This is a genomic window from Pukyongiella litopenaei (assembly GCF_003008555.2).
GTDB classification, from domain to species: domain Bacteria; phylum Pseudomonadota; class Alphaproteobacteria; order Rhodobacterales; family Rhodobacteraceae; genus Pukyongiella; species Pukyongiella litopenaei.
The window spans coordinates 54,866-112,536 of record NZ_CP043619.1 but is presented as its reverse complement, the minus strand read 5'-3'; the positions used below and the strand labels follow the sequence as shown (position 1 = coordinate 112,536).

46 protein-coding genes and 5 pseudogenes (2 of these 51 running past the window's edge) are annotated in these 57,671 nt (G+C 62.8%); 20 read left to right on the top strand and 31 right to left on the bottom strand.

Features of this window, described 5'->3' with window-relative positions; genetic code table 11:
- The 6 genes in view from C6Y53_RS21120 to C6Y53_RS19490 are tightly spaced (at most 31 nt apart) and all read left to right on the top strand, a layout consistent with a single transcriptional unit that may run on beyond the window.
- On the top strand, positions 1–676 hold the 3' portion of the coding sequence (locus C6Y53_RS21120) for a hypothetical protein (protein WP_211299552.1). The gene continues 665 nt to the left of window position 1, outside the view; only the last 676 of its 1,341 coding nucleotides appear in the window; its start codon lies off the left edge, out of view; the stop codon is at positions 674–676.
- Positions 673–1,995, top strand: coding sequence for a conjugal transfer protein TraN (gene traN, locus C6Y53_RS19510; protein ID WP_211299551.1), 1,323 nt, complete (start codon positions 673–675; stop codon positions 1,993–1,995). Before C6Y53_RS21120 ends, traN begins: the two co-directional genes overlap by 4 nt.
- On the top strand, positions 1,992–2,390 hold the full coding sequence (traF, locus tag C6Y53_RS19505; protein WP_149615639.1) for a conjugal transfer protein TraF: 399 nt from the start codon (positions 1,992–1,994) through the stop codon (positions 2,388–2,390). Before traN ends, traF begins: the two co-directional genes overlap by 4 nt.
- Positions 2,391–2,421: 31 nt before the next feature.
- On the top strand, positions 2,422–3,219 hold the full coding sequence (locus C6Y53_RS19500) for a conjugal transfer protein TraF (RefSeq protein ID WP_211299550.1): 798 nt from the start codon (positions 2,422–2,424) through the stop codon (positions 3,217–3,219).
- 16 nt (positions 3,220–3,235) lie between these two features.
- The gene (locus C6Y53_RS19495; RefSeq protein WP_149615637.1) at positions 3,236–4,621 is read left to right on the top strand and encodes a conjugal transfer protein TraH; all 1,386 of its coding nucleotides are present in this window, start codon (positions 3,236–3,238) and stop codon (positions 4,619–4,621) included.
- Positions 4,621–7,773 carry a conjugal transfer protein TraG N-terminal domain-containing protein gene (locus tag C6Y53_RS19490; RefSeq protein WP_149615636.1) on the top strand — a complete coding sequence of 1,051 codons (3,153 nt, stop codon included), beginning with the start codon at positions 4,621–4,623 and terminating at the stop codon, positions 7,771–7,773. The genes C6Y53_RS19495 and C6Y53_RS19490 overlap by 1 nt, the downstream gene beginning before the upstream one ends.
- Before the next feature lie 5 nt (positions 7,774–7,778).
- Here C6Y53_RS19490 and C6Y53_RS21115 read toward each other — a convergent pair whose 3' ends face one another.
- Positions 7,779–8,213 (bottom strand): hypothetical protein, encoded by a 435-nt coding sequence (locus tag C6Y53_RS21115; RefSeq protein WP_211299549.1) that lies wholly within the window; start codon positions 8,211–8,213, stop codon positions 7,779–7,781.
- A 117-nt stretch (positions 8,214–8,330) separates the two neighbouring features.
- Here C6Y53_RS21115 and C6Y53_RS21110 point away from each other — a divergent pair, with 117 nt between their 5' ends.
- The 7 genes from C6Y53_RS21110 to C6Y53_RS19455 all read left to right on the top strand — a co-directional run bounded on the left by C6Y53_RS21110 (position 8,331) and on the right by C6Y53_RS19455 (position 18,942).
- Complete coding sequence (locus tag C6Y53_RS21110; RefSeq protein ID WP_211299548.1) at positions 8,331–9,029, top strand: DsbA family protein; 699 nt, start codon at positions 8,331–8,333, stop codon at positions 9,027–9,029.
- 85 nt (positions 9,030–9,114) lie between these two features.
- The gene (locus C6Y53_RS19480) at positions 9,115–9,603 is read left to right on the top strand and encodes a hypothetical protein (protein ID WP_149615634.1); all 489 of its coding nucleotides are present in this window, start codon (positions 9,115–9,117) and stop codon (positions 9,601–9,603) included.
- Positions 9,604–9,862: 259 nt separating this feature from the next.
- The gene (locus tag C6Y53_RS19475; protein ID WP_149615633.1) at positions 9,863–12,136 is read left to right on the top strand and encodes a type IV secretion system DNA-binding domain-containing protein; all 2,274 of its coding nucleotides are present in this window, start codon (positions 9,863–9,865) and stop codon (positions 12,134–12,136) included.
- Positions 12,133–16,947, top strand: a complete 4,815-nt coding sequence (gene mobF / locus C6Y53_RS19470) for a MobF family relaxase (RefSeq protein ID WP_149615632.1) — start codon at positions 12,133–12,135, stop codon at positions 16,945–16,947. The genes C6Y53_RS19475 and mobF overlap by 4 nt, the downstream gene beginning before the upstream one ends.
- Positions 16,944–17,438 carry a hypothetical protein gene (locus C6Y53_RS19465; protein ID WP_149615631.1) on the top strand — a complete coding sequence of 165 codons (495 nt, stop codon included), beginning with the start codon at positions 16,944–16,946 and terminating at the stop codon, positions 17,436–17,438. The genes mobF and C6Y53_RS19465 overlap by 4 nt, the downstream gene beginning before the upstream one ends.
- Positions 17,435–18,508: a lysozyme family protein gene (locus C6Y53_RS19460; protein ID WP_149615630.1), complete on the top strand. Its 1,074-nt coding sequence runs from the start codon at positions 17,435–17,437 to the stop codon at positions 18,506–18,508. Before C6Y53_RS19465 ends, C6Y53_RS19460 begins: the two co-directional genes overlap by 4 nt.
- 152 nt (positions 18,509–18,660) lie before the next feature.
- Positions 18,661–18,942, top strand: a complete 282-nt coding sequence (locus C6Y53_RS19455) for a hypothetical protein (RefSeq protein ID WP_149615629.1) — start codon at positions 18,661–18,663, stop codon at positions 18,940–18,942.
- Positions 18,943–19,200: 258 nt separating this feature from the next.
- Here the strand turns inward: C6Y53_RS19455 and C6Y53_RS19450 are convergent, their stop codons facing one another.
- The 7 genes and pseudogenes from C6Y53_RS19450 to C6Y53_RS19420 all read right to left on the bottom strand — a co-directional run.
- Entirely contained in the window at positions 19,201–19,518 is a 318-nt protein-coding gene (locus C6Y53_RS19450) for a type II toxin-antitoxin system RelE/ParE family toxin (protein ID WP_149615628.1), read from the bottom strand.
- A gap of 4 nt (positions 19,519–19,522) precedes the next feature.
- Complete coding sequence (locus C6Y53_RS19445; protein ID WP_149615627.1) at positions 19,523–19,777, bottom strand: ribbon-helix-helix domain-containing protein; 255 nt, start codon at positions 19,775–19,777, stop codon at positions 19,523–19,525.
- 389 nt (positions 19,778–20,166) lie between these two features.
- The gene (locus C6Y53_RS19440; RefSeq protein ID WP_149615626.1) at positions 20,167–20,835 is read right to left on the bottom strand and encodes a helix-turn-helix transcriptional regulator; all 669 of its coding nucleotides are present in this window, start codon (positions 20,833–20,835) and stop codon (positions 20,167–20,169) included.
- A gap of 505 nt (positions 20,836–21,340) precedes the next feature.
- Complete coding sequence (locus C6Y53_RS19435) at positions 21,341–21,613, bottom strand: WGR domain-containing protein (RefSeq protein WP_149615625.1); 273 nt, start codon at positions 21,611–21,613, stop codon at positions 21,341–21,343.
- 84 nt (positions 21,614–21,697) lie between these two features.
- Positions 21,698–22,630, bottom strand: coding sequence for a DUF2493 domain-containing protein (locus C6Y53_RS19430; RefSeq protein ID WP_149615624.1), 933 nt, complete (start codon positions 22,628–22,630; stop codon positions 21,698–21,700).
- A gap of 367 nt (positions 22,631–22,997) precedes the next feature.
- Complete coding sequence (locus tag C6Y53_RS19425; protein WP_149615623.1) at positions 22,998–24,026, bottom strand: DUF7146 domain-containing protein; 1,029 nt, start codon at positions 24,024–24,026, stop codon at positions 22,998–23,000.
- A 3-nt stretch (positions 24,027–24,029) separates the two neighbouring features.
- Positions 24,030–25,820 (bottom strand): annotated as a pseudogene (locus tag C6Y53_RS19420) (strawberry notch C-terminal domain-containing protein); the annotation flags it as partial.
- Positions 25,821–25,942: 122 nt separating this feature from the next.
- Between C6Y53_RS19420 and C6Y53_RS19415 the strand changes: the two are divergent.
- The 3 genes from C6Y53_RS19415 to C6Y53_RS19405 are packed head-to-tail and all read left to right on the top strand — an operon-like array spanning position 25,943 to position 29,378.
- The gene (locus C6Y53_RS19415) at positions 25,943–27,469 is read left to right on the top strand and encodes a tyrosine-type recombinase/integrase (protein ID WP_149615622.1); all 1,527 of its coding nucleotides are present in this window, start codon (positions 25,943–25,945) and stop codon (positions 27,467–27,469) included.
- The gene (locus C6Y53_RS19410) at positions 27,466–28,377 is read left to right on the top strand and encodes a tyrosine-type recombinase/integrase (RefSeq protein ID WP_149615692.1); all 912 of its coding nucleotides are present in this window, start codon (positions 27,466–27,468) and stop codon (positions 28,375–28,377) included. The genes C6Y53_RS19415 and C6Y53_RS19410 overlap by 4 nt, the downstream gene beginning before the upstream one ends.
- On the top strand, positions 28,374–29,378 hold the full coding sequence (locus tag C6Y53_RS19405; protein WP_149615621.1) for a tyrosine-type recombinase/integrase: 1,005 nt from the start codon (positions 28,374–28,376) through the stop codon (positions 29,376–29,378). The genes C6Y53_RS19410 and C6Y53_RS19405 overlap by 4 nt, the downstream gene beginning before the upstream one ends.
- A gap of 39 nt (positions 29,379–29,417) precedes the next feature.
- Here the strand turns inward: C6Y53_RS19405 and C6Y53_RS19400 are convergent, their stop codons facing one another.
- Positions 29,418–31,859, bottom strand: coding sequence for a TOTE conflict system archaeo-eukaryotic primase domain-containing protein (locus tag C6Y53_RS19400; RefSeq protein WP_149615620.1), 2,442 nt, complete (start codon positions 31,857–31,859; stop codon positions 29,418–29,420).
- Between the two features lie 263 nt (positions 31,860–32,122).
- Positions 32,123–34,720: pseudogene (locus C6Y53_RS19395) on the bottom strand (strawberry notch-like NTP hydrolase domain-containing protein); the annotation flags it as partial.
- Positions 34,721–34,897: 177 nt separating this feature from the next.
- On the opposite strand from C6Y53_RS19395, the gene C6Y53_RS19390 reads away from it, so the two are divergent.
- The 4 genes from C6Y53_RS19390 to C6Y53_RS19375 all read left to right on the top strand — a co-directional run bounded on the left by C6Y53_RS19390 (position 34,898) and on the right by C6Y53_RS19375 (position 36,682).
- Positions 34,898–35,194 carry a hypothetical protein gene (locus C6Y53_RS19390; RefSeq protein ID WP_149615619.1) on the top strand — a complete coding sequence of 99 codons (297 nt, stop codon included), beginning with the start codon at positions 34,898–34,900 and terminating at the stop codon, positions 35,192–35,194.
- A 202-nt stretch (positions 35,195–35,396) separates the two neighbouring features.
- Entirely contained in the window at positions 35,397–35,858 is a 462-nt protein-coding gene (locus tag C6Y53_RS19385; RefSeq protein ID WP_149615618.1) for a helix-turn-helix domain-containing protein, read from the top strand.
- On the top strand, positions 35,855–36,460 hold the full coding sequence (locus C6Y53_RS19380) for a mobile mystery protein B (RefSeq protein WP_211299566.1): 606 nt from the start codon (positions 35,855–35,857) through the stop codon (positions 36,458–36,460). The genes C6Y53_RS19385 and C6Y53_RS19380 overlap by 4 nt, the downstream gene beginning before the upstream one ends.
- 18 nt (positions 36,461–36,478) lie before the next feature.
- On the top strand, positions 36,479–36,682 hold the full coding sequence (locus C6Y53_RS19375) for a hypothetical protein (protein ID WP_149615617.1): 204 nt from the start codon (positions 36,479–36,481) through the stop codon (positions 36,680–36,682).
- 28 nt (positions 36,683–36,710) lie between these two features.
- On the opposite strand, the gene C6Y53_RS19370 is transcribed toward C6Y53_RS19375, so the two are convergent.
- The 21 genes and pseudogenes from C6Y53_RS19370 to C6Y53_RS19275 form a co-directional block, all read right to left on the bottom strand.
- A complete protein-coding gene (locus tag C6Y53_RS19370; protein ID WP_149615616.1) occupies positions 36,711–37,355 on the bottom strand; it encodes an antitoxin of toxin-antitoxin stability system in 645 nt (214 codons plus the stop codon).
- Positions 37,348–37,767 carry a hypothetical protein gene (locus C6Y53_RS19365; protein ID WP_149615615.1) on the bottom strand — a complete coding sequence of 140 codons (420 nt, stop codon included), beginning with the start codon at positions 37,765–37,767 and terminating at the stop codon, positions 37,348–37,350. Before C6Y53_RS19365 ends, C6Y53_RS19370 begins: the two co-directional genes overlap by 8 nt.
- A 273-nt stretch (positions 37,768–38,040) precedes the next feature.
- A pseudogene (locus C6Y53_RS19355) lies at positions 38,041–38,280 on the bottom strand (DUF6915 family protein); the annotation flags it as partial.
- Between the two features lie 170 nt (positions 38,281–38,450).
- Complete coding sequence (locus tag C6Y53_RS19350; RefSeq protein WP_149615612.1) at positions 38,451–38,876, bottom strand: hypothetical protein; 426 nt, start codon at positions 38,874–38,876, stop codon at positions 38,451–38,453.
- A complete protein-coding gene (locus tag C6Y53_RS19345; RefSeq protein ID WP_244615039.1) occupies positions 38,873–41,020 on the bottom strand; it encodes a hypothetical protein in 2,148 nt (715 codons plus the stop codon). Before C6Y53_RS19345 ends, C6Y53_RS19350 begins: the two co-directional genes overlap by 4 nt.
- Positions 41,017–42,843 (bottom strand): hypothetical protein, encoded by a 1,827-nt coding sequence (locus C6Y53_RS19340; protein WP_149615611.1) that lies wholly within the window; start codon positions 42,841–42,843, stop codon positions 41,017–41,019. Before C6Y53_RS19340 ends, C6Y53_RS19345 begins: the two co-directional genes overlap by 4 nt.
- Positions 42,840–44,261 (bottom strand): tyrosine-type recombinase/integrase, encoded by a 1,422-nt coding sequence (locus C6Y53_RS19335; RefSeq protein ID WP_149615610.1) that lies wholly within the window; start codon positions 44,259–44,261, stop codon positions 42,840–42,842. Before C6Y53_RS19335 ends, C6Y53_RS19340 begins: the two co-directional genes overlap by 4 nt.
- 195 nt (positions 44,262–44,456) lie before the next feature.
- Positions 44,457–44,600 (bottom strand): annotated as a pseudogene (locus C6Y53_RS21105) (DUF6915 family protein); the annotation flags it as partial.
- A 10-nt stretch (positions 44,601–44,610) separates the two neighbouring features.
- A complete protein-coding gene (locus C6Y53_RS19330) occupies positions 44,611–45,102 on the bottom strand; it encodes a DUF6878 family protein (RefSeq protein ID WP_149615609.1) in 492 nt (163 codons plus the stop codon).
- Positions 45,103–45,199: 97 nt separating this feature from the next.
- Positions 45,200–45,718: a DNA repair protein RadC gene (locus C6Y53_RS19325; protein ID WP_149615608.1), complete on the bottom strand. Its 519-nt coding sequence runs from the start codon at positions 45,716–45,718 to the stop codon at positions 45,200–45,202.
- Between the two features lie 110 nt (positions 45,719–45,828).
- Positions 45,829–46,269 (bottom strand): JAB domain-containing protein, encoded by a 441-nt coding sequence (locus C6Y53_RS19320; protein ID WP_149615607.1) that lies wholly within the window; start codon positions 46,267–46,269, stop codon positions 45,829–45,831.
- A 126-nt stretch (positions 46,270–46,395) separates the two neighbouring features.
- A complete protein-coding gene (locus C6Y53_RS19315; RefSeq protein WP_149615606.1) occupies positions 46,396–47,595 on the bottom strand; it encodes a DUF932 domain-containing protein in 1,200 nt (399 codons plus the stop codon).
- A 75-nt stretch (positions 47,596–47,670) separates the two neighbouring features.
- Positions 47,671–48,783: a Hint domain-containing protein gene (locus C6Y53_RS19310; RefSeq protein ID WP_244615038.1), complete on the bottom strand. Its 1,113-nt coding sequence runs from the start codon at positions 48,781–48,783 to the stop codon at positions 47,671–47,673.
- A gap of 61 nt (positions 48,784–48,844) precedes the next feature.
- Positions 48,845–49,633, bottom strand: coding sequence for a transporter family protein (locus C6Y53_RS19305; RefSeq protein WP_211299565.1), 789 nt, complete (start codon positions 49,631–49,633; stop codon positions 48,845–48,847).
- Positions 49,634–49,704: 71 nt separating this feature from the next.
- Complete coding sequence (locus C6Y53_RS19300) at positions 49,705–51,228, bottom strand: DUF1254 domain-containing protein (RefSeq protein ID WP_149615605.1); 1,524 nt, start codon at positions 51,226–51,228, stop codon at positions 49,705–49,707.
- 61 nt (positions 51,229–51,289) lie between these two features.
- Positions 51,290–52,789 carry a DUF1254 domain-containing protein gene (locus tag C6Y53_RS19295; protein WP_149615604.1) on the bottom strand — a complete coding sequence of 500 codons (1,500 nt, stop codon included), beginning with the start codon at positions 52,787–52,789 and terminating at the stop codon, positions 51,290–51,292.
- Between the two features lie 205 nt (positions 52,790–52,994).
- Positions 52,995–53,957: a helix-turn-helix transcriptional regulator gene (locus C6Y53_RS19290; protein WP_149615603.1), complete on the bottom strand. Its 963-nt coding sequence runs from the start codon at positions 53,955–53,957 to the stop codon at positions 52,995–52,997.
- Between the two features lie 260 nt (positions 53,958–54,217).
- Positions 54,218–54,622 (bottom strand): single-stranded DNA-binding protein, encoded by a 405-nt coding sequence (locus tag C6Y53_RS19285; protein ID WP_149615602.1) that lies wholly within the window; start codon positions 54,620–54,622, stop codon positions 54,218–54,220.
- A gap of 754 nt (positions 54,623–55,376) precedes the next feature.
- On the bottom strand, positions 55,377–56,429 hold the full coding sequence (locus tag C6Y53_RS19280; protein ID WP_149615601.1) for a hypothetical protein: 1,053 nt from the start codon (positions 56,427–56,429) through the stop codon (positions 55,377–55,379).
- 252 nt (positions 56,430–56,681) lie between these two features.
- Positions 56,682–56,846 (bottom strand): hypothetical protein, encoded by a 165-nt coding sequence (locus C6Y53_RS21100; protein ID WP_211299564.1) that lies wholly within the window; start codon positions 56,844–56,846, stop codon positions 56,682–56,684.
- A 402-nt stretch (positions 56,847–57,248) separates the two neighbouring features.
- A pseudogene (locus C6Y53_RS19275) lies at positions 57,249–57,671 on the bottom strand (hypothetical protein); it runs 78 nt beyond the window's last position.

Sequence of the window (57,671 nt, the reverse complement as noted above, 5' to 3'; positions counted from 1 at the left end):
GGTTGCGGACCGGTTCCTGCCATCGAGCGTGATCCTCAGGCGGGGCAAGGCCAGGGGCGTGTTGCAGGTCACGAGCGAAAACGATGTGCTCGCCACATTCGCAAACACGCAGGCAAGCGGGTTCGGGGCCGGCGGTCCCGGTTGCCCGGCAACACCGACGGCCGGCTGGCTGGTGCCGGTCACCAAGGCGGACGGGTGCTGGGTGGCGGGTGCGAACCCGGAAGCCTGGGCGGCGGTCACGGCCCGGCCCCTGACGGCATCGAGCAACAATCTCGAAAGCGCGCTGACCGGCCCGGACTACCGGAGCGGCTGGGATGTTCCGCAGGGACTGGCCGGCACGATCGTTCACCGCACGAAAACCTACCGTGTCTGCGAGGATCCGGGCTGCGGCATCTCGCGCGAGGAATGCGGCCCGGCCGGGCATACCGGATGCCATATGTATGCCGCTCTCGACGCAAACGCGTACGTCAATCGCAGTTCGATCCGCCAGATGAACATCGCATCATACCTCAGGGCCGATCCCGAAAGCGGCAAGAGGTGGAAAAGCTCGACCTTCTTTGCGCGGGTGGTTTACCGGACCGGTCAGAGCGGTGGCGGATGGGCACAGCTGGCCATCGAGTTCGACGGTGCCTGCTGCAACAGGTTCAACGACATCGGGCGGGAGCTGTGCCAATGAACCGCTTGGCCGCCATCCAGTACGTGGTTCTGACCACGGTGCTGGCGGTCGGGGTGGGGGGGCCGGCCCGCGCCGAGGTCGTCTGCGAGACACCGGATTATTCCTGTACCGGGGAGGGGGCCAGCACAACGGGCGGACTTACGCTCCTGCGGCACTGCCGGAAGAAGATCGGTCGCCAGACCTGCACCGACGACGCGCCGCTCGATCAATGTGCGCGGACCCGTGCCAGCGTGAGATGCGCCCAGATCAGCCAGACCTGCGTGGATTACCGCAACGGCGAATGCCGCCAGACGCGGTTCACATATGAATGTCTGAATGAGGACGCCGACATGGCGCCGGCGATCCTCACGAAGACAGAGTTCGGTCCCGTCCAGGAAGAGCTGGTGAACACCTGTACGGCGCATGAAAGCGATCCGGAATGTTCGCTGGCCAGAACGGACGATATCGAGGGCGCGGAAACCCGCGACATAAACCGAAAGGATTTTGCCCGGAGCTGGTGGCGCAAGCGCCGGACCTATGAGTGCATCATGCCGGGGGAGGGCGACAATGACTGCGCGCCCCTCGCCTCCGATCCGAGCTGTCGGCTCATCGGGGACAGCTGCATGGTCCGCGATGCGTCCGGTATCTGCTCGAACCGGGAGTTTCACTATCGCTGCGGCACCGGCACGGGCGATCTTCAAACCAGTTGCGAGCCGATCAACGTCTGTGTCGGAGACACCTGCATCGGCGCCCAGCAGGAAAATTCCGACGGTTTCGGGGAGGCTGCGGCCTGGCTGAACATTCTCGCACAGATGCAGCGCGAGTTTCGTGAGGCCGGGGCACAGGATGCCAATGACGTTCAGTTCTTCAAGGGCGCGGTCAGGACATGCAGCAAGACGCCGGGGCGGGATTGTTGCGACGGCAGCGGGATTTTCGCGCAATGTTCGGAGGACAACGAACTGCTCTGGGACATTCGCAAGGCCGGCGCCACCCACTATGCCGGCAGCACATGCCAGGAGAAGATTCTCGGTGTTTGTATCAAGCGCCGCCATTACTATTGCACCTATAACAGCAAGCTCGCACGGGTTTTTGTCGAGGAACTGAAGCGCCTGAAACACGAGGATTGGGGGCCGGACCCCGCGTCTGCCGATTGCGGTTACGTGACGGTCGACGATCTCGCGAACATCGACACGAAGGACATGGATCTCTCCGAAGTGTTCGGGGACATGCTGAACGCGGCCGATGTGCCGCTGCAGGGCGAGCTGTCGGATTTCTACAAGCAGCGGTTTCCGGGCGCGGCGACGGACGCGCAAAACGTCTATGGCGGGGGAAACCCATGAAACGCAGGGCCTTCATCGCGGCGGCGGCGGCGATGGCCGGCACTGGTCAGGCCGTTGCCGCGCCCGCCGGCTCTGAGCCCGGTGTCGGGGTCATATTCGTAGGCGCCTCCTGGTGCGCGTTCTGCAAATCGGCGGCCCCGGTACTGGCCGCGGTGACGCAGCCCGCCGGGATCGCGGTGCTGGTGGCCTCGAAGGATGGCCGCCCGATCCCGCCCTTTGCGGATGTGGTCGATGCGGGCAGCCATCCGCTGGCGCAGCAGATCACCGAGCTTCCCACGACGCTGATCTATTCGCAGGCGCGGGGCGGTGTGACCGGAACCATCAGGGGATACAGGAACGCGCGCCACTACGCGCAACTGGTCGCCGCCGGTCTGCGCGGCGCGGGGGCCGGCTGACATGAGGGCAATTCTGACAGGAACATTGCTGGTGACAGCGCTGGCGGTAGCGGGCGAAGCCGAGGGCCGGCTGTTCTGCAATGGCGAGGAAATCGCAGGCTGGCACTTCTATTGCGATCCCGAACCGGAGGCGGAACCCGAGCCCGCCCCGGCACCGCTGCCCGAGCCGCAAGAGCCGGTGGCGGAGGACGCACCCGAGCTGCCCGAAGAGCCGAGCGCGACGGAACGGATCGAAGCCTTTCGCAAACGGGCCGACGAACTGAAGAACCGGGCGATCCTCGATCCCACCCCGGAAAACCTGCAGGCCTATATGCAGGTGAACGCGGAAATGGCGGCGATGGCGGGCAGGTTCGCCGCCGTGTGGCAGCGCGTGTTGTTCCGGTCGCCCGATCTGGATGCGAATGTGAAACGGCCGCTCACCCAGATGGGCACGACGATCTACCAGGATCAACGCAACACGGCGGAGAAGGCGGCATTGCGCCGGGCCGCCAGCGAAGCAGGCTTCCTTTTCGTCTATGACGATCCGGTGACTTGCCGCCTGTGCCTCGCGCAAGCGGAAATCCTGACCGTCATGCAGCGGGAATACGGCATCGAGGTGCTGGCGGTGTCAACCGATGGCAGCGCGATCGACGGGTTTCCCGGCGCGGTCGCGAATGACGGGCAGCTCGAACGCCTCGGTATCGCCGACATGCCACGCCCGCTCATCGCGATCGTGGAGACCGGCACCGGAGAGGTGCACCTGATCGGGGGCGGGCTTCTGACAGAAGACCAGATCCTCAACCGCGTTTACGTCGTGCGCGAAGTGCCGTTGGGCGCGCGGTTCGAGTGACAGGGAAGGAACGACCATGAGGAATGGTATGGCGGTGCTGGTGTTGGCAACGGGTTTCGGGATTCCGGCCGCGGCCGATGTGGGAAGCGATCTCAGGGCGTTCTGGGAACGGTCGGGCGGCGGTGTGAACGTCACCAAGCCCACCGCATACCAGGGCCAGCAGGCGGGTTACGCCACGATGGGATCGCTTTATCTGCGCACGCGGCCGCGCAACAGCCAGCTTGCGGCGATCCAGCTCCCCTCGGTCCGTGCCGGTTGCGGCGGTATCGACATTTTCGGCGGAGCGTTTTCCTTCATCAGCGAGGAGGAGCTGATCGCGCTGATGGAAGCGATCATGCAGAATGCGGCGGGTTTTGCCTTCGAACTGGCGCTGGAGAGCCTGTCGCCATCGGTGCAGGAAATCGTCGCCAAGCTGCGCGACCTGATCCAGCAGGTCAATTCCAGCAATATCAACAGCTGCGAAGCAGGCCAGCTTCTTACCGCGTCGCTCTGGCCGAAAATGGACGGAGCATCGCAGCATATCTGCCAGACCATCGGCGGGTTCTCGGGGCGCTTTGCCGACCGCGTGGCTTCGCGCCACGGCTGCGGCACCGGCGGCCAGCATGTCTCGACGCTGGGTCGCGCCTCGGGTGCGCTGGCCGAGCAGGTGCCGGTCAATGTCAATTATGCCTGGAAGGCGATCAAGAAGAACAACTTCCTGACCTCGAACGTGAAGATCGCCGAGTTCTTCATGACGCTGACCGGCACCATCATCACGGTGGGCGGGGAGGATGACGACGAGGGCATGTCGCACCGGACGATCCCGCCGCGCGCGCTCTCCGCCGATGCCGCACGGGCGCTGGTCGAAGGCGGCAGCTACAAGAGCCTGCGTTGCAACGAGGCCAATGACTGCCTGCAGCCGGTTCTGCGGGACCGGACGATTTCAGTTGATGATGCGCTCTTCGCGATCACGGCCGGCGCGATCGGGGATCTGTCTGACGCGATCGCCAGCGACACCTCGCCGCCGGCGGCCGCGGTGGCGCTGATCAACCTGACCTCGATTCCGATCTATGAGCACCTGGTTACGGCCCGGAGTTATAAGTACAAATTCGTTCAGGACGATATCAACTCGATGGCCGAGCTGGTCGCGGTCGATCTGGCGATGGCCTATATCGACGAAGCGGTACAGGAACTTCTGAACTCGGCGGCGAATGTCGATATCGCCGGCGACATCAACCGGGAGTTTCAGGCGGCGGTGCGGCAGACCCGCGAGACACTGCAGGCCTTCCGCGCCTCGGCACAGCGCAAATATGCCGAAGCGATCCGCAATCTCGAACGGCTGGCGCTGGCGAAAACCGAACTGGCAGCCTCGACCAACACGGTGTTCGCGAACGTCCTGAACAATTCCGGAGGGCAGCGGTAATGCCCACGCTCGAAGTCTACACGGTCGGCGGCGGCTATTTTCTCTACGATATATTCAACTACCTCGCCGCCTTTACCGGATCGGGCAATTTCAAGGCGCTGCTCTCGGCCGCGATCACAGCCGGGGTGCTGGTGGCGGCCTTCCAGATGGCCGTGTTCGGCTCCGCGCGGCAGGTGCTGACCTATTTCATCGGCGTCATGATTGTTTCGGCGATCTGTGTCGGGCCGAAAGCCCGCGTCGTGATCCACGATTCGACCGTGCCGCTCGGCATCTATGGCATGGTGGACAACGTGCCCTGGTCGGTGGCCTTCGTCGGCTCGCAGACCTCGAAGGCCGGGCACCTGATCACGAAAAAGATGGAAACACTGCTCGCCGCGCCCGACGACCTCGCCTACCAGTCCTCGGGAATGATGTTCGGCGCAACCATACTGAGCCAGGCATCGCGCTGGCGGGCGGTCTCGCCGGTCATCCAGGAAACCCTCGTCAACTTCATGGAAAACTGCTTCGTGGACGGCTCGAATATCGGGATCGTCAATACCGGCGAGCTGGCCCAGGCGGGCAACCTGTCAAGCTATATCGGCGCCAATCTTCCGCAGGCGCTGGCCTTTTACGATCCGGTTCTCGACCAGGTGCGGACCTGCGGATCGGGCTGGCCGCAGGTCCGTCAGCGCCTGAATGCCGAAGTACAGAATATCCTCTACCAGAAGGCGGCAGCCAACTCGGTGGGCACTCCGGCCACCAACCTGCCGGCGGCCGTCGCAAAGATGACCAACACCCTGTCGGACTTCCAGACCTTCGTCGGCATGACCTCTTCCAGCGCCGCGAATACCATTCGCCAGGCGATGCTGGTGCTGTCGATGGACGATGCGGTGCAGCACCTCATCGCCGGATCGGGCAACAACGCGGCAATGACAGCCTACCAGGCCGCGCGCACGGAAGCCCAGACCTCGGCCAGCTACAGCGCGGTTGGGATCTCCGCGCTCAAATGGGTTCCGCTGCTGAAGATCGTGTTCGAATCCATCTACTACGCGGCCTTTCCGCTGGCACTGCTGATGATGATGACGCCGCTGGTCTGGACGGTGATGAAAGGGTATTTCGGCGGCTTCGTCTGGCTGGCCGCCTGGGATCCGCTTTCGGCTATCCTGCATTCGATCGTCCTGAAGGCAGCGAGCGGCTACTACCGCGAGGCGATGGGGTCCTATAACGGCGCATCGATCGACTATGCGCTTACCTTCGCCAACCATCTGTCCGTGCGGGCGGTGGAACAGGATGTGGGCACCGTCGCGGGCTACCTGATGATGTCGGTGCCGTTCCTGGCCACCGGCATCATGTTCGGGGCCGGCCGGGTGGCCGGGCTCGCGACGTCGATGCTCAACGTCTCGCAAGGCGCGGCGATTGAATCGGGCCGCGAAGCGGCAACGGGCAATATCCAGCTGGCCAATGCCTCGATGAGCAACTTCGCGGCGAACAAGTGGAATACATCGGGCCTGTACGACGCGGGGCTTCATACGCACCGGATGCCGGGCGGCGCGATGGCGCATCGGAACCCGGACGGATCGCGCACGATCTCGACCGGTACCGGCCAATCGTCGGGCGGCATGTCGGCACGTATCGGGCAGACCATCCGCGAAGAGGTTTCCGACCGCAAGGAAAGCGCGATCCGGACCGCGAACGCGGCGCGCGAAGAAATGACCTCCGGGCTGAACGAGCTGTCCGCAAGCTACGCGGATTTCGGCCGGCAGCTCAGCACGGGCAGCACTGCCGCCAGTGACGTGGCGACAACGCGCGGGATGCGCAATGCCGAGGAAGCCCGGAATACCCATCAGGCGGTTGAGGATTTCGCGAAAAGCAACGGCATCTCGGTCAACTCGGCCTACAGGATCGCCCTCGCCGGAAAGCCCGAGCTGTTTGGCATCGGGGCGGGGCTGACGGCGGAAATGGCCGGTCACGATCAAGACAGTTTTACCCAGCTTACGAAAGCGGCGCGCGAAAGCGGGTTGAGCGACAGCGTAGCGAAATACGCAGATACGGTGGACTCCTGGCGGACCAGCGAGCAAAGCAGCCAGAGCAGCAGCGAAAGCGGCGGCAACCGCTGGAGCCTCGAGGACCTACAGCGCTCGGCGGAAGCCTGGTCACAGGCCCGCGAAGAGGCCGACACGCTGGCCTCGGCGGAATCGAAGCTCTACGCGCAGGGCATCAGTTATGACGGGCAGCTCACCGACGCGATCTCGAACGAATGGCGCGAGGCGGGGCTGAGCGAGGAGCAGATCGAAGGGCTGATCAGTCCGAAGTCCATCGCCGGTGTGAAACGGCAGGAACAGGCGGTGGAGCAGGTCCTGCCGCAGCTCCTGCAGGAGCTGGGGCTTACGACGCCGGAGGGGGACACCTCCGCCGCCTATACGATCACCAGGCCGGAGCAGGACATATCGACACAACCGCTGCCCTCGGCGGGACCCGAACACCGGGCGCGCATGGGGCGGCACAAACAGGTCCACGAGAATGTCTCCGCCATACAGCAGGGCGCCTTCGATGCCGGCAAGGAACAGGCGATAAACGCCGCATCTTCGACAGAAAACACCGTTCGGGAAAACCGCGACGGCGGCGTTGTGCCGATGATGGCCGGAAAGGTCGGAGACACGAAGGCTGCCATAGGCGACGGGCTGTCCAATTTTTGGAACGGGTCGGCCAACGGGCTCTCGAATTACGACCGCGATGTGATGATCCGGACGATTTACGGGGAGGCCGCCAACCAGGGCGAGCTGGGGCAGGCTGCGGTCGCCCACACGATCATGAACCGGGTTGCGGACCCGCGCTGGGGCGACAATCCGGCGGAAGTCAGCCTGCAGCTCAAGCAGTTCTCGGCGTGGAACAGCGGCACCGGCGGCAACGCCATGCCGATGACCCTCGATGAGAGCGATCCGGCCTATGAGCGGATCGGTGCGATCGTGGACGGCGTTGCCGCAGGCCGGATCGCCGATCCGACCGACGGCGCCACGCATTACTATTCACCGCAGGGCATGGCCGCCCATATAGCGGCGGGCGAACAGGACAACCCCGTTCCCACATGGCTCGCGCAGCAGAGCCGGGAACGCGACAGTGAAAATATCCGGATCGGCGGTCATGTCTTCACCGGCCGCAAGAGGGACGGCTGATGCAGTCAGTACCGTTCGTCATGAGGAGCATTCATCCGACGGATATGCTGCAACGAACTGGCATGAGGATTGCCGATGCCATAGACTCCGCCATCATCCTCGGCGTCTGGATCGTGGTTGCGGATACACCAGACCGCGAACCACAGCAGGCCGACCGCAAAATAGGCAATGGTGAGCCGGTTGGCGGAATAGTCCGGAATGGCAATGAAGCCCGCCAGGTAGAGCGCCACATACCAGCGGCGGCGCAGCCAGCGACCTGGCGCGCCGGGAAACCGCAGCGCGCAGAACCAGGCGATCGGCCAGGAAACACCTGCCCCAAGCAGCAGGTTGCGGACCACCGGGTCGGCTGGCTCACCAAACGCGCGAAGCACCAGCAGGAAGCCCGCATAGCCCAGGAGGCTTGCGGCCATCGCGATCCAGTAGCGTTTCGTCCGTTCCATCGACGCTCTCCTGCAAGAGGTCCGAATTTAGCCCGGGTCGGCGCACAAACCCAGAACAAACAACCACGAGGCAGAAAAAGGAAACACATGCGGCATTCAGGAAACAGGATGTGGTTGATGGCCGGGGCACTGGCCCTGCCGGGTATGGGCGCTGGCGCGGCCGAACCGGACAGGGCCTTCCGGGACATGGTCAGGCAGACGCTTGTCGAGCAGCCGGAAATCATTCTGGAAGTGTTCGAAAAGCTGGAAGCCCAGCAGGCGGCGGCCAGGACCGCGACCGACAGGGAACTGGTCGGGGATCTGGCGCCGCAGCTCTTCGAGGGGCTGGATCCCGGCAAGCCGATCCTTGTCGGATTCCAGGATTACAATTGCGGCTACTGCCGGCATGCCCATGCGGCGGTGCGGGAGGTGAAATCCCGACTGCCGGACTTGCAGATGGTGATCCTCGAAACCCCGGTCCTGGGCGAGGCCTCGAAATTCGCGGCAAAGGCGGCGCTGGCGGTGAGGCATCTGGAAGGGCAGGCGGCCTATGCCGCCGTGTCGGACGCGCTGATGAGCCTCGATGAGCCCGCCAACCCGGACAACGTCCGCCGGGTGATCCTCCGTCTCGGTTTCGATGCGCAAAAGATCGCGGGCGCGGTCGAAAACGGGGTGGCGGACCGGGATCTGCAACGGGCGGCACGGCTCGCCCGCGCCATCGGCGCCACCGGCACGCCGGTCTTTGCCGGGCCCGGCGGCATCGTCCGGGGCGCGGGGAGCGCCACCGCGCTCGAAGCCATCACGGAAGCCAAGGGAGAGGGCAGCCAGCAGCAATAGCCAGGACACCATGCGCAACGCCAGTCCGCCATCGCCCATCGCGAAACGGCCGGAAGCCCGAATTTCAAGGACCGAAGAAAACCCGATGAACTCCATCAAAACCACGGCGGCGGCCCTGGGGGCCTGCCTGATACTGTCCGCCTGTTTCGGCGGCGGCAGCCAGACGACTACGAATGTGACGGCCATGAACGGCCTGTCGAGCGTGGCGAGCGCATCCGCCCGGCAGCCCACCAAGGCCGATCTGGGCCAGAGCTGCGCCGCGCTCGATGCGGAACTGACCACACTTTACGCCCAGGCGGGCGAGATCGACCGGGCCGAACGCGCACGCAGCCGCAGGGCCGGCCTGACGCTGGGGCTGCTGGATGCGGGCCTGAGCGTTGCCGGCGCCGGTGCACTCACCAAAGCCGGATCGGTGCAGGCGATCCGCAATGTCGGCACGGCCACGGCGCTGGCCGGCTCGGCCACCGCCGCGACGGGCGGCGCGTCGGTCGATCCGCAGGCCTATAACCGGATGCTGGCGATCTCGGAACGGGCGGCGGTTCTGGAGCGCGCGAAGGTGGCCAAGGGCTGCTGAACCGGGTCAGTAATTCTGACTTATTTACCATAACATCGCTTATCAGTACGGCAGCATCCGACGGAGAAGTTGGCGCACCAAAGGCCACGGCGACCCTGCCTGGAGATTGGGATTCCCACAAAGGTCGCCGTGGTGTCTTCGCTGGACGTCAGCATTTCCTGCGCCTGCTGCGACCGGAACGAGGGATTCCCACATAATGCGCAACAGAAGACCCACACAGATTGTCAGAGGCGGGCAGACAACTCAACACTGGACGCGCATGGCGACCCAGGTCGTCAAATACTCCCTGTCCGTCGCCGCGGCCGTGTTCACCGCCGTCTATGTCTGGCTGGTCTGGCAGAATTACGAGATCGACAAGGTAAGGCTGACCGCGACCTGGTGGATCGCGGATTTCAACGTCGAGCGACGCGGCACGGAAGACCGGGAACTGACCTATATCGACCTGGACGGCCGGCGCGTGACCCGCAGCGCGGGCGAAATCTACGCCGATCCGGTACTGCGAGGAATTTACGAGGTCTATGAGGCCAACGCGCGGCGCTTTGTCTGGCTCGCCCTGCTCCCGACGGCGGTCGCGTTCGCGCTGGTCTTCGCGGTGTTCATTGTCGTGGGCCGGTCGCTGAAGGAGGAAGAGCATGTCCGCGGCGCCCGGCTGGTGTCGGCACGGCATCTGAAGTCCTGGTCGTACCGGAAATGGCGGGCCTATGAGAAGAAGTTCGGCCAGGGCGTGAAGCAGGGACCGCGCTACACGCTGGCGGGCATCGAGTTTCCACCGAACGCGGTGGAAGCGCAGATCGGCATCACCGGCACCGTCGGCACCGGCAAGACCAACGCCATGCACGAACTTCTGAACACGATCCGCGCCGCCGGCGGGCGCGCCATTGTCTACGACCGCATGGGGGGCCTGCTGCGTGACCATTACGATGCGGCCACCGACATCATCGTCAACCCGTTCGACGAGCGCTCCGTGGGCTGGTCGCCCTTCAACGAGGTCAGCACCAACGAGGGCTTCGCGCAGATCGCCGAGGTGATGATCCCGGATCATCCCGGTGCCCTCGAGACGTTCTGGACACAATCGGCGCGACTGGTGTTCCAGTATGCGGCGCGCGAGCTGGCCAAGGCCGGCAAGGGCAGTAACGCGGAATTGCGCCACGCGATCATGACCATGCCGGCGGATGATCTGGCGCGGATCGTCCAGTCCACGCCGGGCGCGCATTTCTTCGGAGACCACGTCGCCCGCACATCGGCCTCGATCCGCGCCAACATGATCACCGAGCTGCGGTTCCTGGAATATCTGCGCGACGATGGCGAGCCGTTCTCGATCCGCGACTGGGTCGTAAACGAACGCCCCGGTTTCGTCTTCCTGACCGGCAATGCCGAGCTTTCGGCCGCGACCCGCAACATCGTCTCGACGCTCTTCGAGGTCGCGGCCAATGCGCTGATGACCACGCCGGAAAGCCGCGACCCCAAGGTCTGGTTCTTTCTCGACGAGGTTCCCACGCTCAACAGGTTGCCGTTCCTGCCCCGTTCGCTCGCCGAAATCCGGCAGTTCGGCGGCGCCTTCGTCGTCGGCTACCAGGTGTTCTCGCAGCTTGAGGATCTTTACGGCGAGAAGGCGGCCGAGACGATCTCAGGCGTTCTCAACAATCGCGTGGTGTTCAACACGCCGGATTTCGCCACCGCGCAACGGTCGTCCCGCTCGCTTGGCGAAGAAGACGTTGTGGAAATGACCGAGAACCTGACGCTGGGCGCCCATGACACGCGCGACGGCGTGGGCATTGTCGGGCGCCGGACCCAACGCCCGATCGTCACCCCGGCGGAAATCCAGTCGCTGCCGCAATTCGTGGCCTATTTCCGGCCCGCCTATGACGCACCCACCGCGATGGTCCGTTTCGATCCGGTCAGAACCACGGCCCGGGCGCCGAAGTTGATCCCCTATCGCGGCCCCGGTTTCGACCGGGGCGGCATGGACGTTCAGGCGATCAACGCGGATCTGAGCGAGGGCACCCGGCCCACCAGGGGATTTGCCGGCCTGCCCGCGCAGGAGCAGAAGGCGGAGTTCTACCGCTGGCTCGACCGGGTACGCCCCGACGGGGCAAAGGGGATCGGGGACGCGTCGGCGCGCTCCGACCGGGACTGGTACTGGGAGCATTTTTCCAGTGGCCGTGCGCGCGGGCTGGAAATCGTGGAGATCGCCCCGCCCGATCCGCTCGACGCCTTCGCCCGCAATGACGGCCAGACCGGCCGGCGCGCACGGGACAAGCTCCGCCTGCCCTGGCCCGAGGAAGCACTGTCGGGTGAGACGGGGCCGGATAAGACGGGGCCGGTTGCAGCGCCCCCGGATGTGCCCGAGCCCGCGATGGCGGAATGCGGCCCCGACGCGGTGCCGGAGGGCGCGGTGCCCTCCCCTGCCCCGCCGGCAATCCCGGTTCAGCCACGGCTCCCGTTACCCGAACCGGACCCGGTGCCGCCCGCCAGTGCCGCATCGAGAGCCTTGTACATTGAAGTGCTGCTGAAAGGAGCAGACCGCTCATGATGTCGATCTCCACCGTCTCGACCGGTGCCGCCGCCAGCGGGTATTACCAGCAGGAAGGCTACTACAAGGAAGGCTCGGACGAGGGAAAGAATGCAACCGCCTGGTTCGGCAAGGCTGCCGAAGCGATCGGCCTGACCGGGCCCGTGGACGATGCCCGCTTCGCGGAACTGCTGGACGGCCAGACCCCCGACGGGCGGCTCATGGGCCGCTATGTCGAGGGCGAACGCCTGCATCGTCCCGGCATCGACCTGACTTTCTCTGCCTCGAAATCGGCCTCCATCGCGGCTCTGGTCATTGGCGATCAACGCATCGTCGAGGCCCATGACGCGGCGGTGCGCAAGGCGATGGAGGTGGTGGAAGGACGGTTCGTCAGGACGCGCTATCAGGAGGAGGGTGAGATCGTCACGACCAGCGGCGAGGGGATCATTGCCGGGATCTATCGCCATGACACGTCGCGCGCGCTCGATCCGAACCTGCACAGCCATGCAGTGATCGCGAACATGGTTCTCAACGAAAAGGGCGAATACACCGCGCTGCGCAACGAAGAACTGTTCAACAACCGCAAACTCATCACCGAGATTTACCGCTCCGGGTTCGAGGCCCGGATGACGGAGCTTGGGATCGCGACCGAACGCGGCAAATACGGTGAGGTCAATATCAGCGGTATCCCTAAAGAGGTGGCCGAGCAATTCTCGACGCGGCGCAGGGAGATCATCGCGGCTCTCGACAGCAAGGGCGTCGAGTATTCCGCCGCCACAGCCCAAAAGGCTACCCTTGCAACCCGCGCCGCCAAACATCGGGATCTGGACCGGGAGAGCCTACGCGCAGATTGGCGCAAGGAAGCGATAGGGTTTGGTCTGTCAAAGGATTTGATCGAGCGGGGTCGGCTCGAGAACCAGGCCCCCGTCCCGATGCAGAGAGAGGCACGCTATGACCGGGCTGAAGAGCATGGCGTGATCGGGGAGCAGTCACGCCTTGCCGAAATCGTCGCCTGGATGAAGAACCTCATCACCTCGCCGCAGAAAGACGAAGTGAAAGAGGCCGAAACTGACGTCGCAAGAGCTGTCAGCAGGGCGATTGATCATGTGAGTGAACGCCAGTCTGTATATGAGCGGAATGTGCTGCTTACCGCAGCCTTGCGGTTTTCCGAAGGGTCCGACATCGAGGAGGTAGACCGGGAGATAGACAGGCGCCTGGCCTCTGGCAAGCTCTATGCGAATGGCAAGCAAGGTGAACACCTGACAGACCGGGCAACCGTTGCCGTCGAAAACTCGATCATCAAGACCTGGCGACGGGCGGAAAAATCCACCGGGCTGGATCTCGGGTTGGGTGGTGGCAAACCTGGAACGCCCGACCTGGCTGCGGCCCCGGAGAACGAGCTGGCCCTGACGGTCGGTCAGAGATCCGCTCTTGAAACATCCCTTTCCGGCGCAGGCCGGTATGTCGGGGTTCAGGGCTATGCTGGAACCGGGAAGACCCACATGATCCGGAAGCTCAATGAGCTCGCTGTGTCGGCGGGATATACGGTAAGAGGGTATGCTCCGAGCCTTCAGGCCACAAGGGAGCTGGGATCGGTGATCGACCGAACTTCCACCCTGGCCAGCGTCGTAATCAGTGAACGGACCCATCCGCAGACGGTGGATAACAGCCGTACGATCCTTCTGGTCGATGAGGCATCCATGGCCTCTGCCCGCGATATGCGCAGCTTCATGGATTACGCCGAGCGCACCAATGCGGCACGGGTTGTTCTGATCGGCGATATCAAACAACTTGACGCGGTGAGCGCCGGTCAGCCCTTCGCACAGCTTCAGGAGGCGGGGATGCGCACCGCGCTGATGGATGACATCAGGCGACAGCGGGACGACGATCTGCGCGCGGCTGTTTACGATGCCGTGCGGGGCGACATTTCCGATGCCTTCGCCAGGCTGGGAAACCGCATCCGTAAGGTGGAAAACCCCCGGCAAGCGGCGGCGGAAACGTTTTTGGGCCTTTCACATGAGGAGCGGCTTGAGACACGGATTCTGACGCTGACCAACGCCTCCCGGGCAGAAATCAACGCCGCCGTCCGCGACGGTCTGAAAGAGGAAGGCAGCCTGTCACGGGACGGTTATCCGGTCTCCGCGCTTGTGCCGCGCAGCATGACCGATGTCGAAAAGGCCGATGCGCGGAGCTATTCCTCCGGCGATGTGCTTCAGTCCGTCGTCAGCCATGCAGAACACGGGCTGCAAAGAAATGTGCTTTATGTGGTCGACGAGGCAGACTGCAAAGCCAATAGCCTGAGGGTCAGGCGTGAAACAGATGGCGCACATATCAACCTGCCACTGATCATGACATTTCAAGGGCGTGCCCTGGGCACGGCTCTTGTAGCCTATCGGCCCGAGATTCGGGAACTGGCCGTTGGTGAGGCCGTCCGGGTGCGGATCACGGACAAGTCCAGCGACCTGATCAATGGCGAGCGCGCCAGGATTACGTCGATCGGGAATGGCAGCATAGGATTGGAAACCCGCGCGGGCCGGCAGTTGCAGGTCGATGCGCAGAGCCTCGGAGCGCGTGGACTGGAACATGACTACGCGGCAACTGCCCACTCGGTGCAGGGTGAGACGGTGGATCGGGTGATAGTCGCCATGAATGGCGGTGACCGCCTGGCCACACAGAAGGGGTTCTACGTCGAGATCAGCAGGGCACGCGAAGAGGCGATACTTCTGACTGACAACCGCGCCGCGCTGGAGCGCAACATTGCGGAAAATACCGGGATCCGGATGACAGCCCTGCATGCGCGGGTTCAGGGTGCGTTTCGGAGACCTGAAGACGACACCGTTCAGGCTGTCTCGCGGGCGATTGAACACGTTAGCGAGAGGGAAGCGGCATATAGCAGGGCTGATCTTACGATGGCTGCAATGTCGTTCTCCAGAGGATCCGGATTTGACGATCTCGATCGGGAAATCAATCGACGCATTGAAGACGGCCACCTCTTTGCCGGCGGGAAGGATGAACAGACCCTTACCGACAAGGCTTCGGTCGCATTGGAGCTGTCCATACTCACCACATGGCGCGAAGCCGGCAAGACCGCCGGGCCGGAGCTACAAGCGGAACCCGGTCGTAGTGGCGTCAGCAATCTGGAGCGAAAGTTGAATGCAGTCCGCACTCTCAGCGTTGGTCAGAAAGAGGCCATCATCACGATGCTGTCGGGCGATGGCCGCTATGTCGGAGTTCAGGGCTACGCAGGTACCGGCAAGACCTTCATGCTGGAAAGCGCAAAAGAAGCCCTCAACCGCTTGTCTCACTATGCCGGTCAGAGCGGATATGAGGTCCGGGGCTATGCACCAAGCCACCAGGCTGTTGGTGAACTCAAAAAGGTACTCGGACAGGCCGAAACGCTGGCGAAGGTGGTCACGGCCGAACGTTACCATCCGCAGGATGTGGACAACAGCCGTACAATCCTTGTCCTCGATGAAGCGTCCATGGCCTCGGCCCAGGACATGCGCACCTTTATGGATTATGCCGAACGCACCAATGCTGCCCGCGTGGTCCTGGTGGGCGACACCAAGCAGCTGGATTCCGTAGCCGCCGGCCGGATCTTCGATCAGTTGCAGAAGGCGGGAATGCGGACCGCGGTCATGGATGAGGTGCGTCGTCAGCGGGATGACGATCTCAAACAAGCTGTCCTTCACGCCATGCAAGGCGAGATTAGGGCGGCTTTCGAACGGCTCGGAGACAATGTTCAGCAGGTCGAGGACCCGGCCTTTGAGGCCGCCCAACGCTATCTCAGTCTTACCCCCTCCGAACAGGAAAATACCCGAATCCTGACCCTCACCAATAGAGCGCGTCATATTGTCAGCTCGGTGGTACGGGAATCTCTGATCATGGATGAAACGGTCGCGCGTGAGGAGCTTCATCTTCATGGTCTCACCAACCGGCAACTGACCCTGGCGCAACTGGCCGACGCGCGCAGCTTTCAAGTTGGCGATGTGGTCATGGCAGTGGTCACCAGCAGAGATTTCGGCCTGAAGAAAAATTCTCTCTACGAAGTATCGGAAGTCGACGCCGAGAAAAACAGACTGATAGTGACGCGGGAAACAGACGGCGAGCAGATCCCCCTTCCTCTTTCCGTAAAGTTCAACCAGCGTGATCTGGGCAAGGCTCTTGTGGCCTATGAGAAGGAAGGTCGGGCCATCTCTGCCGGTGACCTTGTACGGTTCCGGATCCCTGACCCGGAGAGCGGTATCACCAATGGTATGCGCGCCAAGGTTATTGCAACCTATGAGGGAGCGTTCCGTGTAAAGACCAGGGACGACGAGACGATTACGCTGTCCACCGACAGCCTCGCCAGCCGGGGTGTCGAGCTTGATTATGCCGCCACCGCTCATGCGGTTCAGGGGGAGAGTATCGACAACGTGATCGTTGCCATGCGGCATAGCGAGAAGCTGGTAACCCAGAAAAGCTTCTACGTGGAAATCAGCCGGGCGCGTGATGGAGCGGTACTGCTCACCGACGATCCCGACAAGCTCTCAAGGAACATCGAGAGGCAGACAGGTGTTCGCCAGACTGCCCTCGACGCCTGGATTGATGGCCGGCATGCCGGAAACGGGCTCTCCCGGCCCGAGGAGGAGAAGACACGGGAAGATGCCAAACCGCAGGCCAGGGAGCAGGCCAGGGAACAGGTCAGGACGGAACCCGACAGGGACGGCAAGGCCCACCAGCTGGACCTCTTTGGCGGTCCGGAACGAGCAAAGGAGATCTCTGACAAGGTGAAGGCAATCGAAACCTATGCAGAACAACAACTGGTACGCGGCAAGGAACTGACTCGATGACACAGACCCCTCAAGAGATCCGCATCCTACTCGGACCCGTAGCCAGGGGGCTGATCGAGGGTGTTGATCGCAACCGTCCCTCGGCGCTCGACGTCGCTATCACCACCTTGAAGAACCAGGTGCGCGATCTCTCCGAACAGGCATCGCCCGTGGCCCCCGATCAACCCACATCCGATGAGCGCATACTTTCTGTTCTGAAGACACAGTCCAGGGCCATCCGGGAGATGAGTGAACTGGCGGTCGCCGAGATGAAGATGACCCGCCTGCTGATCTCCGCCTTGTTGAAGGACTCTGACAATGACGATCCTCGATTGCGGGAACTGTCGGAAACCGTGATAGATCAGATTTACGAAAACTCTTCCATCCTGAGTGCCGACGACCGGGACGGGCTTTTGCAGAAGGAAGAGGCGTTCCTGACCGCGACCCGGCTGGAGTTGGAGCGCGGACCCGATGCCTGCAAAACCAACGAAGGCCGGGAGATCGAGCGATGAGCGGCGTCAAAACTCATTGCCATTCGCTGCCAATGGCTGCCAATCCACTGCCAATGACTGCCAATAGGACTGGCAGAAGCCTGAAAATAAGGGTTTTACAAGGTGCTGCCAGTGGCAATTCGGCGAAACGGTTGATTTGCGTTTTAAAGCAGCGTCTTACGCTGATTTGCAGCTTGCTGCGTTATGTGTGGTCCTTTCATGAGGCCCGAAGGGCCGAATTGGCGTCGCCCGGGCAATCCCGACAGGGGTGCATCGGCCGGACGCCCGCGAACGAAGAGGCGCGCAGCGCCGCCGCTCCCTTCCCCGTCCGGGTGGCGCTCGGCCTCGCACTGGGGCTGCTGACGGCCCCGCTGACGGGCGGTCCTGCCATCGCCGGGGAATGGCGCAGCTTCAGTTCGGTCGACGCCTCCACGGCCCGCCAGACGGGCGTGAGAGTTGCCCGCGCCCCTGCCCCGGATGAATGGGGCGGCTTCGGAGCGCAATCCGGTTGGGTCGCGATGGACAGGTTCGAGCGGGACCGGCCCGGCAAGGCGCGACCGGACCTGAACCGGTTCCGCCTGCCCGAAGGTTCGAAGCTGGACCGGCTCTACGCGCTGATCGCCCTGGCGGAATCCCCGCGCGCCGGGTACGACGCCGTACATGGCAGCGCCCGGCGTCGTCCACCCGCGAAACCCACCGCGCTGACCCTGGGTCAGATCAAGCGGTGGATCCGGGCAACGCCCGGTCAGCATCACGCCATCGGCCGGTTCCAGATCATACCCTCGACACTGGTCGCGCTGCAGAGACGGCTCAGCTTGCCGGACGGCACGCGGTTCGATCGCGCGACCCAGGACCGCATGGCGGCGCTGCTCCTGGCCGATGCCGGGTATGACGACGTCATCGGCGGCCGGTTGCCGCTTGCCGGTTTCATGGACAGGCTGGCCCACATCTGGGCCGGTCTGCCGCTCGCAAGCGGCAAGTCGGCCTATCACGGCCACGCCGGCAACCGGGCCACGATCACGCGGGCCTTCTACGCGCGCCAGATGAGGGCAATCTTCGGACCCGGCGAAGCGGCCCCACGCGGCGGGTGACGATCCCGGCGATCATTCGCGGCATTCTCCCTGCCCCGTTGCCGCTTGGTGGCGGGGCTGGACCCAGCGAGTACCATGGGTCAGACTGGGCGAGTGTAGCGGGTGCCTCCGCGTGATCGACGCGGCCGAATAAAACAACCTGAAGGGGAATTATGCGCGCATGGGATTATCCGCTGGAGACGGTAACAGTCGCCTGTGAAACCTGCGGGCGCTTTGGCCGTTACCCAAAGCGGCGCTTCATCGAACTGGTCGGGCACAACACCTCGCTTGCCGGTGCGCTGCAGATCATCGCAAAGGACTGTCCGCATGTCCTTCATGGGGTGGTATCACAGAACAGCTGCGGCGCAGTCTGTCCGGATCTCACCCGGATGAAGGGGGACCGCCCGGTCAGTGCCGCCGGTTCTCCAGGGCAGACCTTCGACCGCAAACCGTGAAGCTTCCCTACCCGTCGACAACACGCAACTCCGCCGCCACTCGTTTCACGCTGCTCGGCGAACAGACTGACAGGGCTCAACGCGACCGATTGTCGTTGGAAGCCGCAAACCGGCATCCGATCGCCTCGGGCTGGTTCCCGGTCGCTTTGACAACGGGTGTGACGCCAAGGACAAATGTTCTCCTTTTCCGGCGTCAAAGGGCCCCACATGTGAGGCGAAATCCTGTGCATGTTCGACGCCAATTCGAATCCGGACCCTTCAGCCGGTGCCGAAGTCATCCCGAAAGCGGCCGACTTGATGCATCCGTTCGTGCAGGATCGTCACGATCCCGACATCGCCATTCGAGAGATGGCGCCAATAGACGAAGTGGTGCTCATACCGAAAGAAGAACCCTTCCACGCCAAATTCGGCGGGGATCGGTTTTGAAAGGACACCATGGGTTGCGATCCTGTCGAAAGCCGCGAACAGGCCGGTGATGTATTTCCCGGCCTGGTCCTCACCCCACCTGTCCCGGGTGTAGCGGTAGATCTCGTCGAGGCGGTGGGAGGCCGCCTCCTGGATACGGATGGCGGGCACCGGGTCAGGACCGGTTCCGCGCGATCACGTCACCCGCCGTCAGGGGCTGATAGCTCTCCTCCGGCGCGGCAAAGGCGTGGGCCAGTTCGGCCTTCAGCCGATCGAAGGCTTCCGCCTCCACGCGTTCCTTGTCGCGACGGATCAGGTCACGGATATATTCGCTGACATTCTCATAGGCGCCATCGTCACCGGTATTGGCCGCGACGAAATCGCTGAGCGCGCCACTGACGCGAACTGTCATGGTTGTGGTACGGGGCATGGCACCTCCTGCGGCTCTACATGTATTCAATATAACCAAAATAGAACACACGGCAAGCCGGGCCGAACGGCCCAAACGAGGAATGGATCGCCATCGCAAACCCGGTTCGTCGCCCGGGAACGGAAAGGTCGCGTCGTCGGCAATCTGGCTCTTTGTGTAATCTCCTCGGGGGTTGCCACCGCCGGTTTGCTGGGTCTCGAGTCACCCGGAGACTACGCCACCTTCGAAGTTCTGCCACTCCCGGGCCACGACCGTCATCGCAGCGGTCGGTTTGCCCGGACAAGGTGAACTCCCGAAGCCGCAGATTTCGTCCTCGCGGCGCATGGTTCTCATGACGAACCGCGCTGCGGCATAGATGGCGCAGTTTGGGCAGCGGTTAACCGAAGGATCTACAGCAAGCCGCTTTGCATCGCTTTCGCCAGCAACCGATAGTTGGTCTCCGAACCGGCCTTTTTCCGGGCCGATTTCAGCCGGGCTTTCACCGTCGGAACGGAAATCCCCAGATTGGACGCGATCTCGTCCTGGGACATGTCGAGCGCAAGGCATTTCAACACGTTGATCTCCCGCGCCGACAGCCTGAGCGGATCTGAACTGTGTTCGATGATCCTGTGAAACATCTCATGCACTTCGTTGATCTCATCGTCGGAGAACTCGCGATCATGCCGGGCGGCCGACAGGAGGCTCTTTTTCGTACCGCGCGTGGCGCTCATCATGACGCCGAAGTTGAGACCGTACCTGGCGGCGGCCGGGAGAACCTTCCTGATGTCCGGCATCGTGATGTCAGACCATCTGCGCAGCCCGTCCCGGGCCAACATCGCCGAGACAATGACAGGATCGGACCAGAGATACTTCTTGTCAGTATATTCCGTTTGCCATGCCTCCGGATAGGTGCTGTCGAAATACTGCGATCCCAGCGGCGTGTGATTGATGATGATGCAGAATCCGGTGGTCGCAACCTCGGCCAGCCGCGTTCTCATGTCCTTGTAGCCCGTGACGCCGAAGGGTTGTTGAACCCGTGTTTCAGCAAGGCCGGGGTCCGTGGCAAATCGATCGAGCATCGGTGAGGTCCTTCCGTGGTGCCGGGCGGGCTCTATCCTCAAGGCAAAAGGAGGGCCATAAGGGATATCCCTAAGGCGAATGACCGGACCACGCAGACTGGGCAGTTCGAGTAAGCGCGTCGCTTTCTCGGTCAGACACGATTCTGATAACTGCTATCGCTTTCTGGCCATGGCGGCGATCATGCGGCAGGCGGCGCAATCAGCGTCTGGAAAGGCGTATATGTCGTCCGAAGCTGGTGCAGGCACACTCTCAGACCCAGGCTGGGCAACCGGTGGATTCTTCTGGAATAACGGAAGTTCCACTTGCTCCCGCTTCTGCATCTGCAGCGAGTGATCGGTCTGGCGAAAACCGCGTTGCAGCGTTTGACGAGGCAGACAAGGTCCGGAATGTCCCGCGCGGCGATCAACCCCATCAGAAAATGCCCCGCCATGCACGAACGACTGGTCTCGTGAAGCTGCAGCGCAACAATCGATGTGTCGGCGCAGGGCGGCAATGGGCCGTTTCTCAACTATCGCCGAGTAGCCTGTACCCGCGCCGCTTCTTCGTCGCCGACAGCTTCATCAGTGCGTTGACCGCCCTGCCCTCGTCATCATGCCGTTCGACCAGCATCTGTCCTCGAAACCCGATACGGCCCCATTCCCGCACGAGGCAGGCACCGCCAAACAGGTCTGGCTGAACGCTCATTCGATAGAAGCGCCGCATGTTGAGAGACGGATCGATCCGCTTGAGATCGACCGTCGTCGGGAACACTTCCATTTGCTGCGATATGTCGAACATGTTGTTGGCGCCTCTCTCCATGCCACAATATCAAGCGTTCTTCGACGTTTCCACAATGTTCTGTCCCGGATTGAAGTCGGGGGCTCACGCCCCCTTCTCGAACTTCATGACCGGGATGCCGAGCTTCCTGGCCTTATCGGCGAGGTTTTCCTGGATACCGGTTCCGGGGAAGACGAGGACCCCGACCGGGAATACATCCAGCATCGCATCGTTTCGTTTGAAGGGCGCGGCCTTGGCGTGCCTGGTCCAGTCAGGCTTGAAGGCGACCTGCGTCACGCCGCGAGCTTCGGCCCATTTGGCGGCGATGAGTTCTGCGCCTTTGGGACTACCACCGTGCAAAAGGACCATGTCGGGATACTTGGTCCGGACCTGGTCGAGTTTACCCCAGATCAGGCGGTGATTGTTGAAATCGGTCCCGCCGGTGAGGGCAACCTTGGGTCCTGCAGGCAGCATCACCTCGGTTTCTGCGCGACGCTTGGCGGCCAGGAAATCGCGGCTGTCGATGAGCGCCGCGGTCATGTGCTGGCGGTTCACCATCGAGCCGGTGCGGGGGCGCCAGGTGGAGCCCGTGTGATGGACGAACTCGGTGGCGGCGTGATCGCGCATCATGTCCATGCAGCCCCGTCGTTCGACGAGGGTCAGGCCTTCGGCCGTCAGGCGCTCGAGCTCGACAGACTTCACCTCCGAGCCGTCCTGCTCGCGCTGGAGGCGGCGCTGCGCCTGCTCGTTCTCATCGAGCGACCGCTCGATCCGGGCCGTGGCGCGGTGGAAGAGGTTGACCTGGCCCCAGAGCACCTCTTCGAGGTCGGGTTCCATACGGGTGTCTTCCAGGGTCGCGACGAGGGCGTCGAAGATGTCGGCGACGGCGACGGCGAGGCGCTGCCCATCGGGCATCGGGCGCGGATCGGGCTCGTCAAAGGGGCGATAGCCGTAGAGCTGGAGTTCGTCGAGCGCATGGGCGGTCTGGGATGCGCTATGGGCGGGCTCATACGCGTCATCGCGGGTGTGGATCGTCATCGGTTTCTTGCCTCCGGGTTTTTCCGTGTCCGCGCGTCATCCCGCGCGGCCTTCATGGGCAGACCCGAGCCGTCGGGGCGGTTGCCCCTTCACCCCGGCTGCACCGGGGCCGGAACAGCGTGGAGGAGGTCGGCAGCGAAGCTATTTGTCTCGCGATGCAAAGGCGGCTCTGCCGCCGGCGGAAATGGGTTCCCTGCCGACCTTGCAGGGGCAACCGCTTTGACGGCCTGCCCATCTCTTGAAGGCCGCGCAGGGCTGACGGGTGGATGCGCACGGCCCGGGATGGGGTGAGGACGACGATCCAGTGCCACAATTGGGATGCAGCCCCCTGCCCCGCCCTCCCAGACATTCCCCTGCGCGATGCAGCTCAGCCTAGCAGGCGATGCCGATCCTCTGGCCCGATCTGACCTGCCAGATGCCGGCACAGCGCGTCTTTGTCACTCGCCCGGAGATCATCGTTGAAATCCCCGAGCCCCGGTTCCAGCACCCGCACAGGCACCCCGACCTCGGAGGCTCTGGCGCTCAACCTCTCCGCCGCTTGGCATCCAGCCGGATCGCGATCGATCGCGATGTAAAGGCGCTGTAACCCCTCCGGCAGCCGAACGGCCCCGAGGTGACCCGACGAGAGCGCCGCCCAGACGGGCAGACCGGGGATCGCCTCGGACAGGGACAACATGGTTTCGATGCCTTCACCGACGACGAGGATGTCATCCTGCGGGGTCAGCCTGACGGCATTGCCGAGGAGGTGACCCATGGCCCGACGCTGAGGATTCACCGCCGCCTTCGCCTGCCCGTCAGGCGAAAGCCAGGTGCGATGCACGCCCTGCAAGGCCCCTGCCCCATCGGTAACCGCCGCGATCATCGCCGGTCTGGGGATGCTCCGGGTCTGCCCCTCTTCCCGATGCCAGCACTTCGGGTGGAAGCGTAAGGCGCCGTTCGCGCCGAATTGGGTGATGCCTCGGGAACGGAGGTAGGTGCCGGCAAGCGTGCCTGCGACCGGCACGGAGGCTGCAAACAGGCGCACCGCCGCTGGTGTGCCACCCGAGCGCTTGGACTTCCTCGGAGCGGTCGCATCAAGGAGAACCGACTGCGGACGGCCAAGATGCGCTCGGGCCTCGACGAGAAGGTCGGGGAAGCGCGTGATCCCCGTCCGGGCGCGGATGATGTCCAGGAGATCGCCATGCTCGCCTGTGGCCCCATCCGTAAACTTGCCCGCTGCCCCCGGCCCCGACGCAGGGCCCGTCAACCGCACGAAGAGCGACCGGCCGGGGTTGTTCTGCAGATCGCCCACGATCCAGTAGGATCCTTCCCGCCTCCCCTTGGACAAGTAGGCACGACAGACGCCTTCGGCATTTTCTGCCAGATCGCGCACGAGGTCTTCGGTCTCGGAATACATGGCTCAGCAGCCCCCTCGATCATGTAGTCCTGCGACGGGATAACGTGCGAGCAGACGATCCAGTATAGCGATACCGCTGGAGTCCGTCGGGCAAAACAGGCGAAGCTTCCAACTGATGATTTCCGAGAAGAAGCCATCGGCCTTGAGCCGATCCCTGGCGGCCTCCGAGAAACCCGACAGTTCGATCCGGTTCACACCCATGACGCGCGAACGGTACAACTCCATCCCTTCGGCCAGGCGCACGACAATCTTTCCCTCCAGAACGAGGGCATGGACCTGCGCTGCCGAAAGTTTGGGCGCGTCTTTGGCCAGCGTGGTCGCGACCCAGGCGGGCGAGACACGGCGCCCGATGATGCGCTGGCCGTCATCCGTCTGCAGGCGATAGACCCGGGTTTCATCCTGGGGAAGTTGCTTCCAGATCGGAAGAAGCAGACCTGCCACGATGTGCAGGGTGGACTCGGCGAACTCGGGCACCTCGGCCAGTTCCGCGGTCCAAGCGGCGGCGAAGGCCGCGCGGTCGGCCTCCAGCCAGTGGGTGTCCTCCATGATCCTGGCCGGGACTGTGCTGGCATCCGTGGGACGGATCAGCCGCAGGCGCGGCTCGATGGTGCCATCATCCAGGATCAGGCTGGTAGCGGGCACCTGCACCGCGGCGCGTCCCGAGCGACTGTTGATGAGACACCGTGCCTTCGGGTCATCCAGCCAATCGAGTGCATCCGCGAGCGAGGTCGGCGTATTGCGGCGCTTTTCCGCGATGGTGAGAAGCTGGGTTTCGGCGCCGGAGCCGGGATGGGTGTAGATGACGCGTGCGTCGGTCACCCGGAAGCTCTCGGCACGGAGCGTCTCGAGCCCGAGATCGTAGACCCCGGCGGCGATAGCGCCCTCGATCCGCTGGTCGAGAAGCTCCTCGAAACCCGCGAACAGCACGGCCTGCATGTCGATCGTCAGCGCCAGTAGGCGATTGAGGAAGGTCGTGATCGGCGGCAGATCGTCCTTCAGCCCGTTGTCATCGGTCAGGCTGAGGCCAGTGGCATCCTCGAAGGCCCCGAGCGAGCAGCCCGCCAGATCGCCGCGATAGATGCGGCGGTAAAGCTGGCGCAGGGCGTCGCGGGCGTAAGGAGACTCGAGGTTATCCTCGGGGCGGAACAACCCCTGCCCTCCGGTCTGGCGCTGACCGCGCGTGATGGCGCCAAGCGTGTCGAGACGGCGCGCGATGGTCGACAGGAACCGCTTCTCCGCCTTCACATCGGTGGCGACCGGCCGGAAGAGCGGCGGCTGCGCCTGATTGGTCCGGTTGGTGCGGCCCAAACCTTGAATCGCCGCATCTGCCTTCCAGCCGGGTTCCAAGAGGTAGTGGACCCGCAAGCGCTGGTTCTTCGCCCCGAGATCGGCGTGATAGCTGCGCCCGGTGCCGCCGGCATCCGAGAAGATCAGGATACGTTTTTCGTCATCCATGAAGGCTTGGGTTTCCGCTAGGTTCGCGGCTCCGGCCCGGTTCTCCACCACGAGCCGTGCCGAAGGCCCTTCGCCCTTGCGCACGATGCGCCGTGAACGCCCCGTGACCTCGGCCACGAGATCCGTGCCGAAGCGCTGGACGATCTGGTCGAGCGCACCAGGGACCGGCGGCAGCGAGGCCAGCTTTTCGATCAGCGCGTCACGACGGCGGACGGCTTCGCGGCACTCCACCGGTTGGCCGTCGCGCATGACGGGGCGCGACGAGAGGTTGCCCTCGCTGTCGGTGAAAGGCTCGTAGAGCTGCACCGGGAAGGAATGGGCGAGGTAATCCAGGACATAATATGCCGCGTCAGCGTTATGCTGAGTTCTGGGTTTCAAGCTGTTGTTCTGGCGTTTCATTTTCGGGTTCCCGCTTTGGATAATAATGATGCCTCTGCTCTCAACTGCAGAAGGACATCCCCATGAACTCCCCCTCGAACTCTCCGGTCGGCGGCCGCGCCGAAGCCGAGGACCACACCCTCGTCCGCGCCTATTTCGCGGACAATCCCCGGCTTTCGGCAGGCGCGCTGAGCGCCGCCCGGCATTTTCTGAAGTGGGCCCGCGCCCGAGAGATTTCCATCAGGGACCTCGACGCATCAGTTCTGGATCGGTTCCTGCGTCATCGCTGCCGCTGCGGCCGCTACAGCCCTGCGCAACTGCGCAAACCTGTCTATGCCACAGATACCCGCAGATTCCTGAGCTATCTCGAAGGCACCGGAGCGGTCACGATTGCCGATGATGTCGCGCGGCTCGGGCAATATCTGGAGGCTTATGCCGGAAAGCTCAGCGCCGCCGGATACAGCAAGGTAACGTATTCGATGCGGCTGAGTCAGGCGCGCCATTTCGCGGAATGGGCGCTGCAGATGCGTGTTTCGGTCCACAATATCGACGATGCCCTCATGGATCAATTCGCGCATCATGATTGCCGTTGCGGGATCAGGACCAAGCGCGGCAAACGGGTCGCGGGTTCCGGTCCAAGAGATCGCCGTCGTGGCGCTCGTGCTTTCATCCAGTTTTTGCGGGATGAGGGCCTGATCCCGGCTGAAGTGCTCGAATGCTTCGTCCCCTGTGACCCGCGCCTGACCGCGTTTTCAGAATGGCTGCGACGCGAACGCGGGGTGACGTCCGAGACGGTTCGGCGTTACTTGAACGAAGCCGGCCGTTGGCTGGATCGACTTGGCAAAACCCCGAAGGATTACAACGCGGCGTCCATCCGGTCGATCGTCTTGGATCAGGGCGAAGAGCGCTCGCGATCATCTGTGCGCATGACGGTTACCGTGCTGCGCAGCTTCCTGCGCTTTACGATCACCAAAGGCCAATGCGCCCCATCTCTCGTCCATGCGGTGCCACCCGCAGTTCGGCGCAGGCTTTCGACGGTCCCGCGTACGATCCCCATGGTGAAGATTGAAGAGATCATTGCCTCCTGTCGCACCGATACATCGGTCGAGATACGGGACCGCGCCATTCTCCTCCTCCTCGCCCGGCTGGCCCTGCGCGCGGGGGATATCTGGCAGTTGCGTCTGTCCGATATCGACTGGCGCGCGAGCCGGTTGCGATTGCACGGCAAGGGCAGACGCGGCGTGATGATGCCCCTGCCGCAGGATGCAGGCGATGCGCTGCTGGCCTATATCGAGGATGCGCGTCCGGTGGTCGCCACGGACAGGGTGTTTCTGCGAACCCAGGCCCCTTTTACCCCGCTGCGATCCGCCGCCGAGATCGCCGGGATCGTTTCCCGTGTCCTGAGCCGGGGCGGCTTTACCGGTTTGCCGACCGGTTCGCATGTCTTTCGCCATTCGCTGGCATCCGCATGGTTGCGCGGCGGCGCGGATCTTGACCAGATCGGTGTCGCGCTGCGCCACAGTTCGCGCGATACCACCGCGATCTATGCCAAGGTCGATGTCGGGATGCTGACGGACGTGGCGCAACCATGGCCGGGGTGCGCGTCATGATACATCACCACGTTGATCGCTTCGTCCAATTCAATCGCGCTCTTGGTATGAAGTTCGCCGCGCAGGAGAGATCCTTGCGCGCCTTCGCGGATTTTGCTGCGGAACGATCCATCACGCATCTGACGGCAGCGTTGATCCTGGAATGGGCCGGCGGCGCCGCGACGCCTTATGCCGCGCAGGAGCGGTTTGACCGAGCCCGTGCGCTGGCGGTGTTCCTGCATGCTGAAGATATGCGGCACGAGATTCCGGCGATGGGCTTGCTTGGCCGTTCACGACGACGGCGACCTGCACCGCATATTCTGACGCAGGACCAGATCAGACGTATCATGCAGGAAGCGCTTCTGGTACCCGGCCTGACGCCGATCAGCCCGCTGACCTACCACAACCTGTTTGGGCTGCTCGCGTCGACGGGTTTGCGGATTTCGGAGGCATTGTCCCTGCAGCGCGGCGATCTGACGGAAGACGGCCTCATGATCCGCAAGGGCAAGTTCGGCAAAACCCGTCTCGTTCCCATTCATGCCTCGACCCGCGCCGCGCTGGATCGGTATCTTGAAGCCCGCAACAGCCTACGCAAAGTAGGCGATGCGCTTTTCGTTCTGGGCCATGGCCGCCCCCCGACGGCGACGAGGGTCCACGTGGTTTTCGTGCGGATCGTGCGCAAGCTCGGCTATCGCAACCCAACGGGTCCCGGTCCCCGGGTGCACGATCTGCGCCATACCTTCGCCGTGCGATCGCTGGAGGCCTGCGGGAACAACCCGCAGGCGGTGTTGCGGCACATGAAGGCCTTGAGCACCTATCTCGGCCATGTGGATATTGCCAACACCTACTGGTACCTTGAGGCCACGCCGGTTCTGTTGCAGATGATTGCGTCGACCGCCGAGGAGACCTGGATCGGAGGTGCGACATGACCCCGCTTGCTCCCGACCTTTCCGCCTTTCTGCAAACCCATCTTCCCGATGAATGCGGGGCAAGCCGGCATACCATCGCGGCCTATGCCCGTGCTTTCGCCCTCTTGCTGCGGTTTGTCGCCGGGCGGCTCAAGCGAACTCCATCGGAACTTTTCATCGAAGATATTGATGTGCAGATGGTCAGGGCGTTCCTCGAACATATCGAAGAGGGACGCACCAATTCCATCCGGTCCCGCAACGCGCGACTGGCAGCGATCAAATCGTTTTTTCGTTTCATTGAGCATCGCCATCCGGCCTGCCTTGAGCAGGCAATGATGATCCGCGCCATGCCGACCAAGCGGACAGACGCCAAGCTGATCGATTATCTGACCAAGGAAGAAGTCCGCGCCCTGCTTGCCGCGCCGAACCGCCACACGCGGGGCGGATTGCGGGATCGGGCCATGTTGCATCTGGCCTATGCGGCGGGGTTGAGGGCGTCCGAACTGCTCGCGGTGCGGATGGACGATTTTCCCGATGGGTCGTTTTCCAGCCTGCGGATCCTGGGCAAGGGACGGCGGGAGCGTGTGCTGCCGCTCTGGAAGGAGACCCAGGGCGCCATCCGGGCGTGGCTGGCCGTCCGGCCCGGCAATGTAGGCCCGGAGCTGTTTCTGAACCGAGATGGGCGGCAAATGACGCGGGATGGATTTGCATATCGGCTCAGGCAGCATGTGACGGTGGCCGAACGTTCGGCGCCGTCGATTGCCGCAAAGCACGTCACCCCACATGTGCTGCGGCACAGCTGCGCCATGCACACGCTTCAGGCCACCGGCGATATCCGCAAGGTCGCGCTCTGGCTTGGCCATGCCAGCATCCAGACGACCGAGATGTATCTGCGCGCGGATCCAACCGAGAAGCTTGCGCTTCTCGAGGCGCATCACGCACCGCTGATCAAGCCCGGCAAGTTCCGTGAGCCTTCGGACAAGCTGATGCAAATATTGGCCGTCGCCGCGCAGCGTTCCTGAACGACAAGACAAAATTGGCGTCCCGCATTCTGCGGGGCGCTATTCCATCACATAGCCAAGCGCCCGATAGCCCGTCCTTCGTTTGGCAGCCATTCTCGCGAGGACGGGGACCGAACTGTCGACATAGTCAACCACCAACACGTCTTTCTTGTCGTCATGCCGCCGGTGCAACCTGCCGACATATTGCGCCAACGTTCCCTTCCATGCGATCGGCATCGTCAGGAACAGGGTGTCGAGCCGCGCATCATCGAAGCCCTCGCCGATATAGCGCCCTGTCGCGAGGATCAGCCGTTCCTCATCATCGGCAACGCTCAACGCCGTCTGCGCGGCCTTCCGGTCCGTTGCCGACATGCCGCCCCGGAGCACGGCGATATTCCTGGCGAATCTGGAAAACCGCTGCTGGAGATAGTCGAGGTGATCCTTTCGCTCGGTCAGGACAATCGGCGAGCGCTTGGCCTCAAGCGATTTCAGAACGTCGTCGAAGATCAGGTCGTTTCGGGTCTCATCCGCCGCCAGTGCTGCATAAATTGCGGGCATGGACGGGCGCTCGGCCATGGCGAGCGCCTCCGGCAACCGGAATCTCGTGTGACGTTCCCGCGCCCGATGGCGAAGGCCGCTTTCGGCGGCCTGCGATTTTGCGCTCACCTGATGGCGCACCGGGCCGCATTGCATGAAGATGATCGGGTGATGCCCGTCCTTTCGGGCAACGGTTGCCGACAATCCGGTGACATAGCGCGCTTTCGATCTGCGGGCGACGAGTTCGAAGCTTGCAGCGGACAAGTGATGGCATTCATCAACGACAAGATGGCCGTAATCGGCAACGATGTCGTCAACTTCACCCTTGCGAACCAGACTCTGGATAAGCGCCACGTCGATCACACCGGTGGGTTTGCGCTTTCCGGCCCCGATGGCGCCGATCAGCTTGGGATCGATCTGCAAAAATGAGCCAAGCCGTTCGACCCATTGATTCAGTAATTCCCGGCGGTGCACCAGAACCAGCGTGTTGCGGGCGCGATGTGCGATCAGCGCGGAGGCCACGACCGTCTTGCCGAAGGCGGTGGTGGCGGCCAGCACGCCGGTATCGTGTTCGACCAATGCGTCAAATGCCTGCGACTGTTGCCGGCGCAGCTCGCCTCGGAAGCGCACAATCTCCGGCAAAGGGGCTCCGTCCTCACGCAAATCGTCCACTTCGACAGTTGCTCCGTGATCGGAGAAAAACCCGGTCACCTCATCAAAGCAGCCACGCGGCAACGCGACGTGCCGGGGATGCAACTCGGCGCAGGACACAATGCGCGGCTTCCCGAATGTAGGCAGCCGCATCGCTTGTGCGCGGTAGAATTCGGGATTCTGGAACGCGGCCAACCGCACCAGTTGGGCAATCATGGCCGATGGAAGGTCGGATCGGTCGATGTAAATTTGATCGGCAACCGTCACCTTGATGGTCTGCGGGATGGGCACTTCCAGTCGACGCGGCGTGCTGCGACGTGACGGAGGCATTTTCCAAGGTTCGTCCGCCTGCTCGTCCTCAACCGGCATGCGGACGCCCAGCACCCGCCCGGAAAGCTCCGCCGCTTCAACGAGGTTGGTCACCGCTGCGGCGGTCATTCGCGGCAAGGAAGACAAATAGGCCCACTGATCATCATATGGCCGCATGTCCGCGTCGACAAAGACGCTGTTGCCCACCTTGCGCGCGGTGTTCTGGAGCGGCAGCGCGATCAGGTTGCCAAACCCGCCAAGCGGCATGATGTCCTGGTTCGGAAACAGCCGGTCATAGGATGCGAAGCCGATTTCCGGCCGCCTTTCCATCGTTTCCGTGATCAGGACGGATCCAAGCTGGCGCGCCAGACGGGCAGAAACCGCTTCAGCAAAGAATATCCAGACATGCCCGCCGTTACCCGACCTCGACCGCTCCAACGCTGCGGGCACGCCCTTCACCCGGCAGGTTTCGAGCAGCGCATTGGCGTCCTCCGACCAGGAAGTCTTGTCAAAATCCGCCGCCAGGAACCAGCAGGTATCTCCGGGCAAGAGCGGATAGACGCCTGCAACAAAATCCCCGCCCCGACCGTCGTCGCCACGCAGGTGCCTTGCAATAACACCTTCATCCGGCGGTATGAACTTCTGATGAGGACACTCGCCGCATTTGACCTTTGGCTTGCCACAGATGCCCTTCACCCATTCGTTGCCGCAAGCCGGCGAATATCCTGAGCGACCGGTCCTCCTGTTTTCCCATCGCACCGGAAACACGTCAGGCCGACCGGCGAACAGGCGACGGAACAGCTCGACCTTTTGGTGCGACGGAGAAGCATTCGTAACCGGGGCGTTCTCGAATGAGGATTGTCTCACTGCCGGCACGTGCTCTGCAGCGAGACGAGCCTCCAGCGCTGCAACGTCGCGCTGAAGCTGCGTTCGTTCGACATCCAGATCGGCCAGACGGGCTCGAACCCGCGCCAACTCCGCCTCAATGTCGCTTCTGTCCGCCACCTGCGATTTCCACCCAGACCTTTCCGCCCCGTCCAGCATAAAGCGCGAAAGCGGCAGGCGTAAGCAGGTCCTCGGCTTCGGCGCGGCCGCCGACCGGAGAGTTCGAGGGGGAGTTCATGGGGATGTCCTTCTGCAGTTGAGAGCAGAGGCATCATTATTATCCAAAGCGGGAACCCGAAAATGAAACGCCAGAACAACAGCTTGAAACCCAGAACTCAGCATAACGCTGACGCGGCATATTACGTTTTATCCCGAGCTCGGGATAAGACATATTCCCTGGGAGTGATGTCACAGCGGATGTCGTTCCACTCCTCGGTCGGGATTTCCGTCAGGCGGCGTTCCATCAGCGCCTCGCCCGTCGAGACGATCTGGATGACCGCCGCATGACCCGCAGCCAGATCGACATCGATGGATGCGATCAGCGTCGGAGTCTTCATCGAGGTGAGCAAATGGCCGAAGAAGCGCTGTTTGGCGCTCTCGAAGGCTGACCGCGCTGCGGACTTGGCCTGGCGGTTCAGCGTGCCCGACCCGCTCGGCCCGTCGGCCGCGCCGGAAATGTTCGCCGCCTCCAGCGCAGCGGTCAGGTTGTTGTGGATGATGGCGAAGGCCCCGGCATAGGCATCATAAATGCCGCGCTGCTCGGGGCTGAGCGCATGCTCCAGCATCTCGTATTCGACACCGTCATAGGACAGCGAGCGCGCCGTGTAGAGGCCGAGCGCCCGAAGGTCGCGCGCCAGAACCTCCATCGCCGCGACACCGCCAGCCTCAATGGCTTCCACGAATTCCGACCGGGTCTGAAAGGGGAAATCCTCCCCGCCCCAAAGCCCGAGCCGCTGCGCGTAGGCGAGGTTGTGGACGGTCGTCGCGCCCGTGGCCGAGACATAGACCACGCGGGCATTCGGCAGCTTGTGCTGCAGGCGCAGACCCGCCCTGCCCTGTTGCGATGCCATGGTATCGCCCCGCTCACCTTTGCCGCCGGCGGCATTCGACATGGCATGGCTTTCGTCGAAGAGGATCACCCCGTCGAAATCCGCCCCGAGCCAGTCGACGATCTGATCGACGCGGGATTTCTTCGCCCCGCGCTCTTCGGAGCGCAGTGTGGCATAGGTGGTGAAGAGGATGCCCTCGTTCAGCGGGATGTCGCGCCCTTGCGCGAAACGCGACAGCGGCGTCACCAGAAGCCGCTCTTGTCCGAGCGCCGACCAGTCACGCTGTGCATCCTCGAGGAGCTTGTCGCTTTTCGAGATCCAGAGCGCCTTGCGTCTTCCTCGGGCCCAGTTGTCGAGCAGGATCCCGGCCGACTGGCGGCCCTTGCCAGCCCCGGTGCCATCGCCAAGGAAGAAACCCCGGCGGAAGCGGACAGCGTCAGCAGCATCCTCCGGTGCAGCGGAGACCATGTCGCCGGTCTCATCGACGGTCCAAGACCCGGCGAGATATGCGCCATGCGCCTCGCCCGCGTAGATGACGGTCTCGAGCTGTGCGTCGGAGAGCAGGCCGTCGCGCAGGATAGTCGCCGGAAACTTGGGGCGATAGCTGGGTTTCGGAGGCGCGACCGAGGCCATGGCCGCCGATTGCACAAGCTTGGTCGGGTGCGGGGCCGCCCCGGGGATGTCGATGGCCTGCAGGCGGAAGGTCTCGTAGATGGCATCGGACAGCCGTGTCGCGTCTTCGGCCTTGGCGGCATCGCGGAGTGCGTAGTCCAGTTCCTCGACCTCGATCGGCGTCTCTGGTATCGCCGGTTGAGCCGCAGAGGTCGCGCGCGATCGGCTGACGGGTTTGCGTGTCGTGAGGCGAGAATTTCCCGGGAAGTGGGAAGAGTGGCCTAGACCCGCAGCAGGAGCTGGATCCAACTTGAGGCGTGGCGGAACCTCTGCAGTGATCCGGGACATCAGATGCGCCACGTCCGAGGACGTGGGTTGGCGCAGGTCTGCGGTGGTACCTCCCAGCTCACCGTAGCGACATTTATCGAAGACAGAAATCCGCGTCTCGAAGCTGGTGCCATGCTTGGCGAAAGCCGCGCCAGACACGGCACCAGTAAATACGAGATGGGCCGCCTCGGTCAGACGTTCGAAGGTATCAGCCCAGGCAGGCGCATCCGGCGCAAAACCGGCTCCGGTGATGGCCACGAGCCGTCCGCCGGGGACCAAGCGCGCGAGGGCCGAGCGCAGATGCCGGGCCGTCGCCTCGGTTGTCCGACCATCGACATTGGCCACGGCCGAGAATGGCGGGTTCATCAGGATGACGCTCGGGCTTGAGGAAGCGTCGAGATGATCGTCGATCTGCGCGGCATCGAACCGGGTGACCGGTCGGCCCGGGAAAAGCAGCCGAAGAAGATCTGCGCGGGTGTCGGCCAACTCATTCAGAGTGAGGCTGCCACCGGCGATTTCGGCGAGGACCGCCAGGAGCCCGGTCCCGGCAGACGGCTCGAGAACCAGGTCGCGCGGCGTGATCTGTGCTGCCGCCGTGGCAGCAAGCCCCATGGGCAAGGGCGTGCTGAACTGCTGAAAGCGCTCCATCTCTTCCGACCGCCTTGTGTGCGTGGGCAAGAGACCTGCCACCTTGTTCAGGAGGGGCAGCAGCGCCGCAGGCGATGCGGCCCGTGCCAGCAGCGCGCGGCCGAACTTCCGCAGGAAGAGGACGAGCGCCACCTCGCCCGCCTCATAGGCGAGCTTCCAGTCCCAGGCGCCCTCCGCATCGGAACCGCCAATGGCGCGCTCCATCTCGAGGCGCAGGCGGATCGCGTCAATTGGCGCACCTTGCGCAAGATCGGGCTGCAGCGCCTCGGCCACGGCAAGGATCGCGGGTGCGGGATCAGCGGACGGAACAGGAACGGGAGGCGCGACAGGGGCGAGATAGGTCATCGGGAAACTCCGGAATGTGGGACAGATTCAGGCCCGGGCACCCTCTCTCGGGCACCCTCAGGCCTGATCTTTCCCAGCCCCTCTCTCCCTCTCGCACCAAGGCGTTCCCGATGCACAGCTTGATTTTGTTCTTGTTATGTTCTATATTAAAGGACAAGCCAGAACGGGAGTTCCCCCATGGAAAACACCACGCACGCCCTGCCCGCGACGCCCAAGCAGATCGCCTACGCGCGGTCGCTCGCACAGCGCAACCGGACCCTCCTGCCTTGGGAGGTTCAGCAGGACCGGCGATCCTTGAGCGCCTGGATCGAGGCTCAGGCCCGGCTGAAGCCGGTATCGGACATGGACCGTCTGCCGACCTCAAAGCAGGTAGCCTTCGCGGAGAAGCTTGCCCGGATCAAGCGCCGCGCCGTCCCGGATGAGTGCTTCCGCGACAAGGGGCTCATGTCGAAGTGGATCGACGGGAATAAGTGATCCCGGATCAGCGTGTGCAGTGCTTGAGATTGATCATGGATCAACTGCGCAGCCATATCGTAGCTTGGCAAAACCACTGGTGCGCTAAGCTACGATATTGCGAATTAAGATGTTTTGCGTATCTGTAGTATTGCATCCTTAGATATCATGCCATAGGATGGCTTGGCATAACACATGCGAATGCAAACTCTCAGGTTGGCAAATGTCCGTCTCCCGCGCGAAGCAACGTCAGGCCCAAGACAGGATCAACCAGGCCGCAAGCCTGGCAAAGTCGCTTGAAGAGCCGTTCGGCGGCTGGATCGCCACATTTCAGGAGGCGATCGGAATGAACGCGCCCGCCCTTGCCGAACGTCTCGATGTCTCGCGCAACTCGATCTACGCGTCGATCCGGAATGAGCAGGCGGGAACGATCTCGCTGAACCAACTCGAGAAGATCGCCGACGCCATGGGCGGACGCGTCGTCTATGCCATCGTCCCGCGCGAAGGCCCGGTCGAGGAGATCGTCCTGGCCCAAGCGCGCGCGAAAGCCCGCCGCATCATCCAGCGCACACGCGCGCATATGGCCCTCGAGGAGCAGAGCGAGGGCCTGCGGAGCGAAGAAGAGATGGTGGAGGAACTGGCCGCCGACATCATCCGCGAAAGCCGCCGGGATTTCTGGCAATGACGCTGGAGCTTCATGAACCTGCCGGGGCGACGCCCCTGACACCGGACGAGTTGCTTGGTCTCAAGGCCAAGCACATCGCAACCCGAGGCGAATTGAACGAACTCGAAAGCGAGAACATCATCGCCGGCCTGACCTGGCTCGACCGTCGGCCCAAATCGTTCGATCTGCTGACCGATGCTGCCGTCCGTGAAATCCACAAGCGCCTTTTCGGCGAGGTCTGGGACTGGGCGGGTGCCTACCGCCTGACCGAAAAGAACATTGGCGTTCCGGTTTGGCACATCTCGACCGAGCTGCGCACCTGCCTCGATGACGCCCGGTACTGGCTTGACCACAAGAGCTTTGACCCGCTGGAAGCAACAGCGCGCCTGCATCACCGCCTGGTCTGGATCCATCCATTCGCCAACGGCAACGGACGTTGGGCGCGGATCATGGCAGACGCCTACTTGGCGAAGATCGATCCGGATATTTTTCTCGACTGGTCCGGCGGCGGCACGCTCAACGCCGACAGCGCGCACCGCGCTGCCTATATCGCGGCGTTGAGAGCAGCTGATCAGCACGACTTTGACGCTCTCGTGACGCTCGTCAGATCGATCGCCCGATAACCCGATAAAGGTAGCCATATGAAGATTTCGGAGTACCAGCGTGGTTATCAAGACGCCGCGCGTGCGATGATCACTTGGCTCCATGAGGAAGCTGCCCGGATGAACGACCCTCACGCTCGCCGTCTGTTGAATGGTGCAGCCTTTGCACTTGGGGTTCGGATCAACAACGAAGAGAACAAGCGTGCCGTCGAGATTCGCGGCAAACACAGCTCGAACCGGTAGAAATGACGGCATTCATTCGGCAGAGCCCTTATCCAAACCGACATCCGGCCTCGGTAAACGTGTACTCGTTGACGATCATCCCCTCCTCGATGGCCTCGTCCGAGGTGAGCTGGTCGTATTCGGCCTCAAGCTGGCGGTAGAGCCAGCGGGCCAGATCACGCAGCGCCTCGGTCACCATCTCCTCCGCATCTTCGGTGGGCGGCTGCCAGGTCGGGCTGTCGCGCGTGACGTCCACAGACATGGTGTATTCATGGTAGTAACGGCCACGGTGGCTGGCCTCGGCGGCGAGCTGGTAAAAGTTCCGCCGCTGGATGGCCTGCAGCCGGTCGGCAATTCCATGCAACGTCACATCCGTCGGGGCGTAGGCCCGGATGCGCGCGGCGGCGCCCTTGACGTGGGACCAGTAGCCTTCGAAACAGGCCCCGTCGCCCTGGCTCCAGAAGCCGGAGAACCAGATGCAGGGCTTGGCCCACGTCCCGCCGCCCATCAAGCGGACGGGGGTGGTCTTCAGGCGGATGCCGAGGATCTCACAGACCCGCTCGAAATCCTCACAGACCGCGTCCCACCAGTCGTCGTGGGGCCCAAGCTCGCGATACCAGCTGCGCGCCTCTTCCTTGGCCGCATCCGAGAGCTCGGGGAACTGGTAGACGGTGGTGCAGATGATCTCAGGCATCGACGTCCTCCCCATTCAGCGCAGCGGCGAGCCATTCTTGCGTGCTGGACCAGCCGATGGACTTGCGCGCACCGAGATCAATGGCATGCGCGCCGCCACCAAAGGCGTCGAGCCGCGGCCGGGAGCAGGTCAGAGCATACTGGAACCCCCAAAGGCCGGTGAGGTCGAGGTCTTCGGCGAGGCGCAAGACGAAGCGGATGACGGCCTCGACATCGCCGTGTTCGTCATCATGGATCCAGAGGCTGCTGCCCTCGGGGGCATCCTGGTGCACGAGATCGAAGCCAGCGACATCCGGGTCGTCGGCGTCCTGATCCGCAGCGCGCAGATCGTGAAACAGCGCGAGTGCACGGGCAGCCTTGTCGGGGCTCCCGACGTCGATCAGGCACGAGAAATGGGTGAAGTAATCCGCCATGGGGACCTCCTGAATGGGGAAGACCCGGCCGAAAGGCCGGGCCCTGGATGGGGATGAAGGGATGGGTGGGGCGATCAGCCGTTCGGCGTGTCGCCCGCCGCCTGCCGTGCGGCATGCGCGCGGAGTATCTGCCGTGAGAGGCGCTTGCGCGCCGTCCGGAGTCCGCAAACAGCGCGCGTGTCGGGGTGCAGCGCCCGGACCGCCGCGCGAACCACTGCCAGTGGCGAAGCGGTCAGCGGCAAGCCAAGACGTAGACAAGTGGGATCGGTCATGTCACGTGACCTCGACCACGGGCGAGACGAGATGCGGATCGACCTGTGCCTCGATCCGCTCAGACCGACCCATCCAGGGCGCGGGCCGGATCGCCTTCACCCAATCGGCGAAGCTCGGGATGAAGCCAAGGTCTTCCTTCACATGCTGCTCGCCGACCCACCGGGTCGGGATGATGCGTCCGGTCGAGAGCGTGAGCGTCGGACCAAAGATCGTCTCGGCCATGAATATACCCTCGGCATGTTATCTGGACAGTCAAACTGTCTCTTTTCGAAAACCTCCTGCCGTCGTTGGGGTTTTCCTGTGCGTCCTCGGTGAGACATTTCATTGGGTGGCTCCCTCTCTTCTTATCCCTGTTTCACCCCCACCCAGCTCACCTCTTTCTCTTCCTGATCGTGACCTCAGGCGCCGTCCTAGGACGGCGGCCTGAACGGCAGGACTTTCGGATCAGCCCGCGCGATCTGCTCTTCAAGAACCGCGATCACGCGGCGTTGTTCTTCACCCTCGAGCGCGAGGATCTGGATGTGTTGCGCCAGGGTTTTGACGGTCACGCGCAGCTCTGCCAGCTCGCCGCCGCGTGCAGCCCGCAGTTCGGCTTCGAGTTTGCGGATACGGGCCTTCAGTCCCGCGACCGATCCCGACCGGAACCGCGCCTCCGCCGCACGGAATTCGCCGAGAACGACAGTGGCACGGTTGGCCGTTGCGCGGCTGACACCAGCCTCGCGCGCGAGATTGGCGATGGTGAGGCGACCGTCGGTATGGACGGAAGTTCCTTCGAGCAGTCGCTTCATGGCGGAGCGCAAGGCACCTTCGGTCTTCTGACTGATAGGCGGGGTCATGCCTTTGGGTCCTCCAGATGACCGATCAGTCGACGCTTTCGATCATTGTCCTGTTTGATTGCGACCTTCTGAACCGCTGACAGGGTGTTGCCCTGCAGAAGGCGCTCACCCTCTTCGATCGAAGCCTGCCAGGGCGCAACATGACGTTTGGTCAGACAGGAATTGGGGCACCGGTCCGGGCTGCAGCGCGAAATCACCGGGGCCACCGGCTTGTCGTCGGGCCGCAGGCAGAGGGCGCTGGCGGGATCGAAGAAGCAATCGTTCAGAAACCCGACATGCAGTGTCTTTCCAAGATGCGCCAGCATCTTTCGCAGGCGTTTCTGGTCAAGGATGCGCCCAGGCAGATCACCGAGGGTGTCCCGGACGTGGTCGAACTCCTGCTTGAGACGGGACGATGCCGGACCGCCGGGCTCGTCACCCTGCAGGTAGGCCTCATAATAGGCGACCACATCGTCCAATTGGCCAAGCGCCCGTTCCTGCTCGACCGCCCGGCGAAAATCTCCGTGCGGCGCGCCGGCATAGCCCTCGAACATCGCCACGGAGGCATGCTTGTACTGGATCTTTCCGGCAATAACGCCGAAGGGGCGGTTCGCGATGTACCATGCGATGGTGCGCCAGAACTGCCGGGTGGAAAAATGCCAAGGGCGCCCATCGACCTGTGGAATTGCGGGCGGGTTTGCGACCTTCGCATCCAAACCGTCGCGGAACATCTTGATGATCGGCGACGCCTGGGCGGCCAAGTAGTCTGCGGTCCAGTCCCATGGCTTCAGCGAGACCCAGAGGGATCGAAGATCACGGTCGCCGCGCGCTCGGCGCGACAGAGCTTCCATGGCCTCGACGGCACGGGCGACCGGAGCGATGGTGATCCAGTCGGCGGAAACGCCCGCCGCCTCGCGATGCTTGTAGACGGTGCTGCGCACGCGATAGCGCTCGATCAGGTTGTCGGCACTGCGTTCAACCGAAACGCAGCCCGGTTCCATATCCTGTAGTTCGCTGTCGCGCATTCCCGTTAGGTAGGCACAAACGATGTAACAGGCCGCCTGCAGCATCTGCTCTTCATGCGGTAAGCTGTCCGTGTCGAAACGCTCCCGCCAGGGCAGGCCGGTATCGGGATCGCGGCTGACCGGGGTATCCATGCCCCCGACCTCGGTTCCCATCTCTTCCGCCATCTGGTCCAGCATCCTCACGGTCGCGGTGGAACTACTGAGATTCCCCGTTTGAGGGCAGCCGATCTGAAGGCACATCAGTCTGAAATTATACGCATTGCCTTCCTTAATGTCGGGGACATCGCGGGTGGTGTTTGGACGGCGCTCCCAGAGCGGCACGCCCCGCCCTTCTGCCCGACGGGCCTCAAGCCAGGTACGAAGACGGTAGCGAAACCGTTCGTGGCGGGTCTGGCGCGCATCCTCGGCAATGATCTGGGCAGCACGGGCTTCAAGGCGATCCAGCTCTTCGCGCGCCGCGAGGATATCCGGGGAGAAGACATCGACGTATCGCATCGCCCAATAGAGCAGTGCGCCTATCACCGGTTCAGGGATCCGCGGCGTGGTGTTCTCCGCGCTCGTCCGGCTCCGGCCGCTGACATTGCTTGCCGTGCGCCCACCCCAGGGCAGAAAGGGAATGCCGCCCCCAGTCACCCATGGCCCGAAATGATGGAGGTCGATGGGGACATCGACATAGAGGCGGATCTGTTGCGATGAACGTGCGCCGTCTGTCCCCAGATGCGCCAGATACGCGTCCAGCACTTGCTGGTCGACGCGCGCCAGTTCGACGGAACCGATACGATCGTGCAGGAACTCTCCGAAATGGCGCAGGAACAGCAATGTACCTTTGGCAGTCGAGGGGCCGCAAGGGCCCCGGTAGCTGCGCAGCGGCGCCTGAAGTCGGGCGAGCATGTATTCCTTCGCGAGCCGCCGAAGCGGGGGATCCGCAATGGCACCGAAATCCACACGAAACGTGGCTGGCCGCGCATTGGCACGAAACATCGCCGGACTGAGATCCCAGACATCGTCGCCGAACCGGGACAGAGTCGAGTGCTCCGATCTCGGCCTGAGCGGCCTGCCCGCGAGGATGTCGGTGTCGTCGGGATGGATTGCCGATGGCAGAGATGGCTTTACCGTGATGATGGCCGGGTTTGTTCTCATGCCAGACCCGCCTCTGGAGGAAGATAAATCTGTGTCGGCTGACGGGCGGCGAGGGAACGGGCGGCGTCGAGATCCGTCTTGGAGAATTGCGGCAATATCTGCGCGGAGATCCTATAGTGGACTCGCCCGAACTTCACCTGCCAATCGGCCTCGCTCAGCACCTTACGCTGGTCCACCACGAAATCCAGAAAAGCCATCAGCGCGGGAAGCTTGCGGGTGGTGATGACGCCGTTACGGCATTCGAGGCAGCCCCAGAACGGCACCGGGCAGGCCTCACCCGAGTTGGCGAACGGGCTGCTGTAGAAGCCGGAACAGCTTGCCAGCCACACATCCTGTTCGCCTGCCAGCAATGCCGAAACATCGGTCGCCATGCCCTCCGGAAAACCTGGCTGTGCCGAAGACGGAGCTGCCAAGACATTGGCCTCGGCCTCTGGGGTCAACACGGTGGGCTGCAACGCATCTTCGACAGCGTCCAACAGCGCCTCAGCGATGGTGGCTTCGTGGATCGGCCGCAATGCCGGAATGTCTCCATAGTGGTTCGCGGCAACCTCGACGGTATGCCCGACCGCGAACCGGCGCAGCTGACCGCCGGTTTTGCGATACCACGCAGCCTTGTGCGTCTTGCGCAAGCGCGAGAGGCAGAGCTTCAACGGCTTCCCGTCATCATCCTGCAACCGGTGATGTTTGACCCAGACCTTTCTGGCCGATTGCATCGGCAGAACGACATCGGTCAGGCGGCCGCGGCAGTAATAGGTGAAAAGCTGTTCGCTCCCGAGATGACCGCGCGCCGTCGCGGTCCACTGAATTGCGAGGCGCAGCAGGCCGCCCGGGGTGCCTGACCCTCCGTCCCGAACCCGCAGCCGCTTCCACTCGGCATGACGGGCGCGACGCTTGCAATACTCGATCTCGACATAGCCGCTGGAAGGGTTCTTGAGACAATCGGCGCGCAAGGTTTTGATCGCCTCGATCTCGAGGCCGGTCTCCAGCGACAGCAGAACGAACAGAGCAATCAGATCGCCGAGGAGCAGATGCCGCGTGCCATGCATCCTGTCGCTCAGCCCCTCATTCGAAATCCCCGCATAGTTCCGTGCCCCGTAGAGTTGACGAAAAAGGTCGTTCTTGACGGTAATGAAACCGACACGGTCGATCTCCGCGAAGGCGTCCCTCTCCAACCGGTCGATGCGTGTCTCGCACTCCTGCGCAAGCGTCGGCCGAAATCTCTGCCCGATGGCTGCGACGTCGGCGCGCGCGGCCGCCTTCAGGGCCGCACGGATATTGTCGCTGTAAGCATCGCGCGGGCGCGCTGGAACACCCGGGCGCGTGCTGACATAGAGCAATCGACGGGAGGACTCTTCGGAAAGGCCTCCCGGTTCTCCCGCATCCGCCAATCGCAACAGGCTCACCACGTCGCCCATCAGGTGAAGGCGATTGTTGGGATGCAGCCCGCTCTCAGCCATCCAGGTATCGAATCCTTCGATGGTCGAGACATCCAGCCCGGCAAGTGCCTGTACGGGAGAGCCTGTCGCATCGAGATAGCGCCAGAACCGATGGATGGCTTCGGCCAATGACATGGCGGTGCGGACGGTGCCGGCGGGGCCACCAACCTGACACGCCTGCCAGAGTGCCTGCGTGAAGGAACGCGCAAGCGAAGCTCGACCGGGCAAACGCGTCAGGTCCATCGTTGCAGGTCGTCCGGCCAAGGTAATCTCGAAACGGCGGGCGGCGATGGCAATGGCGGCGGCGGGGCCGGGATCGGGAAGATTGTCAGGAAAGCTCGCGCGTCGCCCCGGGCGGGGCTGAGAGACTCCGGATCTGCGGGTCATTGATCGTCCGCCATGAGTTCGTCGGTCCAGCGATCCGCCGCCGCATCGACGAGTTCCTGCGCCTCGGCAAGGCTGTCGAGATAGATGTAGGTGCTGGTGATGTTCGCGTGGCCAAGGAGGTGTTGGAGATGGCGGAGCGGATCGCCAAGCATCTGCCGATAGGCAGCACCATGCGCATCGGTCGGGTTGAAGGTCCTACCCACCTGTTCGCGGATCAGCATCGACAACATGTTGACCGCAAAGGTGTGCCTCAGCATGTGCGGCGTGACAGTGATATCGAGATCGAAGGCCTGGCATCGCTGGCTTGCCCTGCGAAAAGCAACTTCCCAGGTTCCGGACGACACGGGTTGACCGCGTTCCGTGAGCCAGAGCGATGCGTGTTCAGGCATGCCATTCGGCGATCGCAGCAGCCGTTGGCGGTCTTGCGGACGGAGCCTGGTCAGCGCGATGCGTCGGCCACTGCCATCGACGGCGTTGCGGCCATCGGATGACAATACGAGCGGGACGGCCGGACGAGGCGGGACCTTTGCCAGGGCGATCTGGCGCTCGATATCGCAGTAATCCGCGATCAGCTTGAGGACCCGGCGAGGCAACCGGATGCGTCGCGGGCGTTCGCCCTTGGTGATCACGCCCGGAAGGTCGAAAGGAAGTATCCGCTGGCTGTCGGAGGTCAACCCAGGCAGCTCGTCGATGATCAGGCTACCGGCCTCGCCGAGGCGCATCCCGGTGGAGACGAGCAGTTCCGCGAAGACGACATTCCGCTCGTCATTGCGCCCGCGCCAGGCTGGGTCCTCCGACCCGTCCGGCAATCTGCCCCTCAGGCCGATATCCCGGAACGCGAGGTAGCGGCCCATATCGACAAATTGCATGTTATGCGGGCGCGCGGCACGTTCCCGCGCCCTGTTGCCTTCGACAACCTTGGGCGTTTGCCGCCCATGACCATGCCGAAAGGACAGGTCATATCGAAACGGCGACGAAGCGATCAGTCCTTCTTCGAACGCCCACCGATACAGTTTGTCGAGCGCCGCGATCGCCCTGTTCCAGCTGGACGCCGAAATCCGAAACGGCGCGTCCGAAAGACGCCGTGCATGGTGGAACGCGATGACATCGTTATGATCGGCACGCCAAAGCTGCTTGGTGCCGCGTCGTTCCTCCAGAAACCGCATCCAGATCAGGATATCATGGGCGTATGCGCGCAAACTGTGCCGCGACCGCACTCCCATGGTCGGACAAGCGCGGAAGAAGCGGTTCAGCTCATACATATAGCTGCCGTCCCGATCCAGAAAGAACGGCATGCCATCCATAAGGCCGATCCTGTCAGCGGCCTCGGTCACGGACGCGGAAAGAACGGCTGGAACGCCTTCAACCGAAACGGGCGCGCGCAGCGCCAATCCGTCGGTGAAATAAAGCTGCGTCATCCATCCTCCAAAACCGTTAGCGTCCAGCAAACGAACGCCGCGACTCCAATCGCGCTCAAACGGAAACGCCGCCAGCCCCGTCCCTACGGCCCTTTTGATGGAGAGCGGGCCGGGGCTGGCTCATCTCTTAATCCCAAGGTTCCGCATAACCCGCACCATGCACAGAAATAAGACGATTCCATAGAGTCAGGATAAGGCATGGTGGCGCAGCGCCCGATGGCGAAAATCGGCTGTGATCTCCTTGCTCTGGTCGAACCAGGAATGCACGGCGATGAAGTCGTCGACCGTGCCGCCCCATTTCTTCACCGATGACAGGGCGTGGTGATAGGGATGTGCCATCGCCGCCCCCTTACAAATCGTGTGTGTAGAGTTCGGACGAGGTGAAGCGCTCGTTGAACTCGAGGTGGATGGTGCGAGCGCTCGCGTCGAAGCAGAATTCGCCATAGGCCCCGTCGTTGTTCTCCCAACCGCAATGGGTGTCCGACAGGAAGTCGTAGGCCAGTTGCTCGACGACATCTTCGAGCGAAAGCGCCCGCATCTCGACCTCCGGGTCGTCCCAGGTCAATGCGGCATAGGCGATTTGGGTCCTGGGGAAAGCGACCTCGGCGTCGCCAGCATAGGCAGCGATACTCTCAACCTGACCGCTGTCGCCATAGCCGTCGAAGCTCACCGTCACATGGGTGATGCCCGCAGCCATCAGACCATCGAAGAGACGCTCCTTGTTGGCCGGGCGCAAAGCGGCAATCCGCGCATCGCGCTCGGACTGCCGGGCCAGCACGGCGGCAAAATCAATCCTGGACGGCGCCATCGGCGCGGCCAGGGTGGGTTCAATCTTGGACATTGGAAACTCCGGAATGAGGGAATGGATCTGAACCCCGAGGCTCTCTCTCGTCCTCGTAGGTTCACATCTTCCCCTGCCCTTCTCTGTCTCTTGGACGTCACGCCGCGATCTGCAGGGCGTGAGACGCGAAGGCGCGCCAGAGCGGATCGACAAGACGGGCATCGAGAAGGTCGGCGTGGTGCCGCAGCCTTCGCGCGAGGCCATGTTCATGCCACTCGGCCGCCCGCATGGCCTGCGCGCGGGTCTGGCTGGCCTCGGACACGACGGCACGGGCTTCGACGGCATCCGAGACCGGGTGGCACCAGGCGACCCCGCCATCACAGGTGGCCCCAGCCAGAACGAGGCGCCCCTCCCGATCGAGGATTGCCAGGATGCGCGGAGTGTCTTCAGGGGTGATATCTTCGGCGTGAACGATTGCGCCCCGCATGGCCTCGGCCAGCGTGGCAAACCGCTCCAGTACCTTGGGGTGTGCCTGCCCGGACATGAGAGCCGCGGGCGCATGGCAAGCCGTCGTGAGCGCAAACGGCAAGTCTTGATCTGCAAGAATGGTCAGGAAGCTCGGCGGCAAACCTGTTTTCTGCGTTTCTGGCCGAGTTTGGAGAGGAAGGTCGAACATGGGCATATCTCCGACGGTACGGAAAGCCTTTCTCCCCGCTTCAAACCGTCGAAGACCGAACCGCCGCCCTCGTCCTCGAAGGGGCGACGGCGGCAGGTCCGAAAGGCGCGTCAGAGCTTGCCCAGGGCCCGCAGGCTCAGTTCCGTCCCGGCGCCGACGATGATGTGGTCGTGCAGCGTGAGGCCGAGATAGCGACACCCCTTCTGGATCTCCTTGGTCATGCTGAGATCGGCCTCCGACGGTGTCGGATCGCCCGACGGGTGGTTGTGGATCAGGATCAGGGCGCTGGCGTTCAGCATCAGCGCCCGCTTGATCACCTCGCGCGGATAGACCGGGACGTGATCGACCGTGCCGGTCGAAAGAAGCTCATCGGCGATGATGCGGTTCTTGCGGTCGAGGTAGAGCACGTGAAATCGCTCGATTGGCCCGCGGACAGTGAGCGCGCAATAGTCCAGCAGTGCTTGCCAGCTGCCGATGACCGGGTTCTGACTGAGGTAACGGCCGAGGATGTCGCGGGCCTCGAGGATGACGGTTTCTTCCTGGGGAGTCATGGGGGTCTCGCTGAAGTACGCATACCGAAGGCCCCTGCCCTATCGGGCAAGGCCAGCAGCGTGCATGTGGTAAGTGAGGTAAAGCGACCGCCACGCATGCGGGCGGTCGCTGTATCGAAGTTCGCCTCAACCGACCCGGTCGAAGAGCTTCTTCGCGCGCCCTTCCATGTCGAGACGGGCGTCCTGCTGGGTCTTGTCGCGCGCAAGCCGCGTGATGCCCTGCACGAAATCGAAGATGCTCTCGGGCGGGCGGCCTTCCTCCATCAGCACCTTCTCGATGATCTTGCCGGCTTCAGCCTTCGAGAAACCCCGCTTGCGCAGGAAATCCGCGCGGTCTTCGTCGCTGTGCGCCACGACCTGTTGCCGTGCTGCCCTGATCCCGTTCACGAACCCCTGCGGCGAGGAATTGGCAAACCGGGTCAACGCCGGGGCGGCCTCATGGGCGAAGCGCGACGCGGCGTATTTCGAGTGGCGGATCTTGATCTCCTGGAAATCCTCGACACCCCAGAGGTTGCGGTTCTGGCACACCGCCCGAAGGTAAAAGCTCGCCATGCCGAGGGTCTTGGCACCGACTTCAGAGTTCCAACAATAAAACCCTCGGAAGTAGAGGTCGGGAGAGCCGTCTGCCAGCTTGCCCGCCTCGATCGGGTTGCGATCGTCGACGAGGAACAGAAAGACATCGCGGTCCGAGGCATAGAGCGTGGTCGTGTCGCGGCTGATCTCGACATCGGGGTTGTAAACCCCGGTCGACCAGTCGAGCACGCCCGGCACCTTCCAGCGCGTGTCACCGGTGCCATTGCCCGCGATGCGCTGCACGGCCTCGACAAGCTCGAAGTCATGAATGCGACCGTAGTCCGGGCCGGTCACGGCGCGCAGTTCCGTGCGGCCATCCTCAGTCTCGAAAGTTTTTACCTGCTCGGCGCGGTGATTGGTCAGACCGTATTGCAGGTTGATCCCCGCCAGCGGCGCGGGCAGCTGCCGCAGGTAGGAGGCCGGCGCGCCGACAATGCTGGCGAGCTGGCCGAAGGCCCAATGCGTCGGTGCAACCGGCTCCTGCGCTTTCGGAAGGACCAGGTGCAGCCGCTCGGTGCTGTCGCGCGCGGCCTCGACCCGGATGTCGGCTGTCTGAACAACCCTGCTGCGGCTGCGCTCGGAGCGACCCTTCACATTGACCCAGAGATCGTCGAGCGACAGATACCGCTCGTCATCGGGCCGGTTGAACCATTCGGACGACACCCGCCCGTTCCGCTCGCCCCGGCTTACATCCACTTTCCAGCCACCAGCCCGTGCCGGCTGAACCGGATCCAGTACTTCCACAACACCCATCTGCATTCCTCCGTGACAGGCGCCGGGAGCCACTCTCCCAATCCTCAACCCGTCACCGGGAAACCGGCACTCCTTTCACTCTCGAAAGATGCAAATCGGTCTGCGGTTCGCATGGTGGCGTGAGACCAGCTTCTTTGCTCGCCGTCCGCAATCTGCGAAAGCACAGGCCGGGCGCGGGCTATATTGTCCGCTGAAGAGTTCGGGGAACAGGTGACGCAACTCGTCCCGTGCCTTGGGCGGGATCGCTTTCAGCGCCTCGGGGCCGGTGAACAGACTTTCGGAAGGCGCGCCGTTGCCAAGGATCACCTCGTGGCGGTCGAAGAGCAGGTGATAGTAGGTGACAGGTTGCGCGGTCTCGACCTGACGGATGCCGGCCAGGGGTGTCAACTTGTTGGCCGCGACCAGCATCTCGCGTGTGCCGAACATTCGCTCGGCGATGGGCGAGTCGATCAGGATGCGATGCTGCGGCGAAACCAGCAGATCCCGACGCGGCAATCCCTGCCCAAGGGCCCCGGCGGAGATCCGGATCGGGCGCAGCCGGGGCCACGCGCGCAGCTCGTCGTCTGACAACTCGCGACGGCCGATCCAGCGCACCGGCTGCAGCCCGCGATGCAGTGTCCGGACCAGATCGCCGGGGCACAACGCCTCGATCGGCGTCTCTCCGTTCCCGGTCGCGATCATCGTTCCGCCGGTGAAGCAGACGATCACATTGTCCTCCGCGTCTTCGTCGGTCGAAAAGCCTGACAGGTTGTCGTCGTTGACCCGGCTCAGCGTGATCGCCTGGATGCGCAGCCCGTCGAGATCGCCGCTGTTGTCTGCATCGCTGATGAAGACGTCTCCGCTGGTCGATTGAACGACGAGAACCTTGACATTGTTCAGCGTACTGCCGTCGCCGAGCAGGATATCGGCTTGATAATGGGCACTCGTATCGGACTGCGCCTCGACCGTCCTGCCGTCGATCGTATAGGTCATGGTATCGCCCGACATATCGTTCTGATCGTTGTCGGAGATTTCCCCGTCGTCGTTATTGTCCAGCAGAGTGACCTCGACCGTCTGGAGCGTCGGAGCGACGGAGGTCCTGTCGTTGAGAATGCCCGGCCCGTCCTCGGGGGCTCGATTGCTCTCGTCAGGGTCGATGTCCGGAAAGAATCCGAAATAGATCATCGTCACGGTCGAGGTGGTTGGCATGTCGCATCTCCGAGATCTGGGATTCGTCCTGTCCTGGTGACCGCCGATGCCGGGCGCTGGCCTAGTACTGGAAGTTGATGCCCGCGAACACGCCCCAGTCCGGCTGACCGTCCCCCTTGTGGTCGACCGTCCATTGTGGCTCGATGAAAGCGTTCATCACCGCCCGGTCCAGCTTTGTCACCTTGCCCACGCCGAAGCCGACCGGGATCGCGTAATTGTCGGTTTCGAAATCATAGGTCCAGACCCCGGCCGAGCGTAGATACCAGCCCTGGCCCAACTGGTAGAAGCCGAAGGGCTGGAAGGCCGCGACGTTGACATCGGCGCGGTCGTCATCGCCGGCGACGCTGGCCTGCCAGGTCAGCAGATAGCCATACTGGAAGGTCGGGCTGGAGGCGTTGAACAGCACGTTTGCGAAGCCGAGCGACCATTTTTCCGATCCGAGATTGTCGTCGGTCGCCGTCGGAAGGGTGATCTGCGGCCCGATGCCGAAGCTCAGCGCCGGGTTTCCGGTATCGAGCAGATAGGCGGCGAATATGTTGACATCTCCCAGGCCGGTGTTGTGACTTCCCGCACCATCGGGAAACGTGTTCACCGGCACCGTCGCGCGCATCAGCCAGTCGCCTCCGAACGCCTTGAATGGCCTGGCATAGCGTAGTAGGAACTGGTTCGCGTGATCGTCCGAACCTGTCAGCTGATTATACTGGTTCTGGAAGTTCATCGCCGTCGAGTTGGCCAGCGGGTTGTTGGCCTGCGCGGCTGAACTTTCCTGCGCGTTGGCCGGCGGCGCCGCCATCAGGGCGCAGCCGATGAAACCCAAGGCTGCACAGAATCTCGTCAGATCAGGATTCATCTCGCTGGCCTTTCCCTGAATGTGACTCACGACCATGGCGCGCTCCTTTCCTGTTCAGGAGGTTCCGGAATTTACTTCACCTTCGTGATGTCTCCGGGCTTCCAGCTTCCATCGAGCGCGGGCTGCGACGGGGCGTAGAGACGCAAGATCGCGAAGAAGCCACGTTCAGGCGCGGTCGCGAGCCAGTTGGCTTCCTGACCCTCCGGCGCCGACGGGCCAATATGGAGCGTGGTACTGCCATCCTCGTTCTGCGCGGGCTCGTTGAGTTTGCCAAGCGACGGGAAGGGCTGACCGTTGTCGAGGCCCGAGGCGTTCTCGGCTTCATAGAGCGTCACGGACCAGAACAGGTCCGCCGGGATATCGGGAGGCAGATCGAGCGTATAGCTTTGGTTACCGACCAGCGGATTACCATCCGCATCCTCGAAGGCGATCATGTAGAAGGCCCCCTTGCCGGGCGTCATCGACACCATGCCGGGACTGATCGAGAAATAGTCGGTGAAGAACCACGCCCGCGCGTCAAGCTCGCGGTAACCTGCCTCTGATGCCATCCAGTCCAGCCCGACCGGCACATCGGGCCAGCGCGCGGACACGTTGTTGACCGGGTTCAGCCATTGCCGGTCCTCGTAGACGCGGAAATCCTCGCCATTGAGGCCATGTTCGAATCCGATCACGCGGCTGGTCTTGTAGCCGGTCTTCGCGGCGGCATCGAGGATTGCGCGGGTCGCGTCATCGGGCGCAAAATCGCGGTCAGCGGCGATATCCAGCCCTTCCAGCATGCCCAGCCAGTCCGGCCCCGCGAGGTTCTCGCCTTCGGTATCGACAAGATATTTGAGTTGGTCGAAAGCGCTCGCATCCGACCGCGGCAGCATATTGTAGGATCCACCCGCCGCGTCCGGGAACTCCATCGGTTTGGCACCGTCCTTCTGGCCAAGCGGGTAGATGAGCGACTGCTTCAACAGGTCGGTTGCCGGGCTGATATTGTCGAGCGACTGATAGAAGGAGCGCAGGAAGAAGAAGACGTTATTGGTGGGGGAACGATAGACATAGTGATCCTCGGGCACCTCGCCGTCCCATCCCGGCGGGACGATCAGGAAGTTTCCGCCCGCGCCGCCGTCCGGACCCGGCAGTCCAAGATCGCCGAAATATTCGCCTCCGTCGACCGGTATCGGGCGCTGCCATGCGTCGAGCAGGATGCCCTGCAGTTTCGGCGGAGCCTCGAAGACCAGCGGACCGGTTTCGCCCAGATCGGCAAAGACCATGCCATAGATCAGGTCCGAGTTCGGCGTGGTGATCAGGGTCTTGGCATCCAGCCGCTGCGTCCAGATCGGCATGATGTTGTAGCCGGTGCCGAAGGCGTCGGCCGCGCCATCGCGCATACCCATCGTGTTCAGAAGCGGCAATGCCCAGAGATAGGTCTGCGTCGCACGCTGGAAGGCCAATTCCTCCATCAGAGTCCTGGCCGTCTCTTCGGTCGGACGGTTCTGCTCGAAGGGCAGATTCGCGAGCGCTTCAACCCGTTCGGACTGGGCGAAAGCCGCGCCGTTGGTCGCGGCGAGAATGCCGCCCACGATCATTGTGCTGATCAGGTGTTTCATGAACACAATCCTCGATTCTGGCGTGGCGGTTGGCCGCGCAGTTCGGCCAACCGAATGTCAGTCACTCGACGACCTGAAAATCGTCCAGCTTGAAGCTCTTGTCGAAGAAGGCCTCTTCCGGTCCGTAGAGGCGGAAATAGACGAACCAGCCATCGTCGCCTACGGTTTCCATATGGTTGCTTTCCATACCTTCCGGCGCATCCGGACCGATATAGAGATCGACCGAGCCGTCGTCGTTGTACTGTAGTTGCTCCATCCGGCTGTCGAGGCTGACATCGGATATCTCGGTTCCGCCGTTGTCATAAGGGCGCCGGGTATTCTCGCTGTAAAGCGTCAGCGACCAGAACTGAGCAACCGGCACCTCGGCGGGCACATGCAGCACATAGTTGCGGTCCGCGCGCAGCATGTCGCCATTCGCGTCGCGCTTGGTGGTCATGTAGACTTGGCCTGCACCGGGGGTTGGGTTCACCATGCCTTCGGAAGACCCGACAGCCTCGTAGAACCAGGTCGCTCGTTCGTCGAATTGCTGAAGGTTGTCGGTTTCCTGGGGGGTCCCGAAATCGAAGCTCTTGTACCAGCTGGTGTCGTCCCACCAGACATCGGCATAGCGCGGATTGACCTGCAGGTTACGGGTCATCAGTTCACCCAAGGCGGCGCCTTCCAGCAAGATCTTCTGCTGTCGCTCGTCAGGTGCGAAGTCACCGCCCTTGACGATACCAAGCGGGGCCAGCATCTCCATCCACGGCTTGTCGATTTCGCGCACCGGTTCCTCGTTGATGATCGCGGCAAGCTTTTCCCAGTATTCCATGCCGCGCGGTGCGGTGGCGCTCCACTCGACATCCTTGCCCTTGACGAAGGTGCTGGTCGTGGTACCGCCGACCGGTCCCATTTTGTATTGCGAGACATAAGTGTCGTAGTAAGCGGGGTCCGGATCGAGGATGCGGATGCCGACCAGCACGTTGTTTGTGGCGCTCTGGAAAACATGGACGCCGTCGCTTTCGTACTGCGAAACATCCCCTTCGGGCCCGACAACGATATAGGTGGCGCCTTCGCCCTTGTCGGGCCCGGTCAGCCCGAGGTCAAAGACTGGACGCATCCACATGTCCAGCACACCGCCGGCCGTCTGGCCCGCCGGGTAGTCGATCTGGATCGGGCCGTCGGACAAATCCGTGAAGTTGAAGATGTAAGGCGTCGTCAGGTTGGCGGTGACGATGCCGCGCTTTTCCTTCAGCGTCTCTAGCACCGCAAACGCACCCGGTTCATTGGTGCCGAACGCCGCGCCTTGGTTGTCGCGCCAGGTGGTGGTGCTGACCAGCGGCGTCGACCAGATGTAAAGCTGGGCAGCACGCTGCATGTCCATCGTGTCGAACAGGCGCTGCGAGGCGTCCTGGTCGAAATAGCTGTCCTGCAATTCGATCTCGCCCGCAGGCGTCTGGATCACTTCGTCCCCCTGAAGCGTGGCCTGATCCAGCGGGACGGTGTCCTGCTGCGCAAACCCCGCGAGAGCCGTAGAGCAGAGCAAAGATACTCCCAAGGTGAAGGTCATGATAGTGCGGGTCATCCGTCCATTATCCTTTCACGTGTCTGTTCGCCCTGCGGCATCCGCGAGGTCGCGCCTTTCCTCCGACACCGGACGGCTGGTTCGCTCATGAGCGACAGATCGGGAGCGCGGGTTCAGCCGGTGTGGTCGGAAATTGTGCAGAGATTACGTAGTGTAATTGGGCATGTCCATGGAGCGGCCTATGCAGATTCTGACAAAATGGCCGCTATGACAGTCGCTTGGCGGAATTTCGCGTCTCCGACGGCAGCTCGTCGAAGAGATCCCGGTACAAGCCGGAGAATCGACCTGCTTCCCGCAAACCCCATCGATTTGCCATCGCGTAGATCGGCTGCGGTGAAACGGATCCCGATAGAAGTTCCCGCCGGACCAGATTCAGGCGAAGCATCTGGATGAAGTTGTAGGGCGTATCCTCAACCACGCTCAGGAAGGCGCGGTTCAGCGTCCGGGGCGTGGTGCCTGCTTCTCGCGCGATGTCGTCGATGGCCAGGGGTTCGGCAAGGTGGGCATGGATGTAGTCCCGCGCAATCGCGAAAATTCTTGCGTGGCGTTCTGCTCCGCTGCGACCGCCGACTGGACGCGGGGCGCGGGTATAGGCGGTGAGCACCGCATGCAGGATCTGATCGCACAGGGTTTCGTCCACGGACACCGACCCGTCATGGACCCGATGCATTCGGGCAGCAATACCATCAATCCATCGCGCAGCGATCAGCCGGTCGTGAAATCCGGTGCCGCCGAGGGTCGATCGGTCAACCACCAGTTCCAGCCGGGAGGCCATGCCGGTCAACGTTTCGAGGTCAAGGCTCGCCGTCACATAGAAGGATCCCGGCGTGTAGAGCGAGTCATGCTCGTCACCTGGATGGAAAATGCCGACACATCCTTTGCTGATTTCGCGCTGCCAATGCCAGGTGCCGGCTGCGACCCGCAACCCGAGTCCGAAGGTGATAAGGTCCGAAGAGAGAGGTCCCGACAGTGAAACGCGCCCCCCCATCAGGCCGCTGGTGAAGGCCGCCCCACGATGCTCGGTAAAGGCCAAGCTACCGCCAAGCGTCCCCTTCGACATCTGGACGGCATCAAGTCCAGCACCAACGACCGCATCTCTAAGCGCCTCGATGTGCCGGGTCGGAAGGACGGTCCAGACGGCACCGTACTCGCGGGTTTGATGATTCATGGTACTTTGCTGCTGGAAATCATCCGATCACTTCCGCCAAGGCTACCCGGATCGGGCCATCATTCCTACCACCTCCACAACAGCGCGTTCGTCTCTCTCCGATTCCACCAGGGCCTCGCAAACTTTCGGTGAATCCGCAGCATTGATCAAAATAGGCTCAAAGTGTGACTTCACCGCGACGATCGGGAAGGTCCGGTTCGGTTAAAACGAACTGAGCCCGGCGGGTTACCCCGCCGGGCCCGAGGGGGAGACCCCGTTCCTCAGAACGGGATCTCGTCGTCGCGGTCGACCAGCTCGGGGTTTTCGTTCTCGACCGACTTCGGGCGGCTCAGGAAGTCGACCTTCTCGGCGATGATCTCGCAGCCGTAGCGGTCGTTCCCCATGCTGTCGATCCACTTGGTGTAGTGGATGCGGCCATGGACGAGGACCTTCATGCCCTTTTCGCAGTGCTCGGCGACCGTCTTGCCGAGACCGTTGAAGCAGGTGACGCGGTGCCATTCGGTGTCCATGACCCGGTAGCCATTCTCGTCGCGCATCATACGGCCTTCCGAGAAGCGGGGGCGCGAAGTGGCGAGGCTGAAGTTGGTGATCTTGGTGCCGCTCTGGGTGGTGCGGACTTCGGGGGTCTGACCGATGTTGCCGGCGAGGATGACGATGTTCTGCATGTTAAGCTCCTGTGTGTCCTGTCTTCGGGACCGTCCCTTCGACAAGACCCTGAAAAAGCCCGTCGGGTGACGCGTGCACGGTGGACAACATGGACACCGGACACCCCCAGAGGACCGGGGTGGAGCGGGCAGAACGCCAAAGGCGGCCAACACGGCCCGGACTGACGCGGGGTTGCGCGCAGGAGACCGAACGGGATTAGGGGATTGTCAGTCGAAGGGATGGTCCAGGAGGCAGAGAGATGCAGGGAGCCCATGCCAGACCATGTCCCCTTGCAAATCTGGACTGCTTTACCCCAAGCCCAGCACCCCACCAGCGGCCAAAGTGGCTATCACCAGCTCTCGTCCCCCTGCCCTTGCCTGCTGGGAAATGCAGGGCCTTGCCGCGACGGGCTATCGATACCGGAATATTCAGGACACGGACCGCACCCAATAGCTGATTGCGATCTCGGGACGCTGTCGCTCAACGCGCTAAGGAAAATGCAGAAGGAAGTCGCCAAGGCGATCTCCGCGGTCCTGGATTGGCAGATGGCGGAAGGTGTACCAAGGCGGAAACCATCGCCACGGTATGGACTGTTTCCTGGCCGAATTGATCGGGGAGAGTGGAAACCGCTTTTGCGCCGGTATCGTCGGATTTCCGGAACCCTGAACTCATGGCGCCGACCTCGTCCGGTCGCGGCCGGAAACCGCAGCTGTTCGTCGATGTGGTGGCAATAGATTGACGGCCGACGGCATGGTTGCGCGGAAAACTCCGGGTTCAGTCTGGGTTGCACGGATCAACTGCGTCTAACTCGAAAATCATTGCCTCGGGTTTTGGCCCCATCACGCGCGTTGGCAGGTTAGGCGCAGGCGATTGCCCCCGGTGGTGTCCCTTCACCAACACGACTTTACCGCTGCGATAGCGCCGCTCATGTTCGCTCACCCAATGGCGAACAGGGCCGCTTCGCCTGTCCTGGAACTGACGCTCGAACTCAAGGCGAGCCTGCCGCTCCTGCATGTGAGCCGCGGCCTGCGGACCAATGCGGATTGTAAGATGGGATTTCTGCGCGCCTAGAATCCAGGACTTCCCGAACTTTCGCGCCGTCTTTGTGTCCTTGGCCGTGAATGTCGTGGCCTCAGTGGGAATGATACCACCCAGGTCAGGGGACACCAACATCGCGAAGAGCGCGTAGGGAATGAACAGGTCGTACCCGGTATCGATCCGGTGCAGAGTGCGAAGGGCGTCGATCTTTTCCCTGGAATCCCCGATGCGCACCCCAAAGTCGACCATGGACCGGCTCAGATCCTCGTTGACGTTTTCATAGTCCAGGCGTCCGTCCGCCTTCCGGTTGACCAGCAGAGCGCAAATCGGGTCCATGATCTTGCTGCCTTCAGGCCGGCTGAACATGGTGACACGCAGGCGATCGCCGTCTCGGTCATCGATCAGATAGCCGCGCAGGCCGGAGCCGATCGGCTTGTCGTCATGGGCCGTCACGGATGATCCGCGCTCGAAGCGCGCGGCACCCAATTCCCGATCATCGAACTCGACCCAAACAACGTCAGCGGGGAGCTTTAACTCACCCAGAATGGCCATTGCGGGAAGATCGGTTTCCGAAACCTGCTTGGCAACTGCGTCATGAAGCGTATCGGCATAGGCTGCAGCCGTATGATCGAGCAGGTACACTTTCGCTTGCTGCAGGGCATCGAGCGCATACTCGCGAAAGAGCCTCAGATCCTCGGATGGCGCAAAGTGCCAAACCAAGTCGTCAGCAGGAGCCGATCTGCCCGCAAGAGATGAGCCATATAAGGAAATCAATGATTTGTAGAGCATACGACGTGACCTGAACCAAATACAACGCAGCTTCCGACGAACCCTGACGATGTTCAAGCCGCATTCATTGCAGTGCAATTGACCGCTGATGTCTGGGCAAAGCCAGATTGGCTGACGCTCGAGTTTGTTTTCTTAATGCAAAGGCATGCCTACCATCGTCGGCTCAGCCTCCGGTCGATAGGTACCGTGGACCGACGAAGGGCCCGGATCGGAGCCTTGCTCCGAACCTGAGCCTCCCGGGAAACCGTGGGCCTATGTCCACGGGTCGATTTCACCCACCACCTGAACCTCGTCGCCGTCGATTTCATCGGCGGGGACCGCGCCAAAGGTTCCATCCCCAGCCTGGAAGATGACGATCGAGACCATGAGCGTGGCGGCGAGGGAGGCGGCGAAAGCGTGAGCATCTTTGCGGGACATCTGTTTGGCTCCTGTCTTGGAGGCGGAGGACCATCCCCCGCGCGACAGGACCCCGCAGGCCCGAAGACTGGCTGACATCACCGGGTGCGTTCGGCCAAGAAAGTGAAACGTGGCCGAATCCGCCCGGCGGCACGGGCTCGCCCGTAGTCCGACCCCTCGCGGGTTGATCTCGAAGACGGGATTCGGGGCAAGGAAGGGAATGGCGAGCGGGGGATGGTGTGACCGCTGACTGGAGCTAGGTGTCCCGCTGATGCTATAGCTGCCAGCCTCCCGGGCAGGCTTTTCGTTGAAGACCTTCTTCCGTATTGGATTGGATCCTATGGTGCCCCGCAATCTCGCGGGAAAGTGTCGTGAGGGGTGAGAGGCCCGCGCTTTGGCGGGCCCCTCGGGTTCTACATGGGATCAGGCGGCATACTCCGCGCCCCCTGCCCTACCGGCGTCTTTTTCGCCGACACTCTCCAGTCGGGCATTGCGATAGCCTTCTTTTGCGATCCAGAGCTCGGCGGCCGCGATAGACTCGGCCAGATGCGGCAGTTCAGTGCAGCCGCCAAAATTCAGAAGGACGCGCACCTGTCCGGGCTTCGGCTCTTCTGCCACCTCGAAGGTCAGCACGCTGTCGGCCGAGTACGTTCGCATGATGGTGACTTGGGCGTTGTCGCTGCGCGAAACGCCCGGGATGACGCCGTCCGAAGAGAAATTCTCCTAGTGCAGCGTGAACGTCGCCAGCGCCGTCCAGGTCGGATAGGGTCGCGACGGCTCCTTCTTCACAAGACGGCCGCCGCCGTTCGAGCGCTCCCACGCCGCGAGCTTCTTTCTGAACCGGGC

Excerpts from the sequence above, each read along its gene's own strand:
- C6Y53_RS19410 (WP_149615692.1), top strand. The coding sequence starts at position 27,466 with ATGATACATCACCACGTTGATCGCTTCGTCCAATTCAATCGCGCTCTT.
- C6Y53_RS19425 (WP_149615623.1), bottom strand. The coding sequence starts at position 24,026 with ATGTATTCCGAGACCGAAGACCTCGTGCGCGATCTGGCAGAAAATGCC.
- C6Y53_RS21110 (WP_211299548.1), top strand. The coding sequence starts at position 8,331 with ATGGCCGGGGCACTGGCCCTGCCGGGTATGGGCGCTGGCGCGGCCGAA.
- C6Y53_RS19480 (WP_149615634.1), top strand. The coding sequence starts at position 9,115 with ATGAACTCCATCAAAACCACGGCGGCGGCCCTGGGGGCCTGCCTGATA.
- C6Y53_RS19300 (WP_149615605.1), bottom strand. The coding sequence starts at position 51,228 with ATGAAACACCTGATCAGCACAATGATCGTGGGCGGCATTCTCGCCGCG.
- C6Y53_RS19335 (WP_149615610.1), bottom strand. The coding sequence starts at position 44,261 with ATGACGCAGCTTTATTTCACCGACGGATTGGCGCTGCGCGCGCCCGTT.
- C6Y53_RS19345 (WP_244615039.1), bottom strand. The coding sequence starts at position 41,020 with ATGAGAACAAACCCGGCCATCATCACGGTAAAGCCATCTCTGCCATCG.
- C6Y53_RS19390 (WP_149615619.1), top strand. The coding sequence starts at position 34,898 with ATGGAAAACACCACGCACGCCCTGCCCGCGACGCCCAAGCAGATCGCC.
- C6Y53_RS19365 (WP_149615615.1), bottom strand. The coding sequence starts at position 37,767 with ATGGCGGATTACTTCACCCATTTCTCGTGCCTGATCGACGTCGGGAGC.
- C6Y53_RS19430 (WP_149615624.1), bottom strand. The coding sequence starts at position 22,630 with ATGACGATCCACACCCGCGATGACGCGTATGAGCCCGCCCATAGCGCA.
- C6Y53_RS19445 (WP_149615627.1), bottom strand. The coding sequence starts at position 19,777 with ATGCCCCGTACCACAACCATGACAGTTCGCGTCAGTGGCGCGCTCAGC.
- C6Y53_RS19495 (WP_149615637.1), top strand. The coding sequence starts at position 3,236 with ATGAGGAATGGTATGGCGGTGCTGGTGTTGGCAACGGGTTTCGGGATT.
- C6Y53_RS21115 (WP_211299549.1), bottom strand. The coding sequence starts at position 8,213 with ATGGAACGGACGAAACGCTACTGGATCGCGATGGCCGCAAGCCTCCTG.
- C6Y53_RS19290 (WP_149615603.1), bottom strand. The coding sequence starts at position 53,957 with ATGAATCATCAAACCCGCGAGTACGGTGCCGTCTGGACCGTCCTTCCG.
- C6Y53_RS19435 (WP_149615625.1), bottom strand. The coding sequence starts at position 21,613 with ATGTTCGACATATCGCAGCAAATGGAAGTGTTCCCGACGACGGTCGAT.
- C6Y53_RS19465 (WP_149615631.1), top strand. The coding sequence starts at position 16,944 with ATGACACAGACCCCTCAAGAGATCCGCATCCTACTCGGACCCGTAGCC.
- C6Y53_RS19320 (WP_149615607.1), bottom strand. The coding sequence starts at position 46,269 with ATGACTCCCCAGGAAGAAACCGTCATCCTCGAGGCCCGCGACATCCTC.
- C6Y53_RS21100 (WP_211299564.1), bottom strand. The coding sequence starts at position 56,846 with ATGTCCCGCAAAGATGCTCACGCTTTCGCCGCCTCCCTCGCCGCCACG.
- C6Y53_RS19490 (WP_149615636.1), top strand. The coding sequence starts at position 4,621 with ATGCCCACGCTCGAAGTCTACACGGTCGGCGGCGGCTATTTTCTCTAC.
- C6Y53_RS19385 (WP_149615618.1), top strand. The coding sequence starts at position 35,397 with ATGTCCGTCTCCCGCGCGAAGCAACGTCAGGCCCAAGACAGGATCAAC.
- C6Y53_RS19405 (WP_149615621.1), top strand. The coding sequence starts at position 28,374 with ATGACCCCGCTTGCTCCCGACCTTTCCGCCTTTCTGCAAACCCATCTT.
- C6Y53_RS19310 (WP_244615038.1), bottom strand. The coding sequence starts at position 48,783 with ATGCCAACCACCTCGACCGTGACGATGATCTATTTCGGATTCTTTCCG.
- traF (WP_149615639.1), top strand. The coding sequence starts at position 1,992 with ATGAAACGCAGGGCCTTCATCGCGGCGGCGGCGGCGATGGCCGGCACT.
- C6Y53_RS19375 (WP_149615617.1), top strand. The coding sequence starts at position 36,479 with ATGAAGATTTCGGAGTACCAGCGTGGTTATCAAGACGCCGCGCGTGCG.
- mobF (WP_149615632.1), top strand. The coding sequence starts at position 12,133 with ATGATGTCGATCTCCACCGTCTCGACCGGTGCCGCCGCCAGCGGGTAT.
- C6Y53_RS19305 (WP_211299565.1), bottom strand. The coding sequence starts at position 49,633 with ATGAATCCTGATCTGACGAGATTCTGTGCAGCCTTGGGTTTCATCGGC.
- C6Y53_RS19475 (WP_149615633.1), top strand. The coding sequence starts at position 9,863 with ATGGCGACCCAGGTCGTCAAATACTCCCTGTCCGTCGCCGCGGCCGTG.
- C6Y53_RS19380 (WP_211299566.1), top strand. The coding sequence starts at position 35,855 with ATGACGCTGGAGCTTCATGAACCTGCCGGGGCGACGCCCCTGACACCG.
- C6Y53_RS19325 (WP_149615608.1), bottom strand. The coding sequence starts at position 45,718 with ATGTTCGACCTTCCTCTCCAAACTCGGCCAGAAACGCAGAAAACAGGT.
- C6Y53_RS19315 (WP_149615606.1), bottom strand. The coding sequence starts at position 47,595 with ATGGGTGTTGTGGAAGTACTGGATCCGGTTCAGCCGGCACGGGCTGGT.
- C6Y53_RS19415 (WP_149615622.1), top strand. The coding sequence starts at position 25,943 with ATGAACTCCCCCTCGAACTCTCCGGTCGGCGGCCGCGCCGAAGCCGAG.
- C6Y53_RS19370 (WP_149615616.1), bottom strand. The coding sequence starts at position 37,355 with ATGCCTGAGATCATCTGCACCACCGTCTACCAGTTCCCCGAGCTCTCG.
- C6Y53_RS19440 (WP_149615626.1), bottom strand. The coding sequence starts at position 20,835 with ATGCTCGATCGATTTGCCACGGACCCCGGCCTTGCTGAAACACGGGTT.
- C6Y53_RS19280 (WP_149615601.1), bottom strand. The coding sequence starts at position 56,429 with ATGCTCTACAAATCATTGATTTCCTTATATGGCTCATCTCTTGCGGGC.
- C6Y53_RS19455 (WP_149615629.1), top strand. The coding sequence starts at position 18,661 with ATGCGCGCATGGGATTATCCGCTGGAGACGGTAACAGTCGCCTGTGAA.
- C6Y53_RS19350 (WP_149615612.1), bottom strand. The coding sequence starts at position 38,876 with ATGACCCCGCCTATCAGTCAGAAGACCGAAGGTGCCTTGCGCTCCGCC.
- C6Y53_RS19285 (WP_149615602.1), bottom strand. The coding sequence starts at position 54,622 with ATGCAGAACATCGTCATCCTCGCCGGCAACATCGGTCAGACCCCCGAA.
- C6Y53_RS19295 (WP_149615604.1), bottom strand. The coding sequence starts at position 52,789 with ATGACCCGCACTATCATGACCTTCACCTTGGGAGTATCTTTGCTCTGC.
- C6Y53_RS19460 (WP_149615630.1), top strand. The coding sequence starts at position 17,435 with ATGAGCGGCGTCAAAACTCATTGCCATTCGCTGCCAATGGCTGCCAAT.
- C6Y53_RS19340 (WP_149615611.1), bottom strand. The coding sequence starts at position 42,843 with ATGACCCGCAGATCCGGAGTCTCTCAGCCCCGCCCGGGGCGACGCGCG.
- C6Y53_RS19330 (WP_149615609.1), bottom strand. The coding sequence starts at position 45,102 with ATGTCCAAGATTGAACCCACCCTGGCCGCGCCGATGGCGCCGTCCAGG.
- traN (WP_211299551.1), top strand. The coding sequence starts at position 673 with ATGAACCGCTTGGCCGCCATCCAGTACGTGGTTCTGACCACGGTGCTG.